The 55,810-nt window shown below is 72.2% G+C and carries 46 protein-coding genes, 1 pseudogene and 1 riboswitch; of the genes and pseudogenes, 25 read left to right on the top strand and 22 right to left on the bottom strand.

Annotation, left to right across the window (positions count from 1 at the left end):
• The coding region (locus E1294_RS19460; protein WP_132510044.1) for an ATP-binding cassette domain-containing protein at nucleotides 1-1,101 on the top strand (1,101 nt) is incomplete at its 5' end.
• Here the strand turns inward: E1294_RS19460 and E1294_RS19455 are convergent.
• Entirely contained in the window at nucleotides 1,098-2,303 is a 1,206-nt protein-coding gene (locus E1294_RS19455; RefSeq protein WP_132510042.1) for an ROK family transcriptional regulator, read from the bottom strand. The two genes, E1294_RS19460 and E1294_RS19455, sit on opposite strands and share 4 nt — an antisense overlap.
• Nucleotides 2,304-2,444: 141 nt before the next feature.
• Here E1294_RS19455 and zwf point away from each other — a divergent pair, with 141 nt between their 5' ends.
• The 8 genes from zwf (at nucleotide 2,445) to E1294_RS19420 (ending at nucleotide 12,479) form a co-directional block, all read left to right on the top strand.
• Nucleotides 2,445-3,992, top strand: a complete 1,548-nt coding sequence (gene zwf / locus E1294_RS19450) for a glucose-6-phosphate dehydrogenase (RefSeq protein ID WP_281284454.1) — start codon at nucleotides 2,445-2,447, stop codon at nucleotides 3,990-3,992.
• On the top strand, nucleotides 3,989-4,111 hold the full coding sequence (locus tag E1294_RS57240; RefSeq protein WP_281284453.1) for a hypothetical protein: 123 nt from the start codon (nucleotides 3,989-3,991) through the stop codon (nucleotides 4,109-4,111). Before zwf ends, E1294_RS57240 begins: the two co-directional genes overlap by 4 nt.
• Nucleotides 4,108-6,051 carry a phosphogluconate dehydratase gene (gene edd, locus E1294_RS19445; protein WP_132510038.1) on the top strand — a complete coding sequence of 648 codons (1,944 nt, stop codon included), beginning with the start codon at nucleotides 4,108-4,110 and terminating at the stop codon, nucleotides 6,049-6,051. The genes E1294_RS57240 and edd overlap by 4 nt, the downstream gene beginning before the upstream one ends.
• A 134-nt stretch (nucleotides 6,052-6,185) precedes the next feature.
• Nucleotides 6,186-7,151: a glucokinase gene (locus E1294_RS19440; RefSeq protein ID WP_132510036.1), complete on the top strand. Its 966-nt coding sequence runs from the start codon at nucleotides 6,186-6,188 to the stop codon at nucleotides 7,149-7,151.
• Between the two features lie 97 nt (nucleotides 7,152-7,248).
• Nucleotides 7,249-7,863, top strand: a complete 615-nt coding sequence (gene eda / locus E1294_RS19435) for a bifunctional 4-hydroxy-2-oxoglutarate aldolase/2-dehydro-3-deoxy-phosphogluconate aldolase (RefSeq protein ID WP_132510034.1) — start codon at nucleotides 7,249-7,251, stop codon at nucleotides 7,861-7,863.
• A gap of 205 nt (nucleotides 7,864-8,068) precedes the next feature.
• Nucleotides 8,069-8,890, top strand: a complete 822-nt coding sequence (locus E1294_RS19430; protein ID WP_132510032.1) for an IclR family transcriptional regulator — start codon at nucleotides 8,069-8,071, stop codon at nucleotides 8,888-8,890.
• A 218-nt stretch (nucleotides 8,891-9,108) separates the two neighbouring features.
• Entirely contained in the window at nucleotides 9,109-10,254 is a 1,146-nt protein-coding gene (locus E1294_RS19425; RefSeq protein WP_132510030.1) for a cytochrome P450, read from the top strand.
• A 152-nt stretch (nucleotides 10,255-10,406) separates the two neighbouring features.
• On the top strand, nucleotides 10,407-12,479 hold the full coding sequence (locus tag E1294_RS19420; RefSeq protein ID WP_132510028.1) for a serine/threonine-protein kinase: 2,073 nt from the start codon (nucleotides 10,407-10,409) through the stop codon (nucleotides 12,477-12,479).
• Nucleotides 12,480-12,608: 129 nt separating this feature from the next.
• Here E1294_RS19420 and E1294_RS19415 read toward each other — a convergent pair whose 3' ends face one another.
• Together E1294_RS19415 and E1294_RS19410 are read right to left on the bottom strand one after the other, a co-directional pair.
• Complete coding sequence (locus E1294_RS19415) at nucleotides 12,609-13,514, bottom strand: D-isomer specific 2-hydroxyacid dehydrogenase family protein (protein ID WP_132510026.1); 906 nt, start codon at nucleotides 13,512-13,514, stop codon at nucleotides 12,609-12,611.
• On the bottom strand, nucleotides 13,511-14,251 hold the full coding sequence (locus tag E1294_RS19410) for an IclR family transcriptional regulator (RefSeq protein ID WP_246083115.1): 741 nt from the start codon (nucleotides 14,249-14,251) through the stop codon (nucleotides 13,511-13,513). The genes E1294_RS19415 and E1294_RS19410 overlap by 4 nt, the downstream gene beginning before the upstream one ends.
• A gap of 118 nt (nucleotides 14,252-14,369) precedes the next feature.
• Between E1294_RS19410 and E1294_RS19405 the strand changes: the two genes are divergently transcribed.
• Nucleotides 14,370-15,698, top strand: a complete 1,329-nt coding sequence (locus E1294_RS19405) for an MFS transporter (RefSeq protein ID WP_132510022.1) — start codon at nucleotides 14,370-14,372, stop codon at nucleotides 15,696-15,698.
• On the opposite strand, the gene E1294_RS19400 is transcribed toward E1294_RS19405, so the two are convergent.
• The 5 genes from E1294_RS19400 to E1294_RS19380 form a co-directional block, all read right to left on the bottom strand.
• Nucleotides 15,695-16,408, bottom strand: a complete 714-nt coding sequence (locus tag E1294_RS19400) for a FadR/GntR family transcriptional regulator (protein WP_220447827.1) — start codon at nucleotides 16,406-16,408, stop codon at nucleotides 15,695-15,697. The genes E1294_RS19405 and E1294_RS19400 overlap by 4 nt on opposite strands.
• Before the next feature lie 80 nt (nucleotides 16,409-16,488).
• The gene (locus E1294_RS19395) at nucleotides 16,489-17,400 is read right to left on the bottom strand and encodes a dihydrodipicolinate synthase family protein (protein ID WP_132510020.1); all 912 of its coding nucleotides are present in this window, start codon (nucleotides 17,398-17,400) and stop codon (nucleotides 16,489-16,491) included.
• A 33-nt stretch (nucleotides 17,401-17,433) separates the two neighbouring features.
• Nucleotides 17,434-18,318, bottom strand: a complete 885-nt coding sequence (locus tag E1294_RS19390; protein WP_132510018.1) for a carbohydrate kinase family protein — start codon at nucleotides 18,316-18,318, stop codon at nucleotides 17,434-17,436.
• 106 nt (nucleotides 18,319-18,424) lie between these two features.
• Entirely contained in the window at nucleotides 18,425-19,450 is a 1,026-nt protein-coding gene (locus E1294_RS19385; RefSeq protein ID WP_132510016.1) for a LacI family DNA-binding transcriptional regulator, read from the bottom strand.
• A complete protein-coding gene (locus tag E1294_RS19380; RefSeq protein WP_132510014.1) occupies nucleotides 19,447-20,916 on the bottom strand; it encodes a glycoside hydrolase family 13 protein in 1,470 nt (489 codons plus the stop codon). The genes E1294_RS19385 and E1294_RS19380 overlap by 4 nt, the downstream gene beginning before the upstream one ends.
• Before the next feature lie 230 nt (nucleotides 20,917-21,146).
• Here E1294_RS19380 and E1294_RS19375 point away from each other — a divergent pair, with 230 nt between their 5' ends.
• Entirely contained in the window at nucleotides 21,147-22,427 is a 1,281-nt protein-coding gene (locus E1294_RS19375; protein WP_132510012.1) for an ATP-binding cassette domain-containing protein, read from the top strand.
• A 96-nt stretch (nucleotides 22,428-22,523) separates the two neighbouring features.
• Here E1294_RS19375 and E1294_RS19370 read toward each other — a convergent pair whose 3' ends face one another.
• The 6 genes from E1294_RS19370 to E1294_RS19345 all read right to left on the bottom strand — a co-directional run bounded on the left by E1294_RS19370 (nucleotide 22,524) and on the right by E1294_RS19345 (nucleotide 28,692).
• Nucleotides 22,524-23,210, bottom strand: coding sequence for a Uma2 family endonuclease (locus E1294_RS19370; protein ID WP_132510010.1), 687 nt, complete (start codon nucleotides 23,208-23,210; stop codon nucleotides 22,524-22,526).
• A 63-nt stretch (nucleotides 23,211-23,273) separates the two neighbouring features.
• Nucleotides 23,274-24,479: a CysS/YqeB C-terminal domain-containing protein gene (locus tag E1294_RS19365; RefSeq protein WP_132510008.1), complete on the bottom strand. Its 1,206-nt coding sequence runs from the start codon at nucleotides 24,477-24,479 to the stop codon at nucleotides 23,274-23,276.
• Between the two features lie 425 nt (nucleotides 24,480-24,904).
• On the bottom strand, nucleotides 24,905-26,227 hold the full coding sequence (locus E1294_RS19360) for an acyltransferase family protein (protein ID WP_132510006.1): 1,323 nt from the start codon (nucleotides 26,225-26,227) through the stop codon (nucleotides 24,905-24,907).
• 66 nt (nucleotides 26,228-26,293) lie between these two features.
• Nucleotides 26,294-27,457, bottom strand: coding sequence for an acyl-CoA dehydrogenase family protein (locus E1294_RS19355; RefSeq protein WP_132510004.1), 1,164 nt, complete (start codon nucleotides 27,455-27,457; stop codon nucleotides 26,294-26,296).
• Between the two features lie 48 nt (nucleotides 27,458-27,505).
• Complete coding sequence (locus E1294_RS19350) at nucleotides 27,506-28,018, bottom strand: MaoC family dehydratase (RefSeq protein ID WP_132510002.1); 513 nt, start codon at nucleotides 28,016-28,018, stop codon at nucleotides 27,506-27,508.
• Between the two features lie 50 nt (nucleotides 28,019-28,068).
• On the bottom strand, nucleotides 28,069-28,692 hold the full coding sequence (locus E1294_RS19345) for an ACT domain-containing protein (RefSeq protein WP_132510000.1): 624 nt from the start codon (nucleotides 28,690-28,692) through the stop codon (nucleotides 28,069-28,071).
• 202 nt (nucleotides 28,693-28,894) lie between these two features.
• On the opposite strand from E1294_RS19345, the gene E1294_RS19340 reads away from it, so the two are divergent.
• Entirely contained in the window at nucleotides 28,895-29,986 is a 1,092-nt protein-coding gene (locus tag E1294_RS19340; protein ID WP_132509998.1) for a serine hydrolase domain-containing protein, read from the top strand.
• 16 nt (nucleotides 29,987-30,002) lie between these two features.
• Here E1294_RS19340 and E1294_RS19335 read toward each other — a convergent pair whose 3' ends face one another.
• The gene (locus tag E1294_RS19335; RefSeq protein ID WP_132509996.1) at nucleotides 30,003-33,113 is read right to left on the bottom strand and encodes a bifunctional cytochrome P450/NADPH--P450 reductase; all 3,111 of its coding nucleotides are present in this window, start codon (nucleotides 33,111-33,113) and stop codon (nucleotides 30,003-30,005) included.
• Nucleotides 33,114-33,196: 83 nt separating this feature from the next.
• Here E1294_RS19335 and E1294_RS19330 point away from each other — a divergent pair, with 83 nt between their 5' ends.
• Nucleotides 33,197-33,733, top strand: a complete 537-nt coding sequence (locus E1294_RS19330; protein ID WP_220447826.1) for a TetR/AcrR family transcriptional regulator — start codon at nucleotides 33,197-33,199, stop codon at nucleotides 33,731-33,733.
• 10 nt (nucleotides 33,734-33,743) lie between these two features.
• Here E1294_RS19330 and E1294_RS19325 read toward each other — a convergent pair whose 3' ends face one another.
• Nucleotides 33,744-34,043, bottom strand: coding sequence for a hypothetical protein (locus E1294_RS19325; protein WP_132509992.1), 300 nt, complete (start codon nucleotides 34,041-34,043; stop codon nucleotides 33,744-33,746).
• A gap of 42 nt (nucleotides 34,044-34,085) precedes the next feature.
• A complete protein-coding gene (locus E1294_RS19320; protein ID WP_246083113.1) occupies nucleotides 34,086-35,333 on the bottom strand; it encodes a right-handed parallel beta-helix repeat-containing protein in 1,248 nt (415 codons plus the stop codon).
• Nucleotides 35,334-35,628: 295 nt separating this feature from the next.
• Here E1294_RS19320 and E1294_RS19315 point away from each other — a divergent pair, with 295 nt between their 5' ends.
• Nucleotides 35,629-37,134: a glycoside hydrolase family 13 protein gene (locus tag E1294_RS19315; protein WP_132509990.1), complete on the top strand. Its 1,506-nt coding sequence runs from the start codon at nucleotides 35,629-35,631 to the stop codon at nucleotides 37,132-37,134.
• 53 nt (nucleotides 37,135-37,187) lie between these two features.
• A complete protein-coding gene (locus E1294_RS19310; protein WP_132509988.1) occupies nucleotides 37,188-38,531 on the top strand; it encodes a sensor histidine kinase in 1,344 nt (447 codons plus the stop codon).
• Nucleotides 38,532-38,588: 57 nt separating this feature from the next.
• Here the strand turns inward: E1294_RS19310 and E1294_RS19305 are convergent, their stop codons facing one another.
• Complete coding sequence (locus E1294_RS19305; RefSeq protein WP_132509986.1) at nucleotides 38,589-39,914, bottom strand: cation:dicarboxylate symporter family transporter; 1,326 nt, start codon at nucleotides 39,912-39,914, stop codon at nucleotides 38,589-38,591.
• A 114-nt stretch (nucleotides 39,915-40,028) separates the two neighbouring features.
• Here E1294_RS19305 and E1294_RS19300 point away from each other — a divergent pair, with 114 nt between their 5' ends.
• The 5 genes from E1294_RS19300 to E1294_RS19280 all read left to right on the top strand — a co-directional run bounded on the left by E1294_RS19300 (nucleotide 40,029) and on the right by E1294_RS19280 (nucleotide 46,552).
• On the top strand, nucleotides 40,029-41,528 hold the full coding sequence (locus tag E1294_RS19300; RefSeq protein WP_132509984.1) for a sensor histidine kinase: 1,500 nt from the start codon (nucleotides 40,029-40,031) through the stop codon (nucleotides 41,526-41,528).
• Nucleotides 41,525-42,190 carry a response regulator gene (locus E1294_RS19295; protein WP_132509982.1) on the top strand — a complete coding sequence of 222 codons (666 nt, stop codon included), beginning with the start codon at nucleotides 41,525-41,527 and terminating at the stop codon, nucleotides 42,188-42,190. The genes E1294_RS19300 and E1294_RS19295 overlap by 4 nt, the downstream gene beginning before the upstream one ends.
• 73 nt (nucleotides 42,191-42,263) lie before the next feature.
• The gene (locus E1294_RS19290) at nucleotides 42,264-44,300 is read left to right on the top strand and encodes an N-acetylneuraminate synthase family protein (RefSeq protein ID WP_132509980.1); all 2,037 of its coding nucleotides are present in this window, start codon (nucleotides 42,264-42,266) and stop codon (nucleotides 44,298-44,300) included.
• Nucleotides 44,301-44,324: 24 nt separating this feature from the next.
• Entirely contained in the window at nucleotides 44,325-45,311 is a 987-nt protein-coding gene (locus tag E1294_RS19285) for a glycosyltransferase family 2 protein (protein ID WP_132509978.1), read from the top strand.
• Entirely contained in the window at nucleotides 45,308-46,552 is a 1,245-nt protein-coding gene (locus E1294_RS19280; protein WP_220447825.1) for an alpha-2,8-polysialyltransferase family protein, read from the top strand. The genes E1294_RS19285 and E1294_RS19280 overlap by 4 nt, the downstream gene beginning before the upstream one ends.
• A 20-nt stretch (nucleotides 46,553-46,572) precedes the next feature.
• Here E1294_RS19280 and E1294_RS19275 read toward each other — a convergent pair whose 3' ends face one another.
• On the bottom strand, nucleotides 46,573-47,787 hold the full coding sequence (locus E1294_RS19275; RefSeq protein WP_132509976.1) for a DUF6716 putative glycosyltransferase: 1,215 nt from the start codon (nucleotides 47,785-47,787) through the stop codon (nucleotides 46,573-46,575).
• Nucleotides 47,784-48,728 (bottom strand): hypothetical protein, encoded by a 945-nt coding sequence (locus E1294_RS19270; RefSeq protein WP_132509974.1) that lies wholly within the window; start codon nucleotides 48,726-48,728, stop codon nucleotides 47,784-47,786. The genes E1294_RS19275 and E1294_RS19270 overlap by 4 nt, the downstream gene beginning before the upstream one ends.
• A 97-nt stretch (nucleotides 48,729-48,825) precedes the next feature.
• Between E1294_RS19270 and E1294_RS19265 the strand changes: the two genes are divergently transcribed.
• From E1294_RS19265 to E1294_RS19250, 4 genes are all read left to right on the top strand, one after another.
• On the top strand, nucleotides 48,826-49,647 hold the full coding sequence (locus E1294_RS19265; protein ID WP_132509972.1) for an aldo/keto reductase: 822 nt from the start codon (nucleotides 48,826-48,828) through the stop codon (nucleotides 49,645-49,647).
• A gap of 19 nt (nucleotides 49,648-49,666) precedes the next feature.
• On the top strand, nucleotides 49,667-50,377 hold the full coding sequence (locus E1294_RS19260; protein WP_165977374.1) for a Gfo/Idh/MocA family protein: 711 nt from the start codon (nucleotides 49,667-49,669) through the stop codon (nucleotides 50,375-50,377).
• A gap of 8 nt (nucleotides 50,378-50,385) precedes the next feature.
• Nucleotides 50,386-50,619, top strand: coding sequence for a hypothetical protein (locus tag E1294_RS19255; RefSeq protein ID WP_132509968.1), 234 nt, complete (start codon nucleotides 50,386-50,388; stop codon nucleotides 50,617-50,619).
• A gap of 116 nt (nucleotides 50,620-50,735) precedes the next feature.
• Nucleotides 50,736-50,872, top strand: a riboswitch (cyclic di-AMP (ydaO/yuaA leader).
• A 12-nt stretch (nucleotides 50,873-50,884) separates the two neighbouring features.
• Nucleotides 50,885-51,571 carry a CHAP domain-containing protein gene (locus E1294_RS19250; protein WP_132509966.1) on the top strand — a complete coding sequence of 229 codons (687 nt, stop codon included), beginning with the start codon at nucleotides 50,885-50,887 and terminating at the stop codon, nucleotides 51,569-51,571.
• An 81-nt stretch (nucleotides 51,572-51,652) separates the two neighbouring features.
• On the opposite strand, the gene E1294_RS19245 is transcribed toward E1294_RS19250, so the two are convergent.
• Together E1294_RS19245 and E1294_RS19240 are read right to left on the bottom strand one after the other, a co-directional pair.
• Nucleotides 51,653-53,548 (bottom strand): ABC transporter ATP-binding protein, encoded by a 1,896-nt coding sequence (locus E1294_RS19245; protein ID WP_132509964.1) that lies wholly within the window; start codon nucleotides 53,546-53,548, stop codon nucleotides 51,653-51,655.
• A gap of 43 nt (nucleotides 53,549-53,591) precedes the next feature.
• Nucleotides 53,592-55,325, bottom strand: a complete 1,734-nt coding sequence (locus E1294_RS19240; protein WP_132509962.1) for an ATP-binding cassette domain-containing protein — start codon at nucleotides 55,323-55,325, stop codon at nucleotides 53,592-53,594.
• Between the two features lie 205 nt (nucleotides 55,326-55,530).
• On the opposite strand from E1294_RS19240, the pseudogene E1294_RS55905 reads away from it, so the two are divergent.
• A pseudogene (locus E1294_RS55905) lies at nucleotides 55,531-55,810 on the top strand (hypothetical protein); the annotation flags it as partial.

Genomic DNA, 55,810 nt, shown 5'->3' with positions numbered 1-55,810 from the left:
CTGTCGGGCGGGGAGCAGAAGCGGCTCATGCTGGCGGCGCTGCTGCGCGGGCCCGACGAGATCCTGCTGCTCGACGAGCCGGACAACTTCCTCGACGTGCGGGGCAAGCAGTGGCTGGAGAGGGCGATCAGAGAGTCGGCCAAGACGGTGCTGCTCGTCTCGCATGACAGGTGGCTGCTGGCAGAGATGGCCGACAGGATCATCACGGTGGAAGGGCGCGGGGCGTGGGTGCACGGCGGCGGGTTCGCCGGCTACGCCGAGGCCCGCAGGCGCCGCGCCGAGCGGCTCGAGGAGCGGCGCGGGCGCTGGGAGGACGAGCGAGCCCGGTTGCGAGGCCTGGTGCACACGTTGCGTCAGCGCTCGGCGAACAACGACGCGCTCGCGGGTGCGTACCGGTCGGCGGTGACGAGGTTGGAGCGGTTCGAGCGGGCCGGGCCGCCCGAGCGCGCGCCGAAGGAGCAGAACGTGCGCATGCGGCTGCGCGGCGGCCGCACCGGCAAGCGGGCGGTCATGTGCGAGGACCTGGAGCTGAGCGGGCTGCTGCGGCCGTTCTCCACGGAGATCTGGTACGGCGAGCGCGTCGGCGTCCTCGGCGCGAACGGCACCGGCAAGTCCCATTTCCTGCGGCTGCTGGCCGGCGAGCCGATCGCGCACACCGGCGTGGCCCGGCTGGGCGCCAGGGTCACGCCCGGACATTTCGCGCAGACCCACGAACGTCCCGACCTGCGCGGGCGAGCCGCGGCCGACGTCGTGATGCGCGAGCACGCCATGACCCGCAACGAGGCGATGGCGGCGCTGGCGCGCTACGAGCTCGCGCCGGCGGGCGGGCAGCCGTTCGAGACGTTGTCGGGCGGGCAGCAGGCCCGGCTGCAGATCCTGCTGCTGGAGTTGTCAGGGGCGACGTTGCTGCTGCTCGACGAGCCGACGGACAACCTCGACCTGGCCGGCGCGGAGGCGTTGCAGCGGGGGCTTTCAGGGTTCGCGGGCACGGTGCTGGTGGTCACGCACGACCGGTGGTTCGCCGCCGACCTCGACCGCCACCTGATCTTCCGCGCGGACGGGGGCGTGCAGGAGAGCTCCGAGCCACGCTGGGACCTCTAGCCGGAGGCCGCGCGCTCCGGGCGCAGGGCGGAGACCGTCATGGCCTCGTCGACGGCCTCGGGCGACAACACGTGGTCGAGCACCATCACCGCGCACCCGCTGATGCCGGCGCCCGCGCCGAGCCGGCTCGGCTCGATGCGCAGCCTGCGGGTGGCGAGGGCGGTGGAGCGACGGTAGACGACCTCGCGAATGCTCGATACGAGCGGCCCGAACGCCTCGGCGACGTCGCCCCCCAGCACCACCACCGACGGGTTGAGGATGTTGACCGCCCCGGCGAGCACCTCGCCGATCCTGCGCCCCGCCTCGCGCACGGTGGCCATCGTCTCCGCGTCGCCCGCCCGCACCAGCGCCGTCACGTCGGCGATCGTCGTGACGTCCTTGCCGCGTGCCCGGAGGTCGCGCAGCAGCGCGGTGCCGCTGGCGACGGAGTCGACGCAGCCGGTGTTGCCGCACCGGCACAGCACGCCGCCGCCGTCGAGGACGGGGATGTGCCCGATCTCCCCCGCGGCGCCCAGCGCGCCGCGCAGGATTCCGCCGCCGGCGACGACGCCCGCACCGATCCGCGTCGAGATCTTCACGAACATCAGGTCGTCGAGGTCGGGGTAGGCGCCGCGGTGCTCGCCGATGGCCAGCACGTTGACGTCGTTGTCGACGAGCACCGGGACGGGGAACCGCTCGCGGATGATCGGCGGGATCACCACGCCGGTCCACGAGGCCATCACGCGGGCGCTCTCCGTGCGGCCCTGCGCGAACTCGACCGTCGCCGGCACGCCCATGCCGACACCCGCGACCATCGAGCGGGGACGGCCGCCGAGGAGCTCGTCCCAGGTGTCCATGAGCAGCGGCAGCACCACGTCGGGGCCCTGCTCCACGTCCATCGCGAACTCGCGGCCGTCGAGCTCGCGCCCGGCCAGGTCGCAGACGGCGACCCTGGTGCGGCTCGCACCGAGCGACGCCACCAGCACCACGCCGCCCGAGGCGTTGAACTCCAGCCGGACCGGTGGCCGCCCGCCGGTGGACGGGGCGTCGGCGCGCTCCACGACCAGGCCGCGTTCCAGCAGCTCGCCGACGCGCAACTGCACCGCGGGACGCGACAGGCCGGTCACCCGGCCGAGATCGCCGCGTGTCACGGCCTCTCCGGAGCGGATGAGGCGGAGCACCTCACCACTTGTGGCGAGGGTCGCGGCAGTACGTCGAGGCATCGGCTAAGTGAACCACATGGGGTTAGGTAATGAAAAGTCACCACTTTTTTATCTCGAATGCCAAAACTCAGCTTGTGTACGAACCAAACTCTGGCTATTGTCCGTTCTGTCCCTGCTTGGTAGATCATGGAGCCTTCAACCGTGTCCCCCCTCTCGACCACACCCGCCGAACACCCCGCGGATCACCCTGCCGTTCAACCAGGTGCGCACACCGCTGACCTCGTCGTCTTCGGCGGCACCGGCGACCTGTCCATGCGCAAGCTGATCCCCGCGCTCTACCACAGCGACAGGGACGGCCGGCTCTCCCATGAGTCCCGCGTCATCGCCATGTCCAGGGGCGGGCTGACCGACGCCGACTTCCGCGGCAAGGTGGACGCCGAGGTGCGCGACCAGGTGCCGGTCGACGACCAGGCCGGCTGGGAACGTTTCCTCGGCCGCCTGCACCACGTCTCGGTCGACGTCGGCAGAGACGCCGGTAGAGACGCCGGTAGAGACGCCGGTGGGGCGGACAGAGCGGGCTGGGGCGCGCTCACCAGGCTGCTGGCCGGGCACGGGCAGCGCGATCGGGTGTTCTACCTGGCCAGCCCGCCCCGCACGTTCGGGCCGTTCTGCCGCGAGCTCGACGAGGCCGGGCTGGTGACGCCGCGCTCGCGCGTGGTCCTGGAGAAGCCCCTGGGCCACGACCTGCCGAGCGCGCAGCGGATCAACGACGAGGTCGGCGCCATCTTCGACGAGCACCAGATCTTCCGCATCGACCACTACCTGGGCAAGGAGACCGTGCAGAACCTCCTGGTCCTGCGCTTCGCCAACGCCTTCCTCGAGCCGATCTGGAACTCGTTGTGGATCGACCACGTCCAGATCACCGCGGCCGAGACCGTCGGGACGCCCGGCAGGCGCGGCTACTACGACCACGCGGGCGCGCTGCGCGACATGGTGCAGAACCACCTGCTCCAGCTCCTCACGCTGACCGCGATGGAGCCGCCGGCCCGCAGCGACCGCGAGGCCGTCCGCGACGAAAAGGTCAAGGTGCTGCAGGCGCTGCGGCCGATCACGGGCACCGAGGCCGACCGCTTCACCGTGCGCGGCCAGTACGTCGGGGCGGACGGCATGCCCGGCTACCTCGACGAACCGGCCTCCACGCCGCCGACCGAGGCCTCGCGGCGGGTGGAGACGTTCACCGCGATCCGGGCCGAGGTGAAGAACTGGCGGTGGGCGGGGGTGCCGTTCTACCTGCGCACCGGCAAGCGGATGCCGTACCGGCGCTCGGAGATCGTGGTGCAGTTCAAGGACGTGCCGCACTCCATCTACCCCGGCGGCGCGCCGAACCGCCTGGTGTTGCGGCTGCAGCCGGAGGAGGGCATCCAGTTGCACATCATGGCCAAGGAGCCGGGCGCGGGCGAGGTGAGGCTGAAGCCGGTGCCGCTGTCGCTGAGCTTCGGCGAGACGTTCACGACGCGGGTGCCGGAGGCGTACGAGCGGCTGCTGACCGACGTGCTGGCCGGGAACCCGACGCTGTTCATGCGGCGCGACGAGGTGGAGGCGGCCTGGCGCTGGATCGACCCGATCCTGCACGCCTGGGAGTCGCACACCGAGCTGCCAGAGCCCTACAACGCGGGAACGACCGGCCCCGCAGGAGCCCGCGAACTGCTCGGCCGCAGCGGTCGTGCGTGGCACGAGGAGGACGCGTGAACGAGCGCGGCGGGCCGACCACCGGGCCGACCACCGGGCCGACCACCGGGCCGGTCATCGGGCCCGTCATCACACGGAGCTACCTCGGGTTCACCGGCCCGACGAAGGAGGGTGCATGAACCCCGTCATTCAGGAGATCACCGACCGGATCGCCGAGCGGAGCGCCGCCAGCCGGACCGTGTACCTCGCGCGCATCCGCCGTGACGGCGAGGCCGCGCGGGCGAAGGGGCCCGCGCGGGCGCACCTCGGCTGCGCAAACCTGGCGCACGGCTTCGCGGGCGCGCCGGGCGAGGACAAGCCCGCCCTGCGCGGCACGGCGAAGCCGGGCGTGGCCATCGTGACCAGCTACAACGACATGCTCTCCGCGCACCAGCCGTACGAGGCGTACCCGCAGGAGCTGAAGGCGGCCGTGCGCAGGGCCGGAGGCGTGGCGCAGGTGGCGGGCGGTGTGCCCGCGATGTGCGACGGCATCACGCAGGGGCGGCCCGGCATGGAGTTGTCCCTCTACAGCCGTGACGTGATCGCCATGGCCACCGCGATCGCGCTGTCCCACGACATGTTCGACGCGACGCTGCTGCTGGGCGTCTGCGACAAGATCGTGCCCGGCCTGTTCATCGGGGCGCTGCACTTCGGGCACCTGCCCGCGATCTTCGTGCCGGCGGGGCCGATGACGTCCGGCCTGCCGAACAAGGTCAAGGCCCGCACCCGGCAGCTGTTCGCCGAGGGCAAGGTGGGCAGGGACGAGCTGCTCGACGCCGAGGCCAGGTCGTACCACTCCCCCGGCACCTGCACCTTCTACGGCACCGCCAACTCCAACCAGGCGCTGATGGAGGTCATGGGCCTGCACCTGCCGGGCTCGACGTTCGTCAATCCGCACACCGAGCTGCGCCACGCTCTGACCGGAGCCGCGGGACGCAGGGCCGTGCAGATCACCGCGCACGGCGGGGAGTACACGCCGATCGGCGAGGTGGTCGACGAGAAGGCCATCGTGAACGCCTGCGTCGCCCTGCTGGCGACCGGCGGCTCGACCAACCACACGCTGCACCTGGTGGCCATGGCGGCCGCCGCGGGCATCGTGCTGACCTGGGACGACCTGGCCGGGCTGTCGCGGGTGGTGCCCTCGCTCACGAAGATCTACCCGAACGGCCAGGCGGACGTGAACCACTTCCGCGACGCCGGCGGCATGCAGGTGCTCATCGGCGATCTGCTGGACGAGGGGCTGCTCCACGCCGATGTGCTGACCGTCGCGGGACGCGGCCTCGACCGCTACCGCGAGGCGCCCGCCCTCGTGGACGGCGAACTGCTCTGGTCGCCGGTCACCGGCGGCAGCGCCGACCTGGACGTGCTGCGTCCCGTCGCCGGGCCGTTCGCTGCGGACGGCGGGATCCACATGGTCGAGGGAAACCTGGGCCGCGCGGTCAGCAAGGTGTCGGCGGTCAAGCCCGAGCACCTGGTGATCGAGGCGCCGGCCAAGGTCTTCGACGACCAGCTCGATCTGCTGAAGGCGTTCGAGGCGGGTGAGCTGGACGGGCAGGACTTCGTGGCGGTCATCCGCTACCAGGGGCCGAGCGCGAACGGCATGCCCGAGTTGCACAAGCTGACCTCGCCGCTGGCCGTGCTGCTCGACCGGGGGCAGCGGGTGGCGATCGTGACCGACGGGCGGATGTCCGGCGCGTCAGGCAAGGTGCCCGCGGCCATCCACCTGTCGCCCGAGGCCGCTGACGGCGGGCCGATCGCGCTGGTGCGCGACGGCGACGTCGTCAGACTCGACTCGGCGGCGGGCACCCTGGAGCTGCTGGTTCCCGCCGAGGACCTGGCCGGTCGTACGCCGGAGGGGCGGCCGCTGAGCGACGCGCAGTGGGTGGGGACGGGACGCGAGCTGTTCGCCGCCTTCCGCCGGATGGCGGGGCACGCGGAGCAGGGGGCCGGAATCTTCGGGGTGAGCGGCGCCGAGTCGCCGCACCACGGCCCGGGGCTGGGGTTCCCCGCCGAGGCGGGCTCCTCCCACCTGGAGGCCGGCGCCCCCGTGGCCGCCCGCGCCGCCGGACTGGCCCGGTGACGAGCCGGCGAAGGCGCACGACCGTCCGGGGACGGCGAAGGCGGCACAGCCGTCTGGGACGGCGCGGGCGATCGTGGCATCCTGCGGTGTGAGGCGAGCGATCTTGACGCCGCCCGTGGACGCCGGAGGTATGCGTGAGCGCCTTTGACCTTCCCTGGCTCGTCGCCGACATCGGGGGGACCAACGCCCGGTTCGGCCTGGTCACCTCGCTGGGGGCGCGGCCGTCGAACGTCGCGGTCCTGGCAGGGGCCGCCTACGCCACGCTGCCCGAAGCCGTGGACGCCTATCTCGCGAAGCACGCGGACGGGGTGCGGCCGGGCGCGGTCTGCCTGGCCGTGGCGGGGCCGATCGACGGTGACCGCTACCGGCTCACGAACTCCCCGTGGGCCGGGTCCGTGCGCGACCTCGACGTCCCGTACGCGCGACTGCTCAACGACTTCGAGGCGCTGGCGGTGTCGCTGCCGCACCTGGAGGGCGATGACCTGGTGCACCTGGGCGGCCCGGGCCTCTGCCACGGGGTCAAGGCAGTGCTGGGGCCGGGCACCGGGCTGGGCGTGGGCGGTTTGGTGCCGGCCGAGCACGGCTGGACGCCGATCCCGGGCGAGGGCGGGCACGTCATGGTGCCGGTGGTGGAGCGGCGCGAGTTCGAGATCGTACGGGTCCTCCAGTCGCAGGGGTTGCCGCACGTCGTGGCCGAGCATGTGCTGTCGGGGCCGGGCCTGGTCCGGCTGCACCGGGCGCTGGCCCAGGTGAACGGGGTCGCCGCGCCCGAGCTGACCGCCTCGGACATCGTGTCCAGGCTCGACGACCCGTTGTGTGCCGAGACGGTCGAGGTGTTCTGCGGGATGCTGGGCGGCTTCGCCGGGAACGTGGCGCTGACCCTGGGCGCGAGGGGCGGGGTCTACCTGGGCGGCGGAGTGCTGCCCCGTATCGTGGAGCGCGTGCGTACCAGCGGCTTCCGTACGCGGTTCACCGCCAATCCCGACATGACGGACTACCTTTCCGCCATCGGGACGGCGCTGATCGTCGCTCCTCAGCCGGCGCTGACGGGCGCCGCGGCCTGGCTGAGCCGGCGCGCGCGCAGGGAATTGGTGGGCTGAGGCCGCATGCCCGGGGCCTCAGGCGGCCCCCGCTGGTGGCGCGGGCCAGAAATTCAGTACGGAAGGTCCCTGACAGGGCCGACGAGGAGAAGAACGTATGAGTAGTCTGCTCGATCTCGCCCCGGTGATCCCCGTCGTGGTGATCGACGACGCGGAGACCGCCGTGCCGCTGGCCAGGGCGCTGGTCGCCGGGGGCCTGCCGGTCATCGAGGTGACCCTGCGCACGCCGGTCGCCCGTGAGGCCATCGCCAGGATCGCCGCCGAGGTGCCTGAGGCGACCGTGGGCGCCGGCACGATCCGGACTTCTGACGATATTTCAGCATCGGTGGCGGCCGGGGCCAGGTTCCTGGTCTCGCCGGGCACCACCCTGTCGCTGGTCGAGGCGCTGGACGCGAGCGGCGTCCCCTACCTTCCCGGCGCGGCCACCGTGTCGGAGGCGATGGCGCTGGCCGAGCGCGGCATCAAGGAGCTCAAGTTCTTCCCCGCCGAGGCCGCGGGCGGCGTCCCCTACCTCAAGGCGCTGGGCGGGCCGCTGCCGGACGTGCGGTTCTGCCCGACGGGCGGCATCCGGGCGGACACGGCGGCCGCCTACCTCGCGCTGCCGAACGTGGGCTGCGTCGGCGGCACCTGGCTGACCCCGGCCGACGCGCTCGCGGCGGGCGACTGGAGCCGGGTCGAGAAGCTCGCGTCGGAGGCCGCCGCGCTGACGTAGCGCCCGGAAGCGGGCGTACGCACACGGGCCCCGCGGGTCCGGCCAAAGGGCCTAGAGCCCCTGTGACGTGGCCATTTCCGGATTCGCGAAGATCATCAGCTCGCGTTGACCGGGTATCAACGGGCGGTCACCCGGGTAGGTCAAGGCATGCACAAACGCGGCCCCGGGAAGCCCCTTTCGCTCCTCGGAAAGCGAAAGGACAGTCATGCCGACACAGGCGCCCGGTCACGAGCAGAACGTCACGGACGACCGCCGGGCGGCGCAACCGGGCAGCCTGGAGCGCGGGATCGACATCCTCCTCGCGCTCAGCGCGGCCGCCCGCCCGGTGAGCCTGTCGGAGTTGTGCCGGAGCACGGGGCTGCCCAAGTCGACCGCCCACCGCATCCTCGGCGTGCTGTGCGCCCGCGAGCTGGCTCGCCGGGTCGGCAACGGCTACATGCCCGGCGAGGTGCTGGAGACGATGGCCGGCACCGCCCGCGCCCTCGTGCCGGGCACTCGCGCGGTGGTGCTGCCGTACCTGCTCTACCTGTACGAGGCCACCCGGCAGACGGTGAACCTGGCCGTGCCCGCCGCCGGTCTGGAGGCCCGTTACGTCGAGCGCCTCTACGGTCACAACCGCGTCGACTCGCGCTCCGACGGCACCGACCGCGCGCCGCTGCACTGCACGGCCACGGGCAAGGCGCTGCTGGCCTTCGATCCCCGGCTGCGCCACGAGCTGATCGCGCGCGGCCCCTTCGAACGCTGGACGCGCCGCACCGTCACCACCCTGACCGGGCTGGAACGCGAGCTGGCCCAGGTCCGCAGGAACGGCGTGGCGTACGCGCAGGAGGAGTACACCGAGGGCGTGGCCTGCGTGGCCGCGCCCGTGTTCGGGCCCGCGGGCACGGTGTGCATGGCGCTGGGCGTGGCCGCGCCCGCGCACGCGGCGCAGCTCGCCAGGCTCGGTATCTCCGTGCGCGGCGCCGCCCAGGCCATCTCGGCCGCGCTGTCTCCCTCCAGTTGCTCCTGGCCGCTGCGTGTTCCGTGACGCCGACGTGTTCCGGTCACCGGAACACGTCCGACGCGGGGCACCGCAAGCGTTCCGTTGACCGAAACCCCAGATTGCGAACGGGGGCCCGCGGCGATCACATCGGCATATGAACTTCCTCCCCGCTCCGGCCATCCAGGAGGCGCCCGCGGGCTCAGGGCTCAGGGCCCGCCAGGCCCGGGACCCGCGGGGGCCGGCCGGATTCCGGGAGGCCGCGCGTGCCTAGGGGGCTGCCCAGGGCCACCGCGCTGGAGAGCCTGCGCCTCAAGGCCGCCCTCGTCCCGCCCGGCACGCCGCACCTCACTCCCGGGCGTGACCTGCTGCGCTCCCGCACGCTGCTGTCGGAGCTCGAAGCCAGGTACGGCGGCCGCCCCGTTCTGGTCCACGGCCCGCGTGGCCCGGCGCTGCTGATCATGTCCAAGCGCGACGCGCTGCGCGTGCTGGCCGAGGACGACGACGCGTACGCTCCGGCCGTCGAGACGCGATTCCTGGGGCTGCCGACGGACGTGCTGCGCCCGGCGTTCATCGAGATCGCCCGCGAGGAGGCCAAGGAGCTCACCGAGGGTGTGGTGGACTACGCGCGGCTCAACGGCCGCTGGCAGCGCGTCGCCCGGCGCTGCGTCTACGGCGACGGCGCAGCCGGTGACGAGGAGCTCACCCGGCTGCTGGCGGACCTCACGCGGGCAGGACGGCTGCGGGCCAGGCGGCGCCAGCAGCTCCTGTCGGGCCGCTACGACGCCCGGATCATCGACCACCTGCGCCGCGCCGAGCCGGGCAGCCTGGCCGGACTGATCGCCGAGACCCCCGGACAGGCCGAGTCGCGCGGGCTCATGCAGGCGGCGTTCTGGCTGATGGGGCTCGGCGTGACCGCGCCCGGCCTGATGCAGACGCTCGCCCTGCTGGCCGCCCTCCCGGCGCACCGCAAGGCGGCCCGCACCGACCCCTGCCATCTGCGCGCCTGCCTGCGAGAGGGCCTGCGCCTGTGGCCGCCCGTGCCGGCGCTGACCCGCGTCACCACGGTGGAGACCTCCTGGTACGGCGCCGCCCTTCCCGCGGGCACCACCGTCCTGGTGCCGATGGCCGTCCACCAGCGCAACCCGCGCCTGCCGTACGCGAACACCTTCGCACCCGAGATCTGGCTGGACGGCACCGCCGCCGGCGAGTGGTGGTCCAGGCCGGGCTGCGAGGGCGTGCACCTGACGCTCGCCGTCGGCACGGCCTTCCTGGCCGGCATCCTGCGCGGCTCCCGGCCCAAGCCGGTCGGGCGGCTCATCTCGCCGCACCGGCCGCTGCCCCACGCGCTCGACCTCACGCGGCTGCGGGTGACGATGATCCCCGCGCGCCGCAAGCCTGCTCACGCCTAGTGGCCGACGAGTAGGCCCTTCCTCCGTTAGAGTCTTGGGTACAAACGGGATGCCGTGCGGGCGGAACGGTGCGGGTCGCGGCATGACGACCGGCCGGGGCGGAGGAACGGTTCGGGTTGAGACGGGATGACGACGGCGAGAGGACGGCGACGTTGGGGCGCTCCGCTGGCTCTCCGCTGAAGCCGGAAGATCCGCCGGCGATCGGCCCCTATGAGCTGCTCAGCCGTCTCGGCTCCGGCGGCATGGGGGTGGTCTACCTCGCCAAGGCCGCCGACGGGTCACGGGTGGCACTCAAGGCGATCCGGCGTGACTTCACCGCCGACCCGGTCTACCGCGCGCGCTTCCACGAAGAGGTGTCCAACGCCCGCAAGGTGGCCTCGTTCTGCACGGCGCGGGTGCTCGACCACGGCGAGGACCGCGGCCGCCTCTATCTCGTCACCGAGTACATCGACGGCATCTCCCTCGAGGACCACCTCATCGAGCACGGCGCGCTGTCGCCGTCGGTGTTGCACGCCGCGGCCGTCGGTGTGGCCGCCGCGCTGACCGCCATCCACGCGGCGGGGCTGGTGCACCGCGACCTCAAGCCGGCCAACGTGATGCTGACGCTGGCCGGGCCGCGGGTGATCGACTTCGGGCTCGCGCGCTCGACGCACGTCGACTCCCGGCACACCAACGCCGGCATGGTGATGGGCACGCCCGGGTGGATCGCTCCCGAGCAGGTCTTCGAAGGGCGCACGAGCCCTGCGGGCGACGTGTTCGCGTGGGGCTCGCTCATCGCGTACGCGGGGCTCGGCGGGCATCCGTTCGGCGAGGGCGACGCCTACGTGATGGCGGCCAGGGCCCGCACCGCGCCTCCCGACCTGCGAGGGCTGCCTGCCCCGCTCGACCGGCTGGTGGCGGCGGCCATCCACCCCGACCCCGCGCGGCGGCCGGCGGCCAGGCAGCTGCTGCTGGAGCTGGTCGAGGCGGCCGACGAGCCGGCCGCGCAGCTGGCCGCGACCAAGCACCTGACCAACGCGTGGAACCCGTCGGAGTTCGGGCCGCTGATGCCGCAGGCGCCGCACCGCCCGCCGCCCGACCGGGCCGCGCCGGGCTCGCCGTCTCCGCGCCGTCATCCCGAGGCCGCCCACCGCGGCCAGCAGCCTGACGGAGCACACCGCGGCCCGCAGCCCGAGGCGCCCGGCCACGGCACTCAGGCGCGGCGCCCGGACGGCCGTGCCCCGCAACAGGCCCACCACGAGCGCACGGGGCCCGGCCCCCTGCCCGGCGCGGGCGGGCGGGCGAGCCAGCCCCCGCCCGCCGAACGCACCGGGCCCACACCTGGTTCCGGCCGCGGCCCGCAGCAGGTCCCGCCCGCCGAGCGGACGGGCCCCACACCTGGCTCCAGCCGGAGCCCCCAACCGCCGGCGGCCGCGGAACGCACCGGCCCCACGGCGGCCGGGCAGGACCGCCGGCCGCATCCCGAGCGGACCGGGCCTTTGCCGCGCACCGCGCGCGGCCCGCAGACGCCGCATCCTGAGCACACCGGCCCGCTCTCCACCGGCCCGCTCTCCACCGGGCGCGGGCCGCTGCCGCACCACCGGACCGGCCAGACGCCGCCGCACCACGCGGTCGCCGGCCCAGTAAGCGGCTCAGTAACCGGCTCAGTAACCGGTGCGGCCACCGGGCAGGGCCCGCTGCCCGGCTACCGGCCGCCCGGGCGCAAGCGCAGCGTGTTCGCCGGCTGCCTGACCGTCCTGGTCGTCGCGGCGGTGCTGCTGGTGCTGCTGCTGGCCGTGCTGGCCTGGGTGTTCCGCCCTCCTCCCGCGGCCGGTGCGGACGGGCCCGTGCAGGACGGCAAGCTGAAGTTCGCCGTGACGAGCACGAAGTGCCCCAAGCCGGCGAAGTCCGCGGCCGAACGGGTCTGCCGGATCGGCGTAAAGATCGACAACGTCGGCCCTGACGCCCGCGTGCTCTACCCCGGGCAGCAGAAACTCATCGACGAGGACGACGTGCCGCACGCCGGCACCAGGCTGCTCGACAAGGCGGGCAAGGAGATCACGCCGGTGCGGATCGAGGCCGGGCGGTCGTTCACCGGTGCCCTGGTGTTCGAGCTGGCCAAGGGCCTTACGCCCGTGGGGCTCGAGGTGCACGACTCAATCCTGAGCGCGGGCGCGCGGATCAACCTGCGCGACCAGCCCGACGCCGCCGGCCCGGGCGCCCGTCACCACCCGTCGGCCGCCTGACACGTCCACGACGCCCGCATCGCGTGCCGGGCACGCCCCTCGCGTCGCTCGCCTGGCACGGCCGGATGCCGTCATGGGGGCTGTGCGGAGTCGATGTCATGAGGGCCGGCGACGCGGCGGAGGGCCGGGTCAGAAGCCCTGCGACGGGGAGACCACGCCTTCGAGCGGGGCGCCTTCGGAGAAGCGGCGCACGTTGGCGGTGACGCGTTCGGCCAGGCCGCGCCAGTAGGCGTCGCGCGGGTTGGCGCAGTGCGGTGTGATCAGGACGTTGCCCAGCTCCCACAGCGGGTGCCCGTCCGGCAGCGGCTCGGGGTCGGTGACGTCGAGGGCGGCGCCCCCGATGTCGCCCGCGCGCAACGCGTCCACCAGGTCTTCGGTCACCACGAGCCCGCCCCGGGCGACGTTCACCAGCCAGGCGTCCGAGCGCATGAGGCCGAACTCGCGCGCCCCGAACATCCCCAGGGTCTGCGGAGTGGCGGGCGCCGCGACCACCACGTAGGCGGCCTCGGGCAGCGTCTCGCGGTAGCGGGCGCGCGGCACGATCTGCGCCGCCCCCGGCGCCTCTCCCCTGTCGGTGACCGCCAGGACCCGGCAGCCGAACGGCTCCAGCATCCGCATGAGCGCCCGCCCGATGCCGCCGAAGCCGACGATCGAGACCGTCGAGCCGGTGAACTCCTTCGAGGTGTTGGGCCCCCACGAGGTGGCCCTGGCGTGCCGGGGCAGCCCGCGCGCGACCGCCAGCATCAGGGCCAGCGCGTGCTCGGCCACGGCCGGCCCATAGGCGCCCGCGGCGGCGGTGAAGACCGGCTGCTCGGTGATGACCCCGGCGGCCGCCCATCGTTCGACGCCCGCGTGCGGCAGTTGCACCCAGTGGATGCCGCCGTGGACCATCGACCGGATCTCCGCGGGGTCGTCGCTGCCGTAGTAGACGATCGCCTCGGCCTGCTCCAGTGGTACGACCTTGCCGCCCGCCCGCTCCACGGCCTCGATGAGGACGGGCACGGGCTCGGGGCCAACGTGGACGGCGACGGTCATGACGGATCCTCCTGGTAACCGAGATGCTCAGAGATGGCACCGGCGCACCGGCGCACCGGCGGGAGCAGGGCGTGCAGGGCGGCGCGACCGGCCTGGGCGCGCAGCGCGGTCAGCGAGACCGCCGCGGTCACGTCGCCGAAGGCGTTGCGCACGGGCACGGCCACGCAGTGGACGAACTCCTCGAACTCCCCCTCGTCGGCCGCCCACCCCCGCTCACGCACGACCCGCAGCTCCTGGTCGAGCGCGTCCCTCGTGATCAGCGTAGCGGGAGTGTACGGGGTGAACTCCCAGCCCTCCAGCACCTCGTCGGTGTGGGCGGCGGGCAGGTGGGCGAGGATCGCCTTGCTCACGCCCGCCGTGTGCAGGGGGACGGGCCGCCCGATGCGGGCGTACATGCGGACGGGACCGGGCGGCGAGACCTTGTCGACGTAGACGATCGTGCTCTCGCGCAGGGCGGCCAGGTGGACGGTGTGACCGGTCGACTCCTGCAGCGCGACGAGGTGCGGGTGGGCGAGGTCGCGCAGCCCGAACTGGCCGCCGGCGCGGGCCGCCAGCGCGGCGAGCCCGCCCCCCGCGCCCCACGTGCCGTCCGGCAGCCGCCGGACCAGGCCGGCCTCGGCGAGCGTGTGGAGCAGGCGCAGCGCGGTGGTGCGGTGCACGCCGAGCCGGTCGCCGATCTCCGCGAGGCTGCGCGGGCCGTCGCACGCCAGTCGGAGGATCGTGGTCGCCCTGCTCACGGTCTGCGACATTAAGCTCTGCCCTTTACAGCGGTGTTGACACAACCGAATACCTGCAGCAGGCTAATGATAGCACCATTAGTTCGCAGTGTGCATATATTGCACAGGAGGTCATGGGATGAGCGTCGGCGAGCTTGAGCGAGAGACCATGCGCCGGGTGACCGGCCGCCTGATGCCGCTGATCATCATCTGCTACATCGTGGCCTACATCGACCGGTCGAACGTCTCGGTCGCCGCCCTGAGCATGAACGAGGCGATCGGCCTGACCGCCGCGCAGTTCGGGCTCGGGGTCAGCATGTTCTTCGTCACGTACGTGATCTTCGAGGTGCCCAGCAACATCGTGCTGGCCAGGATCGGCGCCCGCCGCTGGATCGCGCGCATCATGATCAGCTGGGGGATCGTGTCGGCGTGCATGGCCCTGGTGCAGGGCGAGAAGTCGTTCATCATCGTGCGACTGCTGCTCGGGGCCGCCGAGGCGGGATTCACCCCGGGCATCATCTGGTATCTGGCCCGCTGGTTCCCCGCCAGCCACCGGGGGCGGGCGATGGGCCGCTTCTACATCGGCGCCGCGCTCGCCACGGTCATCGGCGCGCCCATCAGCGCCTTCATCATGAGGATGGACGGGTTCCTCGACGTGGCCGGATGGCAGTGGCTGTTCGTCATCGAGGGCCTGCCCGCCATCGCGCTCGGGTTCGTGGTGCTGAGGTTCCTCACCGACGAGCCGCGCGAGGCCGGGTGGTTGCCGGAGCGCGGGCGCACCTGGCTCACCGAGCGGCTCGCGCGCGAGCAGGCGGAGATCGACGGGCAGCGGGCGATCTCCGTGCGGCAGGCGCTGTCCAGCCCCGGGGTCCTGCTGCTGGCGCTCTTCTTCTTCCTGTACTCCTTCAACAGCATCGGGCTGACCTTGTGGATGCCGCAGGTGATCCAGGGCGGGTTCGGCGAGCCGAGCGACTTCGTCACCGCGCTGCTGACCGCGGTGCCGTACGCGCTGGCCGTGGTGGCGATGGTGCTCGTGGCGCGCGGCGTCGACCGGCGGGGCAGGCACGCGCTGCACATGGCGGTGCCGATGGCGGCCTCCGGGGTGATGCTGGTGGGCAGCGTGCTGGCCGGGCCGGGCGTGCTCGGGTTCGCGCTGCTGGCGTTGTCCACCGGGGCCGCGTGGTCGGCCGTGCCCGCGTTGTGGGGCAGCGCCACGTCATTCATGACGGGCGTGGCCGCGGCGGCCGGGGTGGCGCTCATCAACTCCGTCGCCAACATCGCGGGCCTGGCGGTCACGCCGCTGATCGGGGTGGTCAAGGAGGCCACGGGGTCGTTCGACGCGCCGCTGCTCGTCATCGCGGGGGCCATGTTCCTGGGGGCGGTCGTGGCGATGGCGTCGGCGCCGTTCACGGCGCCCGGACGGCTGGCCGCCGAGACCGCCGCCACGAGCGAGCACGACCCCGCCTAAGCGAGCGTGGCGTCGCCGTCGAGAAGGCGTTCGACCTCGTCGCGGGCGGACTCCACGATCGACCGCACCGCCTCGGCCGCCTCCGCCCTGCGGCCCGCCGCGACGGCCTCGGCCACGTCGAGGTGCCAGCTGACGGCGGCCGTGTCGAGCCGCTCGGGCAGGAGCAGCAGGTCGCGCCTGGCCTTGAGCAGTTCCTCGGTCACCTCGGCGAGCTGGGCGAACATGCCGTTGCCCGACGCGGCGAGCAACACGCGGTGGAAGGCGGCGTCGGCCGCCACCAGTCCCTCGCTGTCGCCGTCGCGCGCCGCGCTCGTCAGTGCCTGCGCGTGGGCGATCAGCTCCTGCCGCACGCCCTGCCCCGCGAGGCCGGCGGCCAGCGCCGCGGCGGCGGGCTCCACCGCGGCGCGCAGCTCGGCCAGCTCGCGCAGCTGCGCCGCGCGCCCGGGTGAGGCGAGCCGCCACCGGATCACCTGAGGGTCGTAGAGGTTCCAGGCGCTCATCGGGCGCACGGTGACGCCGATGCGCGGGCGGCTGGTGACCACCCGCTTGGACTCCAGCACGCGCACTGCCTCGCGGGCGACCGTGCGCGAGACGGCGTACCGCTCCTGGACGTCCTCCAGGCGCAGCACTTCGCCGGCGCGCAGCTCACCGGCCGCGAGCGAACCGCCGATCCTGTCGACCACCTGCCCGTGCAGGCCCTGTAGCTCCACGCCGCTCTCCGTCACTGGAAGGGTCACTCAAGGGTGTCATGAAGGAAGGCGGGCCGGCCCGGCGGCCGCCCCGCCGACGATCATGCCGCCGGCGCCAGCCCGAACTCCTCGACGAAGCGGCCGATCATCCGGTGTTCCTCTTCGTCGAGCCGGTGCCCGGGGGCCCGGCAGTGCGCCGAGCCGATCCAGCCGCGGCGGCGCGAGATCTCCTTCTCCGCGGCGACGATCAGCTCCACGCCCTGCATCCAGTAGGACAGGTAGGGCAGCAGGCGGGTGTGCAGGGCCAGCGCCCCCTCCTCGTCGCCGCTCTCCCAGCGCCGCCACAGCTCCACGTAGAGGTCGGTGAACGAGCAGCCCGGCTGCACGCCGACCGCGCCGCGGCGCAGCGCGTCGGGCAGGTGCAGCCCGGCGTAGCCGACCAGGGCGGGCAGCGGCCGCTTCCCCTCCGCCAGCGCCGCGACCAGCCGGCCCGGCGGCGCCGACTCGACCTTCACCCAGCCCAGGTTGGGGTGTTCGGCGGCGAGCCGGTGCAGCGTGCCGGCGTCGAGCGCGGTGCCGGTCTGGGCGGGGGCGTACTGGAGAACGACCGGCAGCGGCGCCACCGCGGTCAGCACCGCGCGCACGTGCGCCAGCACGGCCTCGCGAGAAGGGCTCATGACGTGCGGCGGGAGCAGGTTGATCGCGTCGGCGCCCCGCTCGGCGGCGCGTACGCCCTGCGCGACGGCGTGGTAGGTGGCGTGGTCGGGGACCGAGACGATCGCGGCCACGTCGTCGCGGGAACGGGTGACGTCGAGGAGCAGGGTGGTGAGCAGCTCGCGCTCCGCGTCGTCGAGCTTGTGGAACTCGCCGGCGAAGCCGGGGAACATGACCGAGGTGACGCCCGTGGCCAGCACCTCTGCGACCACCCTGGCGAAGCCGTCGGGGTCGAGGGCGCCGTCGTCGTGGAAGGGCACCTCCAGGACGGGCGAGACACCGCGTACGAGATCGAGCACGGTCCAATCGTACTATCACATTACTTAATGAGGTCACCCGCTCGGAGCGGCGGCTCTCGCGAGCAGCGAGATCTCCGTGATCGGCGACTCGTGAGTGCCGGTGACCGTGCAGGCGTGCGCGCCGGCGATCGAGCCCAGCCGCACGCACTCCTCCATCGGCCTGCCGTTCACCGTGCCGTACAGGAAGCCGGAGACGAACGCGTCGCCCGCGCCGTTGCTGTCGGCCGCCGGGCCCGGCAGTGCCACAGCCGGGAAGGCGCGTACGCCGGAGCCGCGCGTCAGGACGAGACAGCCGTCGGCGCCGCGCGTGCACACGACCGTGTGTGCACGCCCACGCGCGATGAGGTCGCGCATGGCGGCGGCCGGATCCGGCAGCGCGGCCTCCGACATGAACACGAGGTCGGCGCGGTAGGCGAAGTCTTTGTGGTAGTCGGAGGCGCCGTCCCAGTCGTGCAAGTCTGTGGAGATCGGGACGCCGTCGAAGTCGTCGAGGGTGTGGCGGCAGAAGTCCATGATCGACACGTGCACGTGCCGGGGGCGTACGTCCGCGTAGAGCTCGCGCGGCAGGCGCTCGCCCGGCGTGACCTTCGCGTCGTAGAACGAGGTGCGGCGGCCGTCGGGCCCCACGAGCAGGACGCTGCGCCGGGTGCCCGCCTCGGCGAGCCCCCAGCGGCACTCGACCGCGCCCAGCGCCCGGTGGACCAGTGCGCCCTGCGGGTCGTCGCCGACCAGGTCGGCGAACGCGACTCCGAGGCCGAGCGCGCGGCAGCCCAGCGCCACGCCCGCGCCGGTGTTGCCGATCCGGTCCACGACCGGCGGCACCTGGTAGGTGTCGCGGTAGGGGAGCGGCAGCTCAGGCACGTAGACCGTGGTGTCGACCCCGGCGCCGCCGAGGACGAGGATGTCGTGCGTGTTCATGGCCCCGCTTCCTGGAGGCGGTTTCGGTCGCCCCGCGGCCGCCGCCTTCCGCCGTCGCTCTGGTCGCCGCGCTCCCGCCGCTCCTCTTCCACGGCGCTCCCTCACCTCACCGGTTGACCAGGGGGCCCGAGCCGGTGGAGCCGCGGACGACGAGCTCCGGCTGGAAGATCAGCTCGACGTGTTTGGCGGGGGCGCCGTTGACCTCTTCGAGCAGCGTCTGCACGGCCGCCGAGGCCATCGCGCCGATCGGCTTGCGCACGGTGGTCAGCGGCGGATCGGTGAACGCGATCAGCGGCGAGTCGTCGAACCCGACCACGGACACCTCACCCGGCACCGACAACCCCTTCTGCCGGCAGGCGCGGATCGCGCCCAGCGCCATCAGGTCGCTCGCGCACACGATGCCGGTGCAGCCGCGGGCCAGCAGCTGCGTGGCGGCCGCCTGCCCGCCCTCGACGGAGAACAGCGAGTGCGCGATCAGCTCGTCGACGTCGGAGGTGGCGAGCAGCTGCGCCATGGCCTGCTTGTAGCCCTCGATCTTCCTGATCACGGGGACGAACCGGTGGGGCCCCAGCGCGATGCCGATGCGCTCGTGGCCCAGGTCGACCAGGTGCTGGACGGCCAGCCGCGCGGCCAGGCGGTCGTCGGGCGAGATGAAGGGGGCGTCGATGTGCTCGCTGTAGCCGTCGACGAGCACGATCGGCAGCCCGCGGTCGGTGAGGCGGGTGTATCGGTCCATCCGCGCGGTGGTGTCGGCGTGCAGGCCCGACACGAACACGATGCCGCTGACCCCGCGATCCACCAGCAGCTCGGTGAACTCGTCTTCGGGAGCGCCACCCGGCAGCTGCGTGCACAGCACCGGCGTGTAGCCGTGCTGGGTCAGCGCCTTCTCGATGGCCTGGGCGAACGCGGGGAAGATCGGGTTGTCCAGCTCGGGCGTCACCAGGCCGATCAGCCCGTTGCTGCGCTGCCGCAGCCGGGGCGGCCGCTCGTAGCCCATGAGGTCAAGCGCCGTCATGACCGCCTGGCGGGTGGCGGCCGAGACGCCGGGTTTGCCGTTGAGCACCCGGCTGACCGTGGCCTCACTCACCCCGGCCTGGGCGGCGATGTCGGCTAGGCGAGCGTGACCGTTCATACCACACACTTCACTTTCCACCACGCCGCCGAATCGGCTGCGCCGGGGACGTCGGAGGCCAGCAGAAGCTCCCCGTCGACCTCGAAGTCCACGGGGTCCGCGGTGAGGTTGACCGTGCAGGCGAACTCGCCCCTGGAGAAGACCAGCGTGCCCGCGGGCGACTCGTGCCAGGTCAGTTCGCCGCCGAGGCCGCGCCGCAGCCGCAGCGCCGTACGATACAGCTCCAGCGTCGAGCCGGCCATGCCCTGCTGGGCCTGCACGCTCAGCTCCGCCCACTCCTCCGGGATGGGCAACCACGGGCGGGTCCAGCCGGACTCACGCGTCCACGGCATCGGGACCCGGCATCCGTCGCGGCCGCTGTCAGGGGCGCGCAGCCGCTGCGGGTCCTGGCACAGCTCCTCCGGCAGGTCGAGCACCTCCGGCAGGCCCAGTTCCTCGCCCTGGTAGACGTAGGCCGAGCCGGGCAGCGCGAGCGTGAGCAGCGCGGCGGCGCGGGCTCTTGCCAGGCTGCCGTAGCGGGTGACATGCCGTTTGACGTCGTGGTTCGACAGCACCCAGGTGGTGGGGGCGCCGACGGAGCCGGCCGTGGCGAGCGAGGAGTCGATCACCTCGCGCAGCTCGGCCGCGTCCCAGGGGGCGAACAGGTAGTGGAAGTTGAACGCCTGGTGCAGCTCGTCCTGGCGTACGTATCGGGCCAGCCGCTCCGGTGTGGGGGCCCACGCCTCGGCCACGCCGATCCGCTCGCCGGGGTAGGAGTCCAGCACGCGCCGCCACGAACGGTGGATCTCGTGGACGCCGTCGTTGTCGAAGAACGGCACCGGCTCCCTGCCGACCATCGTGGCCTGGTTGCCGCGGCCGATGTCGGGCAGGCCCTCCGGCTTGACCATGCCGTGCGCCACGTCCACCCGGAAGCCGTCGACGCCGAGGTCGAGCCAGAACCGCAGGATCGACTCGAACTCTCCGCGCACCTCGTCGTTGTCCCAGTTGAGGTCGGGCTGGGCGGGGTCGAACAGGTGAAGGTACCACTGCCCGTCCTCGACCTGCGTCCACGCCGGACCGCCGAAGATCGACTCCCAGTCGTTCGGCCGGTCCCGGAAGATGTAGCGGTCACGGCCCTCACCGCGCAGCGCCTGCTGGAACCAGGGGTGGGCCGAGGAGGTGTGGTTGGGGACGACGTCGACGATCACCCGCAGCCCCAGGGCGTGCACCTCGTCGATGAGCGCTTTCGCGTCCGCGAGCGCCCCGAACAGCGGGTCGACGTCGCGGTAGTCGGCCACGTCGTAACCGAAGTCGGCCATCGGCGAGGTGTAGAACGGGGTCAGCCAGACGGCGTCGACGCCCAGCCCGGCCAGATACGGCAGGCGATCGCGAACGCCGATCAGGTCGCCGACTCCGTCACCGTTGCCATCGGCGAAACTGCGTACGTAAACCTGGTAGATCACGGCGTCACGCCACCATGCGGTCATAGTCTCCCCCGGTACGTTTCGACCATGAAAGCTCTTTCCGCAAGTTTACGCAAGCCCTTCCACACCCCTAATAACCGGAAATTAATGCCTACGGATGCCCATAACCCCCGACCGAAACGCAACTGAACGAGATTCTTTACATCAAGGGTGGACATGTACCGTTAAGGCGCGATGTACTACCTCATCAATCAGCCCCCGTCACAGGTGACACGCGCGCAAGGTGTGGGCCCATGAGCTCGGTCGTTCTCGACAAAGTGACCAAGGTGTATCCGGGCGACTACCTCGCAGTCGACCGCCTCAGCCTGCGGGCGCAAGCCGGCGAGTTCCTCGTCCTGCTCGGCCCTTCCGGGTGCGGAAAGTCCACGCTGCTGCGCATGATCGCCGGCCTTGAGGAGATCACCGAAGGAGAGCTTTGGCTCGACGGCCAGATGGCCAACCACCTGGCCCCGCGCGATCGTGACGTCGCCATGGTGTTCCAGAACGGCGCCTTATATCCGCACAGGACCGTCCGCGGCAACATCGCCTTTCCCCTGGAGATCGCCAAGGCGGACCCCGCGATGGTGCGCGAGCGCGTCACCGAACTCTCCAAGGCACTGCACATCGACGAGACGCTCGAGCGCCGCCCCGGCACCCTCTCCGGCGGCCAGCGGCAACGCGTCGCGATGGGCCGGGCCATCGTCCGTCAGCCCAAGCTGTTCCTCATGGACGAGCCCTTGTCGAACCTCGACGCGGGCATGCGCACCGAGCTGCGCATGGAGATCTCGGCCCTGGTCAGATCGCTCGGCGTCACCACCATCTACGTGACCCACGACCAGGTCGAGGCGCTGACCCTGGCCGACAGGATCGCCATCCTCAACCGCGGCGTCCTCCAGGACGTCGGCACCCCGGCCCAGATTTACAACGATCCAGCCACGGCCTTCGTGGCGGCCTTCCTCAACTCCCAGCAGTTGAACCTGTTGACGGCCAACGTCAGGACGCCGCAGAACCAGTACGTCATGCTCGACTTCGGCCCGCACCGGCTGACGATGCCGTGGAGCGATCCCAGGGCGTACGCGATCTCCCAGCACACGGGCGGGCAGGTCCTGGTCGGCCTGCGCCCCGACGGGCTGGCGCCGGTGCCGGAGACGTATGACGGGCCCTCGTTCTACGGGCGGGTGCGGGCACTGGAATACCACGGGCACGAGTGGCTGGCCTATCTCGAGTCGGGGATGTCGTTCGCGCCGGTGCCCGAGCCGCCGGACCCCGCACGGCGCGTCAACGGCTCGAAGAACGGATCAGGCAGGCTGACGGGGCTGGTGAAGCGGCTGTTCTCGCAGCCGGAGCAGCACCAGGAGCAGGAGCGGGTGGGCCAGCATCCCAACAGCGGCATCCACCGCCGTTCCGACCTCATCGTCCGGCTGGGCAACCACCCTGTCTGGCGCCCCGGCGACTCCGCCAAGGTGGGCGTCGACCTCAGCCGCGTCATGATCTTCACGCTGGACGGCGCCCGCATCGACCCCCCGCGCCGGTAGCCCCTCCCCGGCGGGCACGGGCAGGCGGGCGAGATCACGCGCCGACGCTGCGGCCCGTCAGGCGGACGCTCCTTCATCGGGGCATCCGGCGGCGACTCAGCGGCGCCGCGGGCCAGTGAGCACGGCTGGGTCGAACGAGACCGGGAACGGCTGATCAAGCGTGAGGACGGTGCCCGCCTTCGCCTCCGCGGCCAGCTCGTAGGCACGCTCGCCCAGGTGGAAGACCTCGACGCGCGGCGTGCCGTGACCTTCCAGGTCGATGCGCATGAAAACGGGAATTCCCGCCGCCGCATATCTCGGTGGCTTGATGGTGTAATCGCGCTCCCGGTTGACCTTGCCCGGGCTGACCACTTCCGCCACGCACACGACGTCCGATGCGGAAAGCGCGACGGGGCCCGCGAGTATCGCCTCGGCATGTCCCACCACCACGTCGGGGATGAGCCCGTCCTCCCCGACCCGGAGGTTGCCGGTCTCGACCACCTCGAACTCCTCGGGTGCCGCATCGAGCAGGATCGCCCGCAGCCTACCGGAGCAGAGCGCGTGATCATACGCGGGCATGGGACTCACGACGAAACTCCCGTCGATCAACTCGATCCACTCCCCGGTTTCGGGCAGTCTGAGCCAGTCCTCGACGGTGTAGCCATCCTTGGTGGGTGGAAGGGAGAAGAGCCTGGCACGTCGCGGTGGCGGGTGGGCGACCAGCCAGCCCTCCGCAGGCAGAGCACTCATCTCCTCATCGCCTTCCATGGTTTCGAGTCTCGCACGCACGCGGCACAGCGCCAAGCGTGGCCATCCGATCACCCCGAGTGACGGGGCCACCTTACCGTGCTTTTACCTGCCGTGCCATCAGGAGGCAGCGGTCCAGCGGGGGCCGCCCGGGGTGTCCTCCACGACCACGCCCCCTTCGAGCAGCGCCGCGCGCAGCGTGTCGGCGAGCTCGAAGCGTCCCTCGTCGCGCAGCCGGGCGCGGCGCGCGAGCAGCGGCTCCACCAGGGCACCCAGCCCGAGGGAGCGCAGACGAGCCGTGGAGGCCGGCTCGCCGAGCCGGGCGATGAGCAGCCGCATCAGCACCCTGGCCTGGTCGACCCCGCCGGCGTCCTCCTCGGTGTCGGCGGCCCACTTGACGATCTCGGTCTCCAGGTCGAGGACGGCCTGCGCGGCGGCCACCATGTCGGGTTCGGCCACGGCGGCGTTGAAGAGTTTCTCGCACGCGCGCGCGGTCTCTGCCAGCGTCGCCTCGGCGGGCCCGCGCCCGGCCGGCCGCCCGGTCAGCCGCGCGCACGGCTGGGGGACGGTGGCACCGGCGCGGCCCTCGGCCAGGCGGCGGAGCTCGGCGAGGCCCGTGCGCGTGCCCGCGGGCAGGACGACCCGCGAGCCAGGCCGCCGGACGGTCAGGCCGCCGCGGCCCGCCACGTGTGCGGACTCATCGTCCAGGTCGATGACGAGCGCCGTGTGCTCGTCGAGGCCGAGCACCGCCGTGCCGGGCGGCAGCTCGCGCTCCATGCGCGAGAGCCGGCGCTCGCCGAGGTAGCAGTAGCGGGTGTCGTGGGTGCCGCCCTCGGCGTTGTCGAAGTGGGGGATCACCACGGCCCGCAGGCCGAGCGGCTCCAGCAGGTCGAGCCCTTGACGCCAGTGGGGGTCGGCGCCCACTTTGTAGATCTCGTAGACCGGCACGGTGGCCAGGCCCGCCGTGCACGCCGCCGCCGAGGCGAGCACGGTCACCCCCTGGCGGGCGCGCACGCGCGCCCGCAGGTCGCCGGCCACGCCCGACGCGGCCCACCGGTCGAGCGCGTAGGTGGGGCTGCCGGGGCCGGAGAACACCCAGTCGGCGCCGGTGACGCCGGCCGCCACCTCGACGTCCAGGCCGACGCTGCGGGCGAAGTAGCGGCGGGCGCGGGCGGAGATGTCGGCGCGGTTCTCCTGGAAGGCGTAGGGGGTGTCGAGCAGGACGGCCCGCGCCCCCGTACGCAGGGTACGCGCCGCGGCGCGGTGGATCTCGACCATGGTCGGGCTCGTCTCCCCCGACCCCATCAGCACCAGCGAACCGGGCATGCCTGTCGGCCTCTCTCTCGCACCTCATCGACTGCTGCCGGACGGCCGAGCCGTTCAAGAGCGGGGACGCATATGCGCGTGTGACGCACCTGCACATGGATGGCAGTAAGTTGGTGGCGGTGACGGGAAGACACACGGTCTCGGTTGAGACGCTCATGCTCCGGGTGGGCTCTGACAATCGCTGGTCCTACCGGCATGCACGTACCCAGCCGGAGCACGGCGAAAGCCCCGACGAGGCCGCCCGGCGGATCAGCGGGGTCACCGCCGCCGATCCGGCCACCGTCGTGCACTCCACGAGCTGGCGTTACGACCCCGCCGGCGAGATCGTCCTGACGTACGCGGTGTGCCCCGATCCGGAGCCGTGGCTGCCCGCGGTCGAGCTGCCGACGCTGGAGATCGCCCGAGGTCAGGCGCCCGCGACGCCGTCACCTGAGCACGTCGCGCTGGCTCACGTCGTCGCGCACGCCGTCAGGCACCTGGCCCTCCTCCTGGCCGAGGACGCCGTCGTCGCGCGCGTGCTCCGGCTGCGCCCGGAGATCACCCGGGCTCTCGCGCCGGCGGCCGCCCCTGTCTGAGAGGCGCCGGCCGAGCTCCTGCATGGGCTTCTCGACGAAGCGGTAGGTCAGCGCGCTGCCGGCCAGGATCAGGGCCAGGACCAGCACGGTCATGCCGATCTGCACCGGCAGCGCCGCCTTGCGCAGGTCGCCGGTGACCGCCACGAAATACTTCAGCAGCGGGTGGTGCACCAGGTAGAGCGAATAGCTGATCATCCCGAGCCAGGTGAGCACCCTGGGCAGCCGCCGCCCGCGCAGCGCCATGCCGCCCGCGAACGTGAGGCCGGCCAGCGCGATCGTGGTCAGCCACACGTCGCCTTGCACCCACCACCAGCCGCTGGTCACGGCCCACAGAGGCGCCATCACGACCAGCGCCGTGGTGACCGCCACCGGCCACAGCCGCCCGTCGCCGCGCTCCCAGCGGTGGATGGCCGTGCCCGCGAACATCACCGCGACCACCGCCACGCCCAGCCACGGTACCCGGCTGCTCAGCAGCAGCAACAGCAGCGCCATCACCCCGAGCGCGCAGGCGGCGGTGGTACGGAACCTGCCCGTGACGACGCACGCCAGCCCGGCCGCGAACACCGCGAACGACACGTACGCCGGCCAGACGCCCACCATGACCGCCCCCGACGTCACCAGCCCGACCACGACGGCGCCGGCCGCGAACACCATCGCCAGCAGCCCGCTGTGGCCGTGGCCCCTCAGCAGGAAGAGCGCCGTGACCAGCAGGTAGAACACCATCTCGTACGACAGCGTCCACATCGTGTCGGCCACGCCTCCGACGCCGACGACGTCGAGCAGCATGGTCGCGTGGGCGGCCAGAGCGCTCGCGTCGCGCGGGACGGCCTCGCGCACCGGCACCCACCAGGCGAGGGCCAGCACCGCGACGATCACGCTGAGGTAGAGGGGGTAGAGGCGGAAGAACCGGCTGAACCAGAACGCGCGCACGTCACCGTGGCGTTCGAGGGAGACGGGGATGATGTAGCCGCTGACCAGGAAGAACACCAGGATGCCGTAGACACCTATGTTGAACCAGTAGGGCCGTAGCTGAGGGATGAACCAGGGCAGCAGGTGTTCGGCAACCACCGCCATCGCTCCTATGCCCCTCAGGGCGTCCAGCCAGGCGAGCCGGGTGGACGGAAGTGGGTGAAGGGACGCGGGGGCGGCGGCTGCGGACACCCGCACCAACATACCCGTATCGGGCCCAAGTGATGCGGTTCCGTACGGGGTTCGCACCCCCCGGGTACGCCTCCTGCGTCACCAGCCGAGGCGGCCCTTGCCGGAGACGAGCGCGCGGGCGATCACCATGCGCTGGATGTCGTTGGTGCCCTCCCCGATCGCCATCAGCGGCGCGTCCCGGTAGAGCCGTTCGACCACGAACTCCTGGGAGTAGCCGTATCCGCCGTGGATCCGCATCGACTCCAGCGACGCCTTCAGCGCCACCTCCGAGGCGAAGTACTTCGCCATCCCCGCCTCCATGTCCACCCGCTCTCCCCTGTCGGCCCGCGCGGCCGACCAGTAGGTGAGCAGGCGTGCGGCCTGGATCTCGGTGGCCATGTCGGCGAGCTTGAGCTGGATGGCCTGGAAGTCCGCGATCGGCTGCCCGAAGGCCGTGCGCTCCCGGGCGTAGGCGAGCGCCGCATCGTAGGCCGCCTGGGCGACGCCGACGGCGCGGGCCGCGATGTTGATGCGTCCGATCTCCAGCCCGCCGAGCACCTGCTGCATCCCGCGCCCTTCGACGCCTCCGAGCAGGCAGGACACCGGCACGCGCACCGCGTCGAGCACCACCTCGCACGTCTCGGTGCCCTTGTAGCCGAGTTTGGGCAGGTCGCGGCTGACGCTGAAGCCCTCCGCGGAAGGGTCGACGAGCAGCACCGACATGCCCCTGTGGGCGGGCTCCTCGATCGAGGTCTTGACGAGCACGGGCAACGGGTCGGCGTGGCGGGCGTTGGTGATCCACGTCTTGGTGCCGGTCACGACGTAGTGGTCGCCGTCGCGTACGGCGCGCGTCTGGATGCCCTGCAGGTCGGTGCCCGCGCCCGGCTCGGTGAGCGCGATCGCGGTGCGGCGCACGCCGCCGGCCAGGTCGGCCAGGTGGCGGCTCTTCTGCTCCTCGGTGCCGTGGCGGGCGATCATCCAGCAGGCCAGCGAATGGGAGCCGATGGTGCCCGCCACGCCCATCCAGCCGCGCGCGATCTCCTCGAAGACCAGGGCGAACGACACCATGTCGGCGCCCATCCCGCCGTACTCCTCGGGCACGCTGAGGCCGAACAGCCCCATCTGCTTCATCTTGCCGATGATCTCGGCCGGGTACCGGCCGGAGCGCTCCCACTCGGTGGCCACCGGCAGGATCTCCTTGTCCACGAACGCCCGCAGGGTCTCGCGGAACGCCTTCTGCTCGTCCGTCAGCTCGAAGTCCATGGCTCTCGATCCGTCGAAGGGGCCGTCAAAGGGCCGCCAGAGGGGCCGTCAGAGAGGGCCGGTCCTGGCCTGCGGGAAGTAGTCCTTGTCGTGCGGCGCGTCGCGCTTGTAGACCATGACGGTGCGCGTCCACGACATGATCTCGTCGCCGTCCTGGTTGAGCCCGCGCGTGTAGCAGGTGACGATGCCCGCGTACGGGCGCGATGTCGACTCGCGTTTCGCGGTGACCTTCGACTCGGCGTAGACGGTGTCGCCGGCGAACACCGGGTGGGTGAGCCGGATGTCCTCCCAGCCGAGGTTCATGATCGCGTTCTGGCTGACGTCGATGACGGAGAGACCCAGCACGATGGCCACGGTCAGGCCGGAGTTCACGATGATCTTGCCGGCGGGGGCCCTGGCTGCGAAGTGGGCGTTGAAGTGGTTCTGGTTGGTGTTCATGGTCAGGAGCGTGAACCAGGTGTTGTCGGCCTCGCTGATCGTGCGGCCCATGGGGTGCTGGTAGACGTCCCCGACGGTGAAGTCCTCGTAGTAGCGGCCGATGCTGGGCTCGTGAACGGTCAAGAGCGGCTCCTGTTCGCACCGATCACGTTAGTGACGAGGTGATCGCCCGGTCAATGACCCGCGCGTACGGACGTGTGCCGGGCGGCGAGCGTGGCGACCACGTCCACGATGCGCGCGGCGCGTTCCACCTCGGCGCGGTGGAACACCGGCCCGCCGGCCCTGGCGACCACCACGTGCAGGCCCTGGGTGACCACCGGGAGCAACATCAGCCTTAGCTCGCGGGCGTCGACGGTGATGGCCCGCGGCGGGCGCTCGGGCGGGTCGAACCCGTCGGGGGCGGCCAGCGAGGCGTGCCGCACGGCGCCGTCGGCCACGGCCACCGACCATTCCGCCCCGCACAGCCCGGGCAGCGCGTCCACCAGCGTGGCGAACCCACGTGCGGGCTCGGCCGCGACGTGCATCAACAGGTCGTAGTCGGGGGCGGATCCCGGCATCTCCTTGGTCTGCCAGACCCCTTCCACGCGTACGCCGGGCATGGAGGACAGCCGCTCGCCCGCCTCGCTCGGAGTGATCGGGCCCGGCCAGGAGACGGTGAAGTCGTCCACGGCGCGGCCGCACTCGCGCTCGAGCACAACGACCTGCAGGATGTCGGCTCCCAGCGCCCCCAGCGCCTTGGCGACCTGCCCCAGACCGCCCGGCCTGTCCGGAAGAGACACCCTCAGTCGCAGCAGCATCGCGCCCCCCTTTCCAGAGGCTCCCACAGTGCCGTGGAGAGATGTCGAGCATGTTCCACGGATGTGTCGCACATGCTGCGGTTTATATCCCAGCATGCAGCGTTAAGTCCGAATTGTCGATAAAGCGTGTTGCGGTTCTCCGCAGGTCATCGTATGGCGGACCGCATGGCCGGGTCCTCCCCTGATTTCTACAGTCGTCCCCATGATTTCCCTGAAGATAGCCGCTCTTTCGCTCGTCCTGACCTCCCTCGCACCCGCGGACGACCGTTTCGCATCCCTCGAACGGCAGCTCGACAACCTGGTGAAGGCCAAGGCCATGTCGGCGGCCCTGGTCCGGATCAGCGACAAGGGCAGCGGCACAGACGGCGGCTGGACGGCCGCCGCCGGATACCGTGACGTGGTCTCGCGCAAGCCGGCCGACCCCGAAGGCCATTTCCGCATCGGCAGCGTGACCAAGACGTTCGTGGCCACCGTCGTGCTGCAACTCGCCGACGAGGGCAAGCTGTCGCTCGACGACCCGGTGGCCAAGCACCTGCCCGGCGCGTTGCCCGAGGGCAGCGCGATCACGGTGCGGCAGGCGCTCAACCACACCAGCGGGCTGTTCGACTACGCCGGCGCGGGCATCCCCGGCTGGTCGCTGCGCGACTTCCGGCCGGTCGAGACGCGCTACGACCAGACGCCGGAGGAGTTGCTGGCGGTCGGGCTGTCCAAGCCGCCGTACTTCAAGCCGGGCGAGGGCTGGCGTTACTCCAACACGAACTACGTGGTGGCCGCCATGCTGATCGAGAAGCTGGCAGGCGGCTCGTACGCCGACGCGATCACCACCAGGATCCTGCGGCCCCTCCGCCTGACCCAGACGTCCCTGCCGGGGCACCGCCAGTCGATACCCAAGCCGCACGCCCGCGGTTACGCCGTCTACAAGGGCAAGGTGGTGGACGCCACTTGGATCAACCCGTCCCTGGAATACGGCGCCGGCGAGATGATCTCGACCACGGCCGACCTGTCCCGCTTCCTCGACGCCCTGCTGGGCGGGAAGCTGACCAGCAAGTCCGCGCTCAAGCAGATGCGCACCACGCGGCCGGCGGCCGAAGGCATGGGCTACGGGCTCGGCCTGCAGAAGTTCGACCTGACGTGCGGCAAGAGCGTGCACGGCCACAGCGGCGGCGTCTTCGGCTACCTCACGTACGCGCTGCGCTCGGACGACGGCCGCACGGTCGTGATGTCCGGCAACCCCTACAGCGGGACGGCCCCCGCAGACGCCCTGCAGAAGGCCCTGGACACCGCGTTCTGCTGACCAGGGCCTTCGAGGATCAGGCGAAGACGTCCTGCTGGTAGCGCCCGTCCGCCTCCAGCGCGGCGAGCCACGCCGCGCCGTCGCGGCCGGTCGCCCGGTGGTGGACGTCCAGCAGCGCCCGCCGCACGGCCGGCGCCATCCGCAGGCCGTCGCCGCAGACGTAGACATGGGCGCCCTGCTCCAGCAGCTCCCACACCTCGTCCGCGCGCGCGGCGATGGCGTCCTGCACGAACCGGTACGGATGCCCCGGCACGGCGGAGTACGCGGCGTGCACGGTCACCACGTCCGACGCGGCCCAGGCGGCCAGCTCACCCGCGTACAGCTGGTCGTGGTCCGGATGGCGGCAGCCGGTGAACACCGCGGCGTGCCCGGTCGCGCCGGTCAGCGCCCGCTCCTCCAGGAAGCCGCGCAGCGGCGCGAACCCGGTGCCGGGGCCGACGAGGATCACCGGCGTGCCCGGGTCCGCGGGCAGCCGGAACGGCGGCGCGGGAACCCGGACGTAGCCGTAGAAGACGTCACCCTCCTGCAGCCCGGCCAGGTAGGCCGAGCACATGCCGTGGTAGGTGCCGGAGCCGGACCAGGCGGGCCCCTCGACCAGGCCGACGGTGAGCCGGACGAGGCCGGGGTCGGCCAGCGGCGAGGAGGAGACCGAGTAGTAGCGCGGCCTGATCGGCCCGGCCATCTCCAGGAACGCCGGGAGCGGCAGCTCGATCGCCGGGAAGCGGTCGAGCAGGGCCAGCGGGGAGATCCGCTTGGCGAGGATCTCGTCGGCGTAGTTCGCGGTCAGCTCGGCGATCTGGCCGCGGGTCCACGGGCAGGCGGTGTGCGCGGCCAGCGCCTCCAGGTCGGACCTGGTGGCCACCTCCTGCAGCTCGGCGAACTCGGTCAGCAGCAGGCCCGCCGTGACCGGCGTGCCGACGGGCAGGTGGGTGGCTCCGGCGGCGCGCAGCCGTACCACCTGGTCCCGGGGGACGCGCAGGCGGCCCAGCGCCCACTCCACCAGCTCGGGGTCGTTCTTGGCGAAGACGGCCACGTGGTCGCCCGCCGTGTAGGTGACGCCCTCGGGCAGCCGGGCCACGATGGAGCGCACGCCGGGGCGGGGCGCCTCGATCGAGAAGTCCCAGAGCCCCGCGGGGTCGCCGGTCAGCTCCCCGGCGGAGACGACGGTCAGCGGGAAGGCCCGCTCGGACACGACCGCCGGCCGGACCTCGGTCTCGCTGAGCACCTCCATCGCGTAGCGGGGGCCCACGCCCGCGGTGGGCGCGCTGTACTCTGCGGCCAGCGCCTCCCACAACCGGGCCGTCCACGCCGACACGTCACCGTCGAAGTCGCCGTCCGTGTCGGCCTCGCCGCGCTCGATCAGCGGCACGGCGCCCGCCGCCGTCAGCTTCTCGTACGCCCGCTTGGGGAACTCCTGGTAGGTGGGCCACTGCGTGTTGCCGCAGCCCAGCACGGCCAGTCGCACCCCGGACAGGTCGGGCAGCGACTCCAGGGCGTCGAAGCGCTGGGCGTTGTCGGGGGCCTTGCCGTTGTAGGAGGAGGCGACCACGACGAGGAGGCCCTCGCCCGGCGGCGTCAGCTCGTCCAGCGCCGTCAGCGTGGTGGCGAACCCGGCCCGCCCGGCCCGCTCGGCCAGGCGTTCGGCGATGTCGGCGCTGGTGCCGAGGTTGGAACCGTACGCGACGGTGAGGGGGACGCCGGTGACGGCGATCTCCTGCTGCTCGTTCTCCCGCGTGTCGGGCACGGTCACGACGGCCCGCTCGTGGGCGCGGCGCTCGCGGACCCTGAGCGTGAAGCCGTCCGGCTTGAGGGTGAGCATCTGCTTGATCTTCATGCGGTAGACGCTCGGGTCGGACACGGCGAACCGCCGCAGGATCAGCGCCAGGGCGAGCCTGGCCTCGGTGAGCGCGAACTGGCGGCCGATGCAGGCGCGCTCGCCGTTGCCGAACGGCTTGTACGCCGCCGGGTGGTGGTCCTTCTTCTGTGCGGGCAGCCAGCGGTCGATGTCGAACTCGCCGGGCCGATCCCACGCCTTGGGGTGGCGGTGCAACGCCGGCAGCAGCACGGCGGTCCTGGCGCCCTCGGGCAGGGCATAGCCGCCGATCGCGGTGTCCTCGATCGGGCTCACCCCGAACAGCGGGATCGGCGACCAGACGCGCAGCGTCTCCTCCAGGATGCGGGGGATCACGTCGAGCTTCATGATCGTCTCGTAGGAGGGCGGCTCGTCGTCCGGCAGCAGCCGGTCCACCTCGTCGTACGCGCGGGCCAGGGTGTGGGGCTCGCGCAGCAGGTTGTACAGCGCGAAGGAGAGCAGGCCGCTGGTCGTCTCGTGTCCGGCGATCAGGAAGGTGAGGACCTGGTTGCGGATGTTCTCGTCGGACAGGCGGGCGCCGCTTCGCGGGTCGGACGCCTCCAGCATGAGCCCGAGCAGGTCCTTCGAGCCGGTCGAGCCCGCGGCGCGGCGCTGCCTGATCACGTCGTCGACGAGCTCCTGCATGGTGGCGATGTCGCGGCGGTAGGCCTCCTCCCGTTTGCGCTGCAGCTTGGTGACGAGCGGGAGCTGCTGGTTGCGCAGCATGGCCTCGGTCAGCGCGCCGCCCATGGCCTTGAGGAAGGGGTGCAGCTCGGGCGAGTCGAACGAGTGGAAGCGGTAGCCGAACCCGGTGAGCGAGATCGTGTCCAGGGTGAGCCGGGTCATGTCGTCGGCGACGGGCAGGTCCTCCCCCTGCCGGCCGGCCCACGACGCGACGAGCTGCTCGGCGACCTCGAGCATCTGCGGGTAGTACGCCTTCATCGAGCGCTGGCTGAAGGCCGGCATCAGGATGCGGTGCGCCTGCCCCCAGACGGGCTCGTCCTGGTCGGCGGTGAACAGCCCGTCGCCGGCGAAGTCACGCACGATCGACAGCGGCGGGCCGATGCGCTTGACGAACCGGCTCTCGTCGCACACCTCCGCGACCATGTCAGGGTCGTACACGAGGACGAGCGTGCGACCGGCGATCTCGAGCTGGAAGATGCCCTCCTCGTACCGGGAGGCGACCTTGACGAAGTGCTCCACCGGCGAGTGCGAGGGGATCTGCAGCGTGTTGCCCACGACCGGCAGGCCCGGCGGGGCGGGGATGCGTGCCATGAAAGCTCCCTTGAGTAGCCATACACCGTATGGCGGAGGCTACCATACGGTGTATGGCTGTGAGCGCGCGCAGAGGAGCGCCCTTGACCCTGGAAGAGATCAGCTCCACGGCACTGCGCCTGATAGACGAGGGCGGCGTGGAGGCGTTGTCCATGCGCAAGCTGGCGGCCGAGCTCGACGTCAACCCGATGTCGCTCTACCACCACGTGGCGAGCAAGGACGCGCTCATCAGCCTGATCTGCGCCACGATCCAGCAGCGCGTGCACATCCCCCCGGACGACGGCACCCCCTGGCCGGACCAGCTCGGAGCGCTGGCCCTGGCCTACTACCGGCACGCGCGCACCCACCCGGCCATGTGGACCTATCTGCACGCCCACCCGGAGATCATCGAGGACCGGACGTTGATCATCTGGTCGACCCTCTACCGCATCCTGCGGCAGGCCGGGGTGCCGGAGCCCGAGCTGCGCCGGACGAGCGACGTGCTGCACGCGTTCGTCTCGGGGCTGATCACCGCCGAGATCCAGGGCCACGTGCCGGACGACCCCGACGAGACCGCCCGCACCCTCGACACGGCCGTCCACCTGATGATCAACGGCCTGGCGAGCTATGCCGCCCGGTAGGCGCGCGGGCTCAGCCGGCGGCGGCCCAGACGGCCTCGAACGCCGCGCCGGTGATCTCGGTGAGCTCCCAGATCTCCAGCGGCTGGTCGGTCAGGAAGCCGTCGTCGTCCTGCAACCGCCGCCACCAGTAGCGGCGGGCCGCCCGGTCGGCGCCCACCTCCACCTGCCTGACCGCCCAGTGCTCGCCGTCGCCCTCGACGCTCTCGAACAACCAGGCCCGCCCGTCCTCGTCGCCCATGTGCCAGTAGCGGCGGGGAGCGTCGGACTCGGCGAGCTGCCTCACCAGAGGCCCGCGAACATCGTGGAGCACACCGCTCACTCTAGACCCGGCGGACGGGACGGGGGCCGCGGGTCAGCGCTGGTACGCCCCCGCGTCGGGCGAACCGGTCAGCGCCTTGCCCTTCATGTCCTTGGCGAAGGCCTTGCCGCCGTACCAGGAGGGGGGAAGGACGATGCCGCGGCCGAGCGCCGGGGAGCCGGCGCCAGGGCGCAGGTCGGTGCGGGAGGTGAACTTCGGGTCGGCCATGACCGACTTCGGGCCCAGCTTGAACCTGGTCCTGCGGCCCTTGTACACACTGCCGCCCTCGTCGGCGCCCTTGCCGTCCTCGAAGCCGGTCTCGCCGCCGACGACGATCACGTTGTTGCGCAGCTTCAGGATGGACGGCGCGCAGCCGTCGTGGCAGGACCAGCCGACGGTGTCCCTGGCCGGCAGGTAGACCGAGTTGTGCACCGCGACCGTGCCCTTGACCGGCCCGACGATGTGGCGGGGACCGCGGGTGATGAGGAAGGAGCCGCGCTTGCGCGAGGAGGTGACGACGTTGAAGGCGAACACGTTGCCGGTGGCGGTCTTGCCCTTCTTGGCGCCGAGCTCGGTGAACGTCTCGTTGTTCCTGGAGGTGTTGTGGGTGACGCGGTTGCGGTCGCCGCCGAAGATCTCGACGGCGGCGCCGTCGGTGCCGTAGTCCTTGCTCTTGGCGAAGCTGCCGGTGATGGTGTTGCGGGTCACCACGTTGTCGTCGCCGTTGAGCAGCACGCCGAAGGCGCCGGAGTCGTTGTCGCCGCCCTCGTCGTTGACGCTCATCCGGTTGTTGTCGGTGAAGACGCTGTCGCGGATGGTGTTGCGGGCGCCGGAGGGCGTGACGAAGGCCCCGGCGATGTTCTTGTCGGCCTGCACGCCGATCAGCTCGTTGTCGTCGCCGTCGAGCCGGAACCCGGCCCAGCGGCAGGCGGAGGCCCACAGGCCGCTGATGCGCCAGTGATCGCCCTTGACCACGACGCAGTCGTCGCCGGAGCCGCTGATCTTGGGCTTGGCGCCGGAGCCGTGCGTCGTGATGGTGATCGGCTGGGCCTTGGTGCCGCTGGAGGTGAGGGTGACGGGGCCGGTGAACCCGCTGCCGCGCCTGACGCTGACGGTGTCGCCCGGCTTGAGGTCGGAGATCGCCTGGTCGAGCGACTTCCACGCGGTGCTCGCGCTGGTGCCGGCGGCCGCGTCGTCGCCCGACCGGGAGTCGACGTAGTACGTCGCTCCCGCGTGGGCCTGAGCCGTGGCCGGCACGGCGGGCAGGAGCGAAACGATGACGGCTACGGGCAACAGCCTCATGTGAGCACACCACTATCTAGTTGCAACACTGACCACGGCAGAGGCAACCGTAGCGTGATCACCGGGCGGGACGCCACCGGCGGCGTTGACATCCTCGGCCCTCGTGGCGGTTCCGCAAGAAGTTGCGCAACCGTGTGGCCGGCTCCGCACCCTCTCTGACCTCGCGACCGGCCGCCCCAGCGGGAGACGGTGACTCCTGCAACTTTCCGCAAGTTGCACTTGACCGCCGGAGAACGATCGCGGCATCCTTCACCAGACCATCCCGACATCTCTGGACATCCGGGGAAGGACAGACATGCTCGGCAACGACGACTGGTGGCGCGACGCCGTCGTGTACCAGGTGTATCCCCGCAGCTTCGCCGACTCCGACGGCGACGGCGTCGGCGACCTCGAAGGCGTGCGCGGCCGGCTGCCCTACCTCGCGCGCCTGGGCGTGGACGCCATCTGGCTGAGCCCCTTCTACACCTCCCCGATGGCCGACGGCGGCTACGACGTGGCCGACTACCGGGACGTGGACCCCATGTTCGGCTCGCTCGGAGACTTCGACGCGCTCGTCGCCGACACGCACGAAGCGGGCATCAGGGTCATCGTGGACCTCGTGCCGAACCACTCCTCCGACCGGCACCCGTGGTTCCAGGCCGGGCTGCGCGACCGCTACATCTTCCGCGACCGGCCCAACGACTGGGAGTCGATCTTCGGCGGCCCCGCCTGGACCCAGGTCGAGGACGGGCAGTGGTACCTCCACCTGTTCGCGCCCGAGCAGCCCGACCTCAACTGGGAGAACCCGGAGGTGCGCGCCGAGTTCCGCGACATCCTGCGGTTCTGGCTCGACCGCGGCGTGGACGGCTTCCGCATCGACGTGGCGCACGGCATGGTCAAGGCCGCGGGGCTGCCCGACGTGGGGGCGAAGGACGGGCGCCAGGCCGAGATGCTGGGCGGGGAGCAGGTGCCGTACTTCGACCAGGACGGCGTGCACGCCATCTACCGCGAGTGGCGGCCGATCCTCGACTCCTACCCGGGCGGCAGGATGGCGGTGGCCGAGGCGTGGGTGTCCTCGCCGGAGCGGCTGGCCCGCTACATCGGCCCGGACGAGCTGCACCAGGCGTTCAACTTCGACTTCATGCTGGCCGACTTCCACGCCAAGTCGTTCCGTACGGTCATCGAGAAGTCGCTGAAGGAGGCGGAGACGGTCGGAGCGCCCACCACGTGGGTGCTGTCCAACCACGACAGACCGCGCCATGTCACCCGCCACGGCGGCCTGGCCCGCGCCCGGGCGGCCACCCTGCTCATGCTGGCCCTGCCCGGCTCGGCCTACCTCTACAACGGCGAGGAGCTGGGCCTGCCCGAGGTGCTCGACCTGCCGGACGACCTGCGCCAGGACCCGGCGTTCCTGCGCCGCGGCGACAGCCGCGACGGCTGCAGGGTGCCGATCCCGTGGACCGGCTCCGGAGGCATGGGCTGGACGGACCCGTGGTTGCCGATCCCCGCCTCGTGGGCGGCGCTGTCGGCGCAGGCCCAGGAGGACGACCCCGGCTCCACACTGAACCTCTACCGGGCCGCCCTGCGGATGCGCAAGGAGCACCCGGCGCTCGGCGGCGGGACGCTCACGTGGCTCGACTCCCCCGAGGACGTGCTGGCCATCGAGCGCGACCCCGGCCTGGTCGTGGTGGTCAACACGGGCGAGGAGCCCGTGCTCCCCGGTGTGACAGGCGAGGTGCTGCTGTCCAGCGGGCCACTGCCGCGCGACGGGTCCGTCCCGCCGGACACCACGGTCTGGCTCCAGCGCTCCACGGTTGGGTGAATCTTTGTCTTAACGCGACATATTGCGGCAATCACGCTCGGTAACCTCGGGGGGTGGCACCCTGGTGGGCCAGGTCCCTGCGCGGACGCGTGACCCTCATCGCGACGGCCGTTGCCGCCCTCGTGTTCATCCCTCTCGCCATCGTCGGCATCGTGGTGGCCAGGTCCGTCATCGAGGCGAGCGTCTTCCAGTCGACGAGGGACACCGCCGAGCGCATCGCCGCCGAGATGCGCGGCGGCGCGCTCCCCGCGGGCGCCGCCATCCCGGTGGTCAACCCGTCGGTCGACCTGATCCAGGTCGTCGGCCCCAGCGGGCAGATCCTCGCCACGAGCGACGCGGCCAGGAACCTGCCGCCGCTCAGCGACGTGCGCCCCACGCAGGAAACTCAGGGCATCAGCACCACGAACTGCCTGCCGACCGAGTGTGTGCATCTGTCTGCGGTACGGGTGACCATCTTCGCCGACTCCCCCGTCGTGTACGCCGGCCGCAGGACCCCCGACGTGCTCGACACCCGCGTTCTCGAAATGATCGTCTTCGTCCAGATCGCGGTGCTGGTCGCGCTGGCCTCGTGGACCACGTGGCTGGTCACGGGGAGGGCGCTGCGCCCGGTGGCGATCATGCGAGCCGAGCTGGACGCCGTCCGCGCCGGCGACCTGAGCCACCGGGTCTCGCAGCCGCCGGGCGACGACGAGCTGGCCCAGCTGGCCCGGTCGGTCAACAACACGCTGGCCCGGCTGGAGCGCTCGGCCGAGCAGCAGCGCCAGTTCGCCTCCGACGCCTCCCACGAGCTGCGCACCCCCATCGCCGGGCTGCGCGCCCAGCTCGAAAGCGCCCAGCTCTACCCGGCGGACACCGACGTCGAATCGCTGGTGAGCGGCAGCCTGCGCGACACCGACCGCCTGGAGGCCATCATCACCGACCTGCTGCTCCTGGCCAGGATCGGATCCCAGGTGGACGCCGCCAAGGAGCACATCGACCTGGCCGTGCTGGTGCGCCAGGAGCTGTCCACCCGCTCCGACAAGGTGCCCGTCCAGGTGGAGCTGGACGAGGGGGTGGTGGTCGAAGGGGTACGCGTCCAGCTCGGCAGGGTGCTGACGAACCTGCTGGACAACGCCCAGCGGCACGCCGAGTCCCGGGTCCTGGTCACGGTCTCCCGCGCGGACGGCATGGCGGTGCTGGCCGTCGAGAACGACGGAATGGAGATAGCCGTGGAGGACCGCGAGCGCATCTTCGAACGCTTCACCCGCCTGGACGCCGCCCGCAGCCGCGACGCGGGTGGCACCGGGCTGGGCCTGGCCATCGCGCGGGACGTGGCGATGGCGCACGGCGGCCGGATCGCCGTCGAGGACTGCCCGGGCGGGGCGAGGCTCGTCCTGCGGCTTCCGCTCGCGGAGTGACGGTGCGTCCCCGGTGTGGACGGCCGGCGGCACGGGCGCCCTCGCCCCGCGCCCTGGCTAGACCTTCGTCATCTCGCGCCCGGACCCGGGCTCCTGCGGCTCGGCCTCGTCCAGCAGGCTGGCCTCGTCGAACGGCGCCCGGCCCGCCAGCACGCGGCCCGCGCGCTCGCGGTCGAACTCGCCCGTCCAGGTGCCGACGAGCACGGCGGCGACGGCGTTGCCGGCGAAGTTCGTCAGCGCCCTGGCCTCGGACATGAACCGGTCGATGCCCACGATGAGGCCGACGCCGTCGACCAGGTCCGGCCGGTGCGCCTGCAGGCCGCCCGCCAGCGTGGCCAGACCGGCGCCGGTCACGCCGGCGGCCCCCTTGGACGCGATCATCATGAACGCCAGCAGCGCCACCTGCTCGCCGAACTCCAGCGGCGAGCCCGTGGCCGTGCCGATGAACAGCGTGGCCATGGTCAGGTAGATGGCGGTGCCATCGAGGTTGAAGGAGTAGCCGGTCGGCACCGTGATGCCCGCCACGGTCCTGCTGACGCCGAGATGCTCCATCTTGGCGATGAGCCTGGGCAGGGCCGTCTCCGACGACGAGGTCGACAGGATGAGCAGGAACTCGCGGCCGAGGTAGCGCAGCAGCGCCCACAGGTTGATCCTGGCCACCAGCCACAGGATGGCGCCGAGCACCACGCCGACGAACAGCAGGCAGGTCACGTAGAAGGCGATCATAATGATGGCCAGGCTCTTGAGCGCCTCGACGCCGGTGGCGCCGACGACGGCGGCGATGGCCCCGAACGCGCCCACCGGCGCGGCCCACATGATCATGCTGAGGATGCGGAACACGAGCCGCTGCAGGTGCTCGACGCCGCGCAGGATCGGCGCGCCTTTGGGGCCCATGGCCTGCAGCGCGAACCCGGTCAGCAGCGCGACCAGCAGCGCCTGCAACACCGAGCCGCTGGTGAGCGCCGACAGGAGCGTGTCGGGGACGATGCCGAGCAGGAAGTCGATGGTGCTGGCCTCGGCGCCCTTGGCCGCCTCGGCCTCGGCGGCCTGCCGGGCCGTGTCGGTGATCTGCAGCCCCGAGCCGGGGTCGATGACGTTGCCGACCAGCAGGCCGATGACCAGCGCCACGGTGGACATGGCGAGGAAATAGCCGAGCGCCAGGCCGCCGACCTTGCCGACCTGCGCGGCCTGGCGTACGGAGCCGACGCCGAGCACGATCGTGCAGAAGATGATCGGGCCGATCACCATCTGGATCAGCGCGACGAATCCGGTGCCCAGAGGTTTCAGCTCCTTGCCGGCGTCCGGCCAGAGGAGTCCGACGACGATGCCGAGCAGGACCGCCGCGATGACGGCCACGTACAGATAGCGGGTGCGATCGCGCATGGGGGGCTTCTCCAAGGGGTGGTGGGACGTGCGCACTGCCGGTTGTGCGACTATGCGCGTCACAGTGATACAGGTCACCATTGCGTACGTTTCGTTCACGGGGAGGTCGTCGGCATGCGGCACTGGAGCCTGGCGGGGCAGATGCTGGTCCTGCAGCTGCTCGTGGTCGCCGTCACGGTGGCGGGCGGCGGGGCGCTCGCGGTGGTGCAGGCGCACGAGCTGCTCACCGACGAGGCGGCCGGCACGGCCAGGGCCGTGGCGGTCAGCGTGGCGGCCTCGCCCGACGTGCTGGACGCCCTCGACGATCCCGAGCCGTCCGCGCTGCTGCAGCCGTACGCGGAGAGGGTGCGCGGCGCGACCGGCGTCGACTTCATCACGATCATGCGTCCGGACGGCACCCGTCACACCCACCCCGACCCGGCCAGGATCGGCGGGCGTTTCCTCGGGCACACCGAGCGGGCGCTGGCGGGTGAGACGTTCACCGAGACGTACACGGGCACGCTCGGGCCGTCCAAGCGGGCGGTCACCCCCGTCATGGCGGGCGGCCGGGTGCGGGCGCTGGTCAGCGCGGGCATCAGGATCGACAGGATCAGCGCCAGGCTGCGCGACCGGCTCCCCTGGGCCGGGCTCGTCGTGGCGCTGGCGCTCGGCCTGGGCGCGGCGGCAACGTGGCTCGTCACCGCGCGCCTGCGCCGCCAGACGCACGGGCTCGGCCCGGTGGAGCTGGGCCGCATCCACGGGCACCACGACGCCGTGCTGCACGCGGTCAGGGAGGGCCTGCTGCTCGTCGGCAAGGACGGCGCGCTGACGTTGTGCAACGACGCCGCCAGGCAGCTGCTCCGCCTGCCCGCCGACGCCGAGGGCCGGCACATGGCCGAGCTGGGCCTGGCGGACCTGGTGGCCGGCGAGGACGAACGCGTCCACCTGATCGGCGACCGGGTCCTGGCCGTCAACGTCGCCGCCAGCAGGCTCGGCGCGGTGGTGACCGTGCGCGACCACACGGAGCTGCAGGCGCTGGCCGGGCAGCTCGACGCCGAGCGCGGCTTCGCCGACTCCCTCCGCTCGGCCGCGCACGAGGCGGCCAACCGGCTGCACACGGTCATCACGCTGGTGGAGCTGGGCCGTACCGAGGAGGCGGTGGCGCTGGGGACGGCGGAGCTGCGGGCCGCGCAGGAGCTGACCGACCGGGTGGTGGGCGCGGTGCGCGAGCCGGTGCTGGCGGCGCTGCTGCTGGGTAAGAGCGCCGAGGCCGCCGAGCGCGGCGCCGAGCTGGTGATCACCCAGGACAGCGAGCTCGACGATCCCGGTCTGGACCCGCGCGAGCTGGTCACGATCGTGGGCAACCTGATCGACAACGCGATCGAGGCGGCCGGCCGGGTGGAGGTGCATCTGAGCGCGGGTGAGCAGGGGATGCTGATCCGGGTGGCCGACGACGGGCCAGGGCTGACCGGCCAGGAGGCGTTCGTGAAGGGCTGGACGACCAAGGGCGACGGGCGCGGGCTCGGGCTGGCCCTCGTGGGTCAGGCGGTGCGGCGGCTGGGCGGTTCCGTCGAGGTGGCGGGGTCGGTGTTCACCGTGCGCCTGCCCGTGCCGGCGGCGGGGCGGGCGCGGTGATCTCCGTGCTGGTCGTCGAGGACGAGGAGATCACCGCCGAGGCCAACCGCGTCTACGTGGAGCGGGTGCCGGGGTTCGAGGTGGCCGGCGTCGTCAGGTCGGGCGGCGAGGCGCTGCGGTTCCTGCGCGGGCGGCCGGTGGACCTCGTCCTGCTCGACCTGTACCTGCCGGACATGCACGGGCTCGAGGTGGTCAGGGCGGTGCGCGCGGGCGGGCTCATGTGCGACGTGATCGCCGTCACGTCCGCGCGCGACCTGGCCATGGTCCGTTCCTCGGTGGCGCTCGGCATCTCCCAGTACCTGCTCAAGCCGTTCACCTACGCGACACTGCTGGAGAAGCTCACGCGTTACGCCCGGTTCAAGGAGGAGGCCGGCCTGGCCATCGGGCAGGGCGACGTGGACCGCGTCCTGAGCGCCCTCAGGGGCAGCTCGGACCTGCCGAAGGGCCTGGCGAAAGACACGCTCGACGCGGTGGCGGCGCGGCTGCGGCGGCACCCGGAGGGCTTGGCCGCGCAGGCCGTGGCCGACGCCGTCGGGGTGTCCAGGGTGACCGCGCGCCGCTACCTGGAACACCTGGTGGAGCTGGGCGTGGCGGCCCGCGAGCCGCGGTACGGCGGAGTGGGCCGGCCAGAGTTGCTCTACCGGATCCCCATGGAAAGTTAATGACGGTGACGCTGGCCGTTCAACCCGGCCTTCTAACTTCTGGGTGCAATCCGACGTACCGAGGAGACCCACCGTGCGAGTCCTGGCCGTAGTTCCCGCCCGCGGAGGTTCGGCGGGCGTTCCCTTGAAGAACCTCGCCCTGGTCGGGGGCGTCCCCCTGGTCACCCGCGCCGTGCGGGCGTGCCTGCGCGCCGAGCTCGTGGACGAGGTCGTGGTCAGCACCGACCACGCGGGCATCGCCGAGACCGCCAGGCAGGCGGGGGCGACCGTGGTCGACCGGCCCGAGGAACTGAGCGGCTCGACCGCCTCCAGCGAGTCGGCGGTGCTGCACGCGCTCGACGCTCTCGACGCCGACCCCGAGGTCGTGGTGCTCGTCCAGTGCACGAGCGCGTTCATCGACCCCGCCGACCTGTCGGCTGCGGTGCGCAAGGTGCTGGCCGGCCAGGCCGACTCGGTCGTGTCGGGGCTGCCGACACACGAGTTCCTCTGGACGGCCAGCGGCGGGGGCGTCAACCACGACCCCGCCATCAGGCCGCGCCGCCAGGACCGCGAGCCCCAGTTCCGCGAGAACGGCGCCTTCTACGTCATGCGCACCTCCGGCCTGCGCGAGCGCGGCCACCGCTTCTTCGGCGAGGTCGCCGTGCAGCCGGTGCCGCCGCAGCACGCCATCGAGATCGACGACCCCGAGGACCTTGAGCTGGTCCGCGCGCTGGCCCCGTTCCTGGACGAGCCGGAGCCGATCGACGTCGACGCGGTCATCACCGACTTCGACGGCGTGCACACCGACGACCGCGCCTACGTCGACTCGGAAGGCCGGGAGATGGTGCTGGTCAGCCGCTCCGACGGGATGGGCGTGTCGCTGCTGAAGCGGTCGGGTGTGAAGGTGCTGGTGATGTCGACCGAGCGCAACCCGGTGGTGGCCGCCCGCGCCCGCAAGCTGGGCGTGCCCGTGCTGCAGGGGCTCGCCGACAAGCGCACCGTGCTGCGCGACTGGCTCGACATCGAGGGCCTCGACCCGGCCAAGGTCGCCTACGTCGGCAACGACGTCAACGACCTGGGCCCGATGGCCGAGGTCGGCTGGCCCATCGCGACGCCCGACGCGCACCCGCGCGTACGCGCCGCCGCCCGCGTGGTGCTGACCAGGCCCGGCGGGTCGGGGGCGGTGCGCGAGTTGTGCGACCGGGTCGTGGCCGCCCGCCCCGCGGCTCCCGTCGCCGAGGCGAGGACGGAGCGCAGGCTCGGCCCGGTGGAGATCGGTGACGTGCTGGTCGGCGACGGCGAGCCCGTCTACGTGATCGGCGAGATCGGCATCAACCACAACGGCGACCTCGACATCGCCCGCCGCCTCATCGACGTGGCCGCAGACGCGGGCTGCCAGGCGGTCAAGTTCCAGAAACGCACCCCGGCGATCTGCGTGCCCGAAGAGCAGAAGGGCCAGATCCGGCAGACGCCGTGGGGCGAGATGACGTACCTGGAGTACAAGGAGCGGACCGAGTTCGGCCACGACGAGTACCGCCAGATCGCGAAATACTGCGACGAGCGAGGGCTGCACTGGTTCGCCTCCCCATGGGACGTGCCGTCGGTGGAGTTCCTGGAGGAGATGGAGGTCCTGGCGCACAAGGTGGCCTCGGCGAGCGTCGCCGACCACGAGCTGCTGCGCGTCCTGGCCGCCACCGGCAAGCCGGTCATCCTGTCGACCGGCATGTCGACGCTGCCGGAGATCGACCAGGCCGTCGAGATCCTCGGCACCGACAAGCTGATCATGATGCACGCGACGTCCACGTACCCGCTGCCTCCCGAGGAGGCGAACCTGCGCACGATCACCACGCTCAAGGAGCGCTACGGCGTGCCCGTCGGCTACTCCGGGCACGAGCGCGGGCTGCAGATCTCGCTGGCCGCCGTGACGCTCGGCGCGGTCTGCGTGGAGCGGCACATCACGCTCGACAGGACCATGTGGGGCTCCGACCACGCCGCCTCGCTGGAGCCGTCGGGCCTGGAGCACCTCGTACGCGACATCCGCATCATCGAGCAGGCCATGGGCGACGGCGTCAAGCGCGTCTTCCCCGGCGAGGAGGCCCCCAAGGCCCGCCTGCGCCGGGTGACCGTCTGACCATCCCCACCAGGAGATCCGTACGTGATCACTCTCTCCGTAGTCGTGCCCGTGCGGGACGGCGAGCGTTTCATCGCCGACGCGCTCGCCTCGCTCTGCCGTAACGCGCGGCACGACTTCGAGTTCATCGTCGTGGACGACGGGTCCGAGGACGCCACGGGCGACATCGTGGAGGACTTCCTCCTCGACCTGCCCGGGCTGAGCCTGGTGCGCAACCGCGCTCCCGCAGGGCTGGCCGACGCGCGCAACACGGGGCTGTCGGCCGCGTCCGGCCGGTACGTCAGTTTCCTGGACGGCGACGACTGGCTGGCCCCCGGCTACCTGGCGCGGCTCGTCGAGGCCGTCGACGGGCTCGGGTGCGACTTCGTACGCACCGACCACGTCCAGGTCGAGGGCCGCAAGCGGGTCGTGCACCGGGCTCCGCTGGCCGCCCCGAGGGGCGCGGTGCTCGACGCTCGCGGCGCGATCATGCCCGCGGGGGTCCGGACCATGGTGGACTACCCGTACGCGTGGGCCGGGATCTACCGGCGCTCCCTGGGCGACCTGCTGCACTTCCCCGGCTCGCTGCACACCGCCGAGGACCGTCCGTGGATCTGGCGGCTGCACAGGGAGGCCGCCACGTTCGCGGTGGTGTCGCTGGCCGGCGTGTTCTACCGGCGCATGGTGTCCGGGTCGCTGACGCAGGTGGGCGACGAGCGCCAGCTGCACTTCTTCGACGCGTTCGAGCTGGTCTTCAAGGACGTGGAGCCGGAGTTCCTGCCCAAGGCGGTGCGGAACTTCTGCGCGTTGCTGGCCCACCACCTGGACATCGGCGACCGTCTCGCGCCCGAGCTGCGCGCCCGCTTCGAGGAGCGCGGCGCGGAGATGGTGGGCAGGCTGCCCCCGGAGCTGGTGGCGGAGTCGGTGGCCGGGATGGCCTGCGACCGCGAGGCCCTGCTGCGGGCCCTGGTGCCCGGCCTGCCCCCCACCCCGCACAGCCGGGTCCGCCGTGACCGGGAGGAGCCCCAGTGAAGGTCTTCTACGCCTCGACGTTGTTCGGGGCGATGTCGCTGGCCGCCGCCATCGACGACGGCCGGTTCGGCGACGGCCGGCGTGTGCTCGTGGTGTCGAACAACGCGGCCGTGCCCGAGGCGGCGACGCCGCTCGACGGGGCGCCCGGCTTCGCGGCGCTGCGCGGTCGCTTCGACGAGGTCGTCTCGTGGAACGAGCTCATCGCTCCCTTGCATCCGTCCGACTGGCGGGCGCGGGTCATCGAGGTGCCCATGATGGAGCGCCTCATCCGCTCCCGCTGGGGCCTGGACGGGGTCGAGGAGCTGGTGCTGGAGTCGATCGCGGTGCCGCCCGCCCGCACGATCGCGGGGCTGGTGCGCGACTGCCCGATCACCGTCTACTCCGACGGGCTGATGAGCTACGGCCCGACCCGCGATCCGCTGCCCGCCGAGATCTTCCGCCGCGTCGGGCGGCTGCTCCACCTGGACCTCGTGCCGGGGCTGACGCCGCTGCTGCTCAGCGAGTACGGCGTCGCGCCCGAGATCCTGCCCGGCGAGCGCTTCCTCCCGGTGCTGGACGAGGTGGCCGCCACCGCGCCGGGACCGCCCGCCGGGCAGGCGATGATCCTCGGCCAGTACCTGTCGGCGCTGGAGATCGTCACGCCGGAGGAGGAGGCCGCACTGCACGAGACGATGCTGGCGGCGCTGGCCGCCCGCGGCTACACCGGCGTCGTGTTCAAACCGCACCCGGCCGCCGGTCGCCGGCACGCCAGGCTGCTGCGGGCCGCGGCCGAGCCGCTGGGGGTGGACCTGTCGGTGGCCGACGAGAGCGTGCCCGCAGAGGTGTGCTTCGCGGCGCTGCGGCCGGAGCTGGTCGTGGGCTGCTTCTCCACCGGGCTGGTGACCGCGCAGCGCTACTTCGGGCTGAAGGTCGCGTCGTACGGCACCGGCATGGTGCTGGAGCGGCTGACGCCGTACGAGAACAGCAACAGGATCCCGGTCACGATCGTGGACGCGCTGCTGCCCCGGCTGTCGGCGGAGGGCGTGATCGAACGGCCGCCCGCCGTGGACCTGCCCGGCCTCGTACGGACCGTGGGCTACTGCATGCAGGCCGACACCTATCCGGAGCTGCGGCCGGACGGCATCGCGTTCGACGCCCGCTACTTCAAGCGCAGGCGGCTGGAGACGCTGGACCTGGTGGCCCCGCCCGCCAGGTCCAGCGCGCTGACCAGGCTGCGCAGGAAGATCAGATCAGCGATCTGACCTCTCCTCACACGCAGCGTTCACGAGAGGGCCTTCAGATAGCGGCGCATGCGGCGCTTGGCGCGGTAGCCCGCTCGCAACATCGTGGGATGGACCTCCACCCGCAGCCGGGCCTTGCGCCGGGCGGCGGCGTGCTCGGGCCCGTCCAGCAGTGACCGGGCGGGCGCCCCCGGCCGGTCGCTCACCAGCCCGGCCAGCAGCCCCGCCCAGGCGTTGCGCTCCGGCGGGTGGAAGTAGTTGGCCGCGCACCACTCGGCCGAGGCGGTGCGGAAGTCGCCCTTGGCCAGGTCGTCCAGCGTGCCCAGCAGGCCGCTGCCCTCGAACACCAGGTTGATCATCTCGGCGCTGACGCCGAAGTCGCTCAGCACCAGCGAAGGAACGCCCACCGCGATCGCCTCCAGCGCCGCCGTCGAGCTCACCGTGACGAACCCTGCCGCCCGCGTGAGCTGGTCGTGCATCGACCCGGCGGCGAAGGCGAGCCGCCCGGGCTCGCCCATCTCCCGCCACAACCGCTGGTAGTGGTAGCGCTCGTTGTGCGTCTGACGCTCGTCCTCCAGGGCGCGCAGCTTGACCACCACGTCGAGCTCCGGCCGCCGCCCGGCGAGCTCGGCGAGCGCCAGCAGGACGCGCTCGCGCTCCTCGCGCGGGCGCGGCACCTTGGCCTGGGTGGCGAACACGATCCGGTTCCCGCCCCCGGCCACGGCATCGGGACGCAGGAACGGCAGCCTGGCCAGGCCGACCGCCCCTCCCCCGCCGAGCCGGCCGGCGATCTCGCGGAACTCGGCCACCTCCCGTTCGCTGTGCACCACGAACAGGTCGCAGCCGCTGCGGAACACCCACGCCTTCTCCGTGGCCGGCACCGAGATGCCCGGCAGCCCGCTGACGAACACGGGCCTCGGCTTCAGCCCTGCGAACACCTCGGAGACCAGCACGTCCACCACCGGGCCCGTGCAGGCCACGAGGATCACGTCCGGCCGCGTGCGCTCGGCCAGCCTGCGCACCGACCGCGCCGACATCACCGGCGGCGCCTCCCGTCCGCTCCCGTGGCCGCTCACCGGCCCGCTCACCGGCCCACTTGTCGGCCCGATCAGCGCCGCGGCGATCTGCTCGGGCGAGGGCGCGATCGGCGTGCGCACCACCGCCAGCTCCGTCACGCTCCCGGCGGGCAGGTCGCCAAGCAGGCAGGCCGCCCACTTCAGGTACGAGTCGGAGTCGGCAACCGCCAGCACTCTCACCCAGTCACTCCAGTCAAATGCGAGCGCAGGGCGGGTTCCGCCCTGCTGGTCCACCAGTCATCGGGAACGTTCACGGGCTCGATGGCGACACCGCGCGGGCTGAGCAGCACCCGCAGCGAGGTGATCGCCGTCGAGGGGAGGCTGAGGACGCGCTGGCCCGCGTCCAGCCCGCGCAACGTCAGCTCGGCGGGCGCGCCCGCGTCGTGCACGGTGATGCCGGGACGCTCCCTGATCAGCGCCACGTCCACGGGGTCCTCGCGGCGGTGCGGGTAGTAGGCGAGCGGCTCCCGCGCCGCCAGCTCGGTCAGCCAGCGCAGGTAGTGGTCGCGGTGCACGAGGCCGTTCCTGACGAGCGAGGTGCCGAGCACGACCGTGCGCTCGGCCGGCCCTTCCGCGCTGGGCGGCTGGGCGCGCAACCAGGCGAAGTCGTGGCGTACGAGGTCGACACCGGTACGGCGGACGGCGGCGGCGAGCTCGTCGGTCACCGGCAGCGCGGTGAAGACGGAGACGTCGCTCATGCGCAGCCGCAGCGCTGCCGCCAGGCCGAGCGCTGAGCGCAGCACAGTGGGTCTGACGCGGGCCCGCAGCAGCGGCCGCGAAGGCCCGGCGGCCAGCAGCTCCAGCAGCCGGAGCGTGGCCAGACCGTCGTCGACGATGACGATGCGTCCGGTCCTGGAGGTGAGCCAGCGCAGCTGGACCTTGCCGGAGAAGGCGTCGCCGACGGCGTGCAGGCGCCTCGGCATGTTGTCGCGCGGCTCGGCCAGTTCGAGCCCGTCGGGCAGCGCGAGAGCGCGCAGCTCCCGGCGGGTCGCCTTCAGCGGGCGCAGGCCCGCCCGCGGCACGACGGCCGTGGCGGTCCCGAGGAGCCCGGCGTGGTGGGCCTCGACGGCGCACAGCATCTGGAGCGGGGACTCCACCCAGGCCGACGCCTGTTCGACCACTCCAGTCCTCCCAGCCGGGTGATGGCGCGTTCACGACCGCTTCAAGCTAGCCCGGCCGCCTTAAGCGGTCAGAAACGGTGCGTGAACAATGGAGAGCATGAACTCGCTCATGCTCAACACGGACGGCGTGCAGATCCCGCAACTCGGCTTCGGCGTCTGGCAGGTGCCCGCCGGCGAGGCCGAGCAGGTGGTGGCGACGGCGCTGCGGGCCGGCTACCGGCACATCGACACTGCCGCCGCCTACGAGAACGAGGAGGGCGTGGGCCGTGCCGTGCGCGCCTCCGGACTGTCCCGCGAGAAGGTGTTCGTCACCACCAAGCTGCGCAACGCCGACCACGCCCGCGCGGAGGAGGCCTTCGACGAGAGCCTGGCCCGGCTGGGGCTCGACTACGTCGATCTCTATCTCATCCACTGGCCGGTGCCGAAGCAGGACAAGTACGTACAGGCGTGGAAGGCGATCGAGAAGATCTACCGTGACGGGCGGACCAAGGCCATCGGCGTGTCCAACTTCACCGCCGGCACGCTCACCCGCCTCATGAACGAGACCGGCATCACACCCTCCATCAACCAGATCGAGCTCCACCCGTACTTCCAGCAGCGGGAGATGCGGGCCTTCCACGAGGCCAACGGCATCCTCACCGAGGCGTGGAGCCCGCTCGGCCAGGGCAGGGGGCTGCTTGAGGATCCGGCGCTCGCGCTGCTGGCGGACAAACACGGCAAGACCCCCGCGCAGATCGTGCTCCGCTGGCACCTGCAGCTCGGCACCGTCGTCATTCCCAAGTCCGTGACGCCGTCGCGGATCGCCGAGAACATCGGCGTGTTCGACTTCATCCTCGACCCGGAGAGCATGGCCGCCGTCGGCGCGCTCAACAGGGGCCTTCGCATCGGAGGCGACCCTGACACGTTCAACTTGATCTGATGCGTCTAGCATCTTCCGCGTGCGGGATTTCACGTGGGGCATAGCGGCGACGGGCGTCATAGCGCGGACCGTGGGGGCGGCCATCGTGGCCGAGCCCGGGATGCGGGTGGGCGCCGTCGGCTCCAGGAATCCGCAACGGGCGCAGGCCCTGGCGGCCGCGCTGGGCGCGGAGTCGGCGTACGGCTCCTATGAGCGGCTCTGCGCCGACCCGGCGGTGGACGCGATCTACGTGGCGACGCCGCACACCGAGCACCTGCAGGTCGCGGAGGCCGCCATCGCCGCGGGCAAGGCCGTGTTGTGCGAGAAGCCGCTGGCCGCGACCGTGGACGACGCGGAGAAGATGGTACGCCTGGCGCGTGAGGCGGGCGTGTTCCTCATGGAAGCCATGTGGATGCGGTTCAACCCGCTGATCCGCCTCATCGCCGCCGATGCGCGCTTCGGCGACATCCGGTCGGTGCAGGCCAGTTTCGGCTTCGCCATGCCGTACGACCCCGCGCACCGGTTGTGGGCCCCGGAGCTGGGCGGAGGTTCGCTGCTCGACCTGGGGGTCTACCCGTTCGGCCTGGCCCAGCTGCTGCTGGGCATGCCCACCGGCCTGCGCATCACGGGATCCCTGGCGCCGAGCGGAGTTGACGCGGAGGCGGGCGGGGTGTTGCTCTACCCCGGCGGCAGACGGGCTTTCGTGGAAACTCCTTGCTGGGGAATTACCCGAACCAGGCCTGCGTTGTAGGGACACAGATGCGAGCGGACATCCACGCGCCGTTCTGGGCGCCGGAGCGGATCGTCCTCACCGGGCTCTCCATGGAGCCGGAAGAGCATGTGCTCGATCCGGCCGACAACGGATACGCCGGTGAGCTCCGCGAGGTCCGCGCCGCCACGGCCGAGGGCAGGACCGAATCCTCGATCATGCCCCTTGACGAATCCCTTGCCATGGCAGGGCTTCTGGCCGACGCTCGCAGGCAACTCGCCTAGCTGGGCTTTATAGAGTTGTAATCCTCTTGCCGCATGTATTACCTTGTGGGGCATCTTACGGCATACGTCCGGTTTGTCCGGCTATGTCTGACCATCGCACGAAAGATCACAGGATCGTCCTGTGACCGCTGAATCCGCATCGCGCGGAACCGGGGACCCACGTCCTTTGGGGTGAATCGGCACTCTGGTGCCGTAGGGCAGCTTCCACGCCCGAACCCGTCAGCTAACCCGGTAAGCGGCATGGAAGCAAGGAGTTACCCCCTCGATGGCCACGTTCCGTCTTACCGCAATCCCCAAGCGAACCATCACCTGCGCCGCACTCGGCGCCACCATCTTCGCCTCGGCCTTCGGCGTCAACGTCGCCGCGGCCAACGCCGACACCCCGCCCGTGGACAAGGTGGCCGCCGTCTCGCCGGTGACCGACTCCAAGCAGCGCGCGGCCAAGGACACCAAGGTCAACGTGACCGCCTCCCAGGTCCTGGACTTCGCGAAGTCCCAGGTCGGCATCTCCGAGAACGCCGCCGGCGGCGGCACCCCGTACCAGAAGTGGTACGCCGGCTCGCAGCGCGCCGCCGAGACCATCGCCCGCGACGGCGGCAACCGGGCCGCGTACCTGAACGCCGCCTGGTGCGCGATGTTCGTCTCCTGGGTCGGCGAGCAGACCGGCGCCCGCCCGCAGATCGGCTGGGACGCCTACACCGTCGCCCACGCCAAGTGGTTCGCCGCCAACGACCGCTTCGGCACCGAGGCCAAGCCCGGCGCCGTGGTGTTCTTCGCCTGGGACGGCGGCAAGGACATCACCGACATCCAGCACGTCGGCTTCGTCGTGAAGGACAACGGCGACGGCACCCTCTCCACGATCGAGGGCAACACCGGCAACGGCAAGGTCGAGGAGCGCACCCGTCCGAAGTCCCAGGTCGTCGGCTACGGCTACCCCGAGTACGCCGGCTGACCCGGTTGCCGCGCGCGAGCGCGCGTCCCGTGCGGGACGCGCGCTCGCGCGCGTTTCCGCCCGGTCCCCGCGCCCCCCGACCTAGCCGTCCGCCGCCGCTCGCTGGATGGCGTGCAGCTCGGCGTAGCGGCCCTGGCGGGCCATGAGCTCGCCGTGACCGCCCTGCTCGGCGATCCGCCCGCCGTCCAGCACCACGATCAGGTCGGCCATGCGCACCGTCGGGAAGCGGTGGGTGATCAGGAGGGTGATGGCGGCGCGGTGGCGGCGGGCGGCCTGCGCGTACCGGGCGAAGACGGCGCTCTCGGCGGGAGCGTCGAGGGAGGCGGTCGGCTCGTCCAGCACGAGCAGCAGTGGCTCCTCCCGCATCGAGGCGCGCGCCAGCGCCAGTCTCTGCCCCTGCCCGCCGGACAACGTCATGCCGCCCTCGAAGCTGTCGCCCAGCTCGGTGTCCAGGCCCCTGGGCAGCCCGGCCACCACCTCCGTGGCGCCGGCCCGCTCCAGTGCCTGGTCCACGGCGGTGCGGTCGTCCATGCGGGGCAGGTCGCCGATGCCGACGGTCTCGGCGGCGGTGAGCTCGAACGGGACCCAGTCCTGGAACACGGCGCTGATCCGGCTCCGCCAGCGCACGGCCGGCACGTCCCGCAGCGGGACGCCGTCCAGCAGGATCTCACCGCCGGAGGGCTGGTAGAGGCCGCACAGCAGCTTGACCAGGGTGGTCTTGCCCGAGCCGTGCGATCCGACCAGCGCGACGGTCGCGCCGGCGGGCAGGCTCAGGTCGATCCCGCGCAGCACGGGCCGGGTGGTGCCGGGGTAGGTGAACGACACGTTCCGCAGCGTGATGCCCTGCGCGAAGCTCTCAGGCGGCTCCGCCCCGCCGGCAGCGCGGTCCCGGCCGTGATCCCGCCCGTGTTCCCGGCTGTGGTCCCGCCCGCGTTCCCGGGTGTGGCCCTTCGTGGCCGCCCTCGCCCTGGCGTGGGGCGCGTCGTCGTCGGACTCTGCCGAGGCCGGGGTGTGGGTGCGGGCGTAGGCGCGGAGCCAGGCGAGCCGCGCGGCGGCGCGCAGACCGGCGGCCACCGACCCGACGTGGAAGGCCAGCCGGGACGCCTGGGTGACGAGCTGCACCCCGACGGTGGCCACCAGGACCACGTCGCCCGGCGTGGCCCGCCCCTGGGCCGCCAGCCAGGCCGCGCAGCCGAGCGCCGACACGTACCCCGCCAGGAACGTGCCCGACCCGGCGAACGTGAGCAGCGCGGCGCGGACCCCGGCCCGCGACGACCCCGCCGACACCTCCTCCCACCGGTGCGCGGCCATCGCCTCCAGGGCGGGCGCGGCACGGCTGAGCCGTATCTCCTTGGCCGTCCGCGGCGTGGTGACGGACTCGGACAGGTGCTGCTCCAGCCTGGCCGTCTCGGCGGTGCGCTCGGTGGCCGCGTCGACGTGGCGGGCCGCGCGGCCGCGTACCAGCAGCGACGGCAGCACGGCACCGCCCAGCAGCAGCGTCACCAGCGGGTGCACGGCGGCCATCAGCACGACGCCGAGCCCGATCTGCACGGCGTGCTCGGCGACCAGGGCGAGCGCCCACACCGCGAAGTACAGCTGACGGCTCTCGTCGCGCAACGTCGTCAGCTTGTCCAGGTACGCGGGCCGCTCCAAGTGCTCGATGGTGGGCACACCCGAGGTGAGGGTGAGGATCTCCTCCTGCACGGACAGGCCCATGCGTTCGGCCAGCTCCTCCATCAGCGCCAGCTCCGCGCGGCCGAGCGCCACGCCGGTGGCCAGTGCGGCCCCGGCCGCCAGGCCCCACAGGGACGCCTGGGCGCCGTGACCGGCGGTGGCGGTGTCGGTGAGCGCCCGCAGGAAGACGCCGACCAGGCCCTGGCTGACGGCACCCAGGGCGAGGAAGACGGCCATAGCGAGGAAGGCCCGCCGGTCGGTGCGCCAGGCCAGGGTCAGCAGCGTACGGAGGGTCGCGGTCACCGGCCCTCCCCCGCGACCGCGATGGCCTGGAGCCGAGGGCGGGTCACCGGCCTGCTCCCGCGATCAGGGCGGTCTGGAGCCGGTGCCAGCGCGCGTAACGGCCGCCCAGGGCCAGCAGCTCGGCATGACCGCCTTGCTCGGCGACGGCGCCGCCGTCGAGGACGACGATCCGGTCCGCCCGCCGTACGGTGGCGAACCGGTGCGAGGTGAGCACCAAGGTGCGCCCACGCGTGCGGTCCAGCAGCCGCTCGAACACCTCCTGCTCGGCCCGCGCGTCCAGGTGGGCGGTGGGCTCGTCGACGATCAGGATCCGCCGGCCCGCGTCGAGCGCGTACACCGCCCGGGCCAGCGCCACCTTCTGCCACTGCCCTCCGGACAGGTCACGGCCCCCGGTGTACGACCGCGACAGCGGCGTGTCCAGCCCGCGGGGAAGACCCTCCAGCAGGTCGAGCGCGTCGACGGCGGCCAGCGCGGCCAGCACGTCGGCGTCCGTCCCCTCGTACGCGGGCGCGCCCAGGCGGACGTTGTCGCGCAGCGGCAGCGGGTAGCGGGTGAAGTCCTGGAAGACGACGGCGGCGTCCTCGGCGGTGCCGACGGTGCAGCTCTGGGGCGTGTACAGGCCGGTGAGCAGCTTGACCAGGGTGGTCTTGCCCGCGCCGTTCAGCCCGACCACGGCCAGCCGCTCCCCCGGCCGCACCCGCAGGTCGAGCTCCTTGAGCACCGGTTCCGCGCGGCCGGGGTAGGTGAACGTCACCCTGACCATCCCGGGACCCTCACCGTCGCGGGCGGATGGCCCGGTGACCGCCGTCGCGGAGTTCGACGTGCTGGTGGGGGGCGGGTGGAGCAGGCGCATGGCCGCCTCGTAGGGCTTGCTCCCGTGGGCGATCTCGAACAGCTGGTAGCCGCCCGCACCGTACGCGAAGACCAGCAAGGCCGCCAGCACGCTCTGCGCCAGGGCGGCGGCCCCCAGCGCGCCCGCGGCGGTCAACCAGGCCAGCGTCCCGAACGTTCCGGCGGCCCCGGCCAGTTGCAGCCCCAGCACGGCCGCGTACCCGCGCACGACGGCGCGGCGCCCGCGCGCCTGCGGGGTCAGGAACGCGCGCATGGCCGCCACGTACCGGCCGATGAGGAACCCGTCCACGCCGAAGACGCGGATCTCCTTGGCGGCGCCGGGACCGCCGGTGAGCTCGGCCAGGTAGCCGGCCCGGCGCAGGCGCACGACCTGCTCGGGGCTGTCGGCCAGCGACTCCGCACCGCCCGGGCCGACCAGCATCGCGGCGATGCGCCGGTTCTGCGCGATCGACAGGGCCAGCGCGACCGGGGCCAGCCACCACACGTGCGCGGCCAGCACCACGGCGCCGGACAACGCCGACGTCGCCCGGCTCGCCTCGCCGGCCAGCGCCACCGCCGCCATGCCCGCCGTGCGCCCGCGGTGCCCGGTCAACGCCAGCCGCACGTCGGCCTGCACCTGCGGGTTCTCCAGGCGCGCCAGCGGCATGGCCGTCGCGGCGGCCCGGACCCTGGCACGCAGCACGCCGTCGATGCGCCGGGCGGCGGCGGCTCCGGCCGGTTCGCGCAGCGCCGTGCAGAACTCCTGCCCCAGCAGCACGAGCAGCAGGGCGATCACCTGTGACGCGCCGCCGTGGTCGATCAGCCGGCCGAGCGGGATCGTGCTGAGCGGTCCGAGCACCGCCGCGCCCACGCTGAGCGCCCCCAGGGCGAGCAGGCGGCGGGAACCGGCCAGCGGCAGCAGCCGGACGAGCCGGACCGGGCTCACATCAATCCAAAGTAATCACATTGATTTGCCACAGGAACGACCGTAACCCGGCTATACTGGACCAGTCAAACCGATGTGATCACATCGAGAAAAGGGATGGCGTGGCGAACCGGCGCACCCGCGGACCGGGAGCTCAGCACGAGGACGGCGCCGGCAGATCGCCGACGCCGTCCTCGCGATCGTCGCCGACCGCGGCCTCGCCGCCGTGTCGCTGAGCGAGGTGGCGACCCAGGCCGGCATCTCACCCGGCCGCGTCCAGCACTACTTCCCCGCCAAGCGGCAACGAGCAGAGCAGCGCCCGCATCCGGCAGCGGGTCGGCCAGGACCTGGACGTCGCCGAGCCGCGCGCCGTGCTCACCGCCGTGCTCACCGCCGTGCTCACCGCCGTGCTCACCGCCGTGCTCACCGCCGTGCTCACCGCCGTGCTCACCGCCGTGCTCACCGCCGTGCTCACCGCCGTGCTCACCGCCGTGCTCACCGCCGTG

The sequence above is a fragment of the Nonomuraea diastatica genome, from assembly GCF_004349015.1.
Lineage (GTDB): Bacteria > Actinomycetota > Actinomycetes > Streptosporangiales > Streptosporangiaceae > Nonomuraea > Nonomuraea diastatica.
This window is presented reverse-complemented; position numbering and strand designations above follow the sequence as displayed.

What these genes read in the sequence shown, in the direction of transcription:
- E1294_RS19455 (WP_132510042.1), bottom strand. Translation starts at nt 2,303, where the DNA reads ATGCCTCGACGTACTGCCGCGACCCTCGCCACAAGTGGTGAGGTGCTC.
- edd (WP_132510038.1), top strand. Translation starts at nt 4,108, where the DNA reads ATGAACCCCGTCATTCAGGAGATCACCGACCGGATCGCCGAGCGGAGC.
- eda (WP_132510034.1), top strand. Translation starts at nt 7,249, where the DNA reads ATGAGTAGTCTGCTCGATCTCGCCCCGGTGATCCCCGTCGTGGTGATC.
- E1294_RS19430 (WP_132510032.1), top strand. Translation starts at nt 8,069, where the DNA reads ATGCCGACACAGGCGCCCGGTCACGAGCAGAACGTCACGGACGACCGC.
- E1294_RS19415 (WP_132510026.1), bottom strand. Translation starts at nt 13,514, where the DNA reads ATGACCGTCGCCGTCCACGTTGGCCCCGAGCCCGTGCCCGTCCTCATC.
- E1294_RS19405 (WP_132510022.1), top strand. Translation starts at nt 14,370, where the DNA reads ATGAGCGTCGGCGAGCTTGAGCGAGAGACCATGCGCCGGGTGACCGGC.
- E1294_RS19390 (WP_132510018.1), bottom strand. Translation starts at nt 18,318, where the DNA reads ATGAACACGCACGACATCCTCGTCCTCGGCGGCGCCGGGGTCGACACC.
- E1294_RS19385 (WP_132510016.1), bottom strand. Translation starts at nt 19,450, where the DNA reads ATGAACGGTCACGCTCGCCTAGCCGACATCGCCGCCCAGGCCGGGGTG.
- E1294_RS19380 (WP_132510014.1), bottom strand. Translation starts at nt 20,916, where the DNA reads ATGACCGCATGGTGGCGTGACGCCGTGATCTACCAGGTTTACGTACGC.
- E1294_RS19375 (WP_132510012.1), top strand. Translation starts at nt 21,147, where the DNA reads ATGAGCTCGGTCGTTCTCGACAAAGTGACCAAGGTGTATCCGGGCGAC.
- E1294_RS19365 (WP_132510008.1), bottom strand. Translation starts at nt 24,479, where the DNA reads ATGCCCGGTTCGCTGGTGCTGATGGGGTCGGGGGAGACGAGCCCGACC.
- E1294_RS19360 (WP_132510006.1), bottom strand. Translation starts at nt 26,227, where the DNA reads ATGTTGGTGCGGGTGTCCGCAGCCGCCGCCCCCGCGTCCCTTCACCCA.
- E1294_RS19355 (WP_132510004.1), bottom strand. Translation starts at nt 27,457, where the DNA reads ATGGACTTCGAGCTGACGGACGAGCAGAAGGCGTTCCGCGAGACCCTG.
- E1294_RS19345 (WP_132510000.1), bottom strand. Translation starts at nt 28,692, where the DNA reads ATGCTGCTGCGACTGAGGGTGTCTCTTCCGGACAGGCCGGGCGGTCTG.
- E1294_RS19340 (WP_132509998.1), top strand. Translation starts at nt 28,895, where the DNA reads ATGATTTCCCTGAAGATAGCCGCTCTTTCGCTCGTCCTGACCTCCCTC.
- E1294_RS19335 (WP_132509996.1), bottom strand. Translation starts at nt 33,113, where the DNA reads ATGGCACGCATCCCCGCCCCGCCGGGCCTGCCGGTCGTGGGCAACACG.
- E1294_RS19320 (WP_246083113.1), bottom strand. Translation starts at nt 35,333, where the DNA reads ATGAGGCTGTTGCCCGTAGCCGTCATCGTTTCGCTCCTGCCCGCCGTG.
- E1294_RS19315 (WP_132509990.1), top strand. Translation starts at nt 35,629, where the DNA reads ATGCTCGGCAACGACGACTGGTGGCGCGACGCCGTCGTGTACCAGGTG.
- E1294_RS19305 (WP_132509986.1), bottom strand. Translation starts at nt 39,914, where the DNA reads ATGCGCGATCGCACCCGCTATCTGTACGTGGCCGTCATCGCGGCGGTC.
- E1294_RS19300 (WP_132509984.1), top strand. Translation starts at nt 40,029, where the DNA reads ATGCGGCACTGGAGCCTGGCGGGGCAGATGCTGGTCCTGCAGCTGCTC.
- E1294_RS19265 (WP_132509972.1), top strand. Translation starts at nt 48,826, where the DNA reads ATGAACTCGCTCATGCTCAACACGGACGGCGTGCAGATCCCGCAACTC.
- E1294_RS19255 (WP_132509968.1), top strand. Translation starts at nt 50,386, where the DNA reads ATGCGAGCGGACATCCACGCGCCGTTCTGGGCGCCGGAGCGGATCGTC.
- E1294_RS19250 (WP_132509966.1), top strand. Translation starts at nt 50,885, where the DNA reads ATGGCCACGTTCCGTCTTACCGCAATCCCCAAGCGAACCATCACCTGC.